General features: G+C 71.8%; 49 protein-coding genes, 1 tRNA gene and 1 pseudogene (1 of these 51 running past the window's edge). 11 read left to right on the top strand and 40 right to left on the bottom strand.

From position 1 onward, the window contains the following. Positions 1-54: 54 nt before the first annotated feature. From CITRI_RS0108745 to CITRI_RS19640, 5 genes are all read right to left on the bottom strand, one after another. The gene (locus CITRI_RS0108745) at positions 55-414 is read right to left on the bottom strand and encodes a DUF3039 domain-containing protein (protein ID WP_010144362.1); all 360 of its coding nucleotides are present in this window, start codon (positions 412-414) and stop codon (positions 55-57) included. 92 nt (positions 415-506) lie between these two features. Next, a complete protein-coding gene (locus CITRI_RS0108740) occupies positions 507-2,081 on the bottom strand; it encodes a hypothetical protein (protein ID WP_029139165.1) in 1,575 nt (524 codons plus the stop codon). Beyond that, a complete protein-coding gene (locus tag CITRI_RS0108735; protein WP_010144360.1) occupies positions 2,066-2,917 on the bottom strand; it encodes an ABC transporter ATP-binding protein in 852 nt (283 codons plus the stop codon). Before CITRI_RS0108735 ends, CITRI_RS0108740 begins: the two co-directional genes overlap by 16 nt. A 98-nt stretch (positions 2,918-3,015) precedes the next feature. After that, entirely contained in the window at positions 3,016-3,984 is a 969-nt protein-coding gene (locus CITRI_RS0108730; RefSeq protein ID WP_029139163.1) for a tetratricopeptide repeat protein, read from the bottom strand. Positions 3,985-4,054: 70 nt separating this feature from the next. After that, positions 4,055-5,854, bottom strand: coding sequence for a hypothetical protein (locus tag CITRI_RS19640; protein ID WP_157998919.1), 1,800 nt, complete (start codon positions 5,852-5,854; stop codon positions 4,055-4,057). 613 nt (positions 5,855-6,467) lie between these two features. Between CITRI_RS19640 and CITRI_RS20210 the strand changes: the two genes are divergently transcribed. Continuing rightward, positions 6,468-7,295 (top strand): AI-2E family transporter, encoded by an 828-nt coding sequence (locus CITRI_RS20210; RefSeq protein WP_010144356.1) that lies wholly within the window; start codon positions 6,468-6,470, stop codon positions 7,293-7,295. Positions 7,296-7,304: 9 nt separating this feature from the next. Here CITRI_RS20210 and CITRI_RS0108715 read toward each other — a convergent pair whose 3' ends face one another. After that, positions 7,305-8,126: an alpha/beta hydrolase gene (locus CITRI_RS0108715; protein WP_010144355.1), complete on the bottom strand. Its 822-nt coding sequence runs from the start codon at positions 8,124-8,126 to the stop codon at positions 7,305-7,307. A 23-nt stretch (positions 8,127-8,149) separates the two neighbouring features. After that, positions 8,150-8,530, bottom strand: a complete 381-nt coding sequence (locus CITRI_RS0108710) for a hypothetical protein (protein WP_010144354.1) — start codon at positions 8,528-8,530, stop codon at positions 8,150-8,152. Between the two features lie 69 nt (positions 8,531-8,599). Here CITRI_RS0108710 and nucS point away from each other — a divergent pair, with 69 nt between their 5' ends. After that, positions 8,600-9,295, top strand: coding sequence for an endonuclease NucS (gene nucS, locus CITRI_RS0108705; protein ID WP_029139162.1), 696 nt, complete (start codon positions 8,600-8,602; stop codon positions 9,293-9,295). A gap of 55 nt (positions 9,296-9,350) precedes the next feature. Beyond that, positions 9,351-10,376 (top strand): hypothetical protein, encoded by a 1,026-nt coding sequence (locus tag CITRI_RS17055; RefSeq protein ID WP_010144352.1) that lies wholly within the window; start codon positions 9,351-9,353, stop codon positions 10,374-10,376. Between the two features lie 55 nt (positions 10,377-10,431). Here the strand turns inward: CITRI_RS17055 and CITRI_RS0108695 are convergent, their stop codons facing one another. The 20 genes and pseudogenes from CITRI_RS0108695 to argS form a co-directional block, all read right to left on the bottom strand. Next, positions 10,432-10,905 carry a DUF2550 family protein gene (locus CITRI_RS0108695; protein WP_010144350.1) on the bottom strand — a complete coding sequence of 158 codons (474 nt, stop codon included), beginning with the start codon at positions 10,903-10,905 and terminating at the stop codon, positions 10,432-10,434. Position 10,906: 1 nt separating this feature from the next. Beyond that, positions 10,907-11,203 carry a F0F1 ATP synthase subunit epsilon gene (locus tag CITRI_RS0108690; RefSeq protein WP_010144349.1) on the bottom strand — a complete coding sequence of 99 codons (297 nt, stop codon included), beginning with the start codon at positions 11,201-11,203 and terminating at the stop codon, positions 10,907-10,909. Between the two features lie 2 nt (positions 11,204-11,205). Further along, a complete protein-coding gene (gene atpD / locus CITRI_RS0108685) occupies positions 11,206-12,663 on the bottom strand; it encodes a F0F1 ATP synthase subunit beta (RefSeq protein ID WP_010144348.1) in 1,458 nt (485 codons plus the stop codon). 55 nt (positions 12,664-12,718) lie between these two features. Continuing rightward, entirely contained in the window at positions 12,719-13,612 is an 894-nt protein-coding gene (locus CITRI_RS0108680; protein WP_010144347.1) for a F0F1 ATP synthase subunit gamma, read from the bottom strand. A 70-nt stretch (positions 13,613-13,682) separates the two neighbouring features. After that, positions 13,683-15,320 (bottom strand): F0F1 ATP synthase subunit alpha, encoded by a 1,638-nt coding sequence (atpA, locus tag CITRI_RS0108675; protein WP_010144346.1) that lies wholly within the window; start codon positions 15,318-15,320, stop codon positions 13,683-13,685. 81 nt (positions 15,321-15,401) lie between these two features. Next, positions 15,402-16,211 carry a F0F1 ATP synthase subunit delta gene (locus CITRI_RS0108670; protein WP_010144345.1) on the bottom strand — a complete coding sequence of 270 codons (810 nt, stop codon included), beginning with the start codon at positions 16,209-16,211 and terminating at the stop codon, positions 15,402-15,404. Next, positions 16,211-16,786, bottom strand: a complete 576-nt coding sequence (locus tag CITRI_RS0108665; RefSeq protein ID WP_010144344.1) for a F0F1 ATP synthase subunit B — start codon at positions 16,784-16,786, stop codon at positions 16,211-16,213. The genes CITRI_RS0108670 and CITRI_RS0108665 overlap by 1 nt, the downstream gene beginning before the upstream one ends. Positions 16,787-16,855: 69 nt before the next feature. After that, complete coding sequence (locus CITRI_RS0108660) at positions 16,856-17,065, bottom strand: ATP synthase F0 subunit C (protein ID WP_010144343.1); 210 nt, start codon at positions 17,063-17,065, stop codon at positions 16,856-16,858. A 158-nt stretch (positions 17,066-17,223) separates the two neighbouring features. After that, positions 17,224-18,036: a F0F1 ATP synthase subunit A gene (atpB, locus tag CITRI_RS0108655; protein ID WP_010144342.1), complete on the bottom strand. Its 813-nt coding sequence runs from the start codon at positions 18,034-18,036 to the stop codon at positions 17,224-17,226. Positions 18,037-18,261: 225 nt separating this feature from the next. Beyond that, the gene (locus CITRI_RS17050; protein ID WP_010144341.1) at positions 18,262-18,711 is read right to left on the bottom strand and encodes a hypothetical protein; all 450 of its coding nucleotides are present in this window, start codon (positions 18,709-18,711) and stop codon (positions 18,262-18,264) included. After that, on the bottom strand, positions 18,708-19,811 hold the full coding sequence (locus CITRI_RS0108645; RefSeq protein WP_010144339.1) for an MraY family glycosyltransferase: 1,104 nt from the start codon (positions 19,809-19,811) through the stop codon (positions 18,708-18,710). The genes CITRI_RS17050 and CITRI_RS0108645 overlap by 4 nt, the downstream gene beginning before the upstream one ends. Continuing rightward, positions 19,808-20,509 (bottom strand): L-threonylcarbamoyladenylate synthase, encoded by a 702-nt coding sequence (locus tag CITRI_RS0108640; RefSeq protein ID WP_010144338.1) that lies wholly within the window; start codon positions 20,507-20,509, stop codon positions 19,808-19,810. Before CITRI_RS0108640 ends, CITRI_RS0108645 begins: the two co-directional genes overlap by 4 nt. After that, positions 20,506-21,518, bottom strand: a pseudogene (gene prmC / locus CITRI_RS17045) (peptide chain release factor N(5)-glutamine methyltransferase). The gene CITRI_RS0108640 and the pseudogene prmC overlap by 4 nt, the downstream one beginning before the upstream one ends. Positions 21,519-21,540: 22 nt before the next feature. After that, positions 21,541-22,647, bottom strand: a complete 1,107-nt coding sequence (prfA, locus tag CITRI_RS17040; RefSeq protein ID WP_010144335.1) for a peptide chain release factor 1 — start codon at positions 22,645-22,647, stop codon at positions 21,541-21,543. A 128-nt stretch (positions 22,648-22,775) separates the two neighbouring features. Further along, positions 22,776-24,914 (bottom strand): transcription termination factor Rho, encoded by a 2,139-nt coding sequence (rho, locus tag CITRI_RS0108625; protein ID WP_010144334.1) that lies wholly within the window; start codon positions 24,912-24,914, stop codon positions 22,776-22,778. Between the two features lie 297 nt (positions 24,915-25,211). Continuing rightward, on the bottom strand, positions 25,212-26,216 hold the full coding sequence (gene thrB, locus CITRI_RS0108620) for a homoserine kinase (RefSeq protein ID WP_010144333.1): 1,005 nt from the start codon (positions 26,214-26,216) through the stop codon (positions 25,212-25,214). Continuing rightward, the gene (gene thrC / locus CITRI_RS0108615) at positions 26,216-27,328 is read right to left on the bottom strand and encodes a threonine synthase (protein ID WP_029139160.1); all 1,113 of its coding nucleotides are present in this window, start codon (positions 27,326-27,328) and stop codon (positions 26,216-26,218) included. The genes thrB and thrC overlap by 1 nt, the downstream gene beginning before the upstream one ends. A 6-nt stretch (positions 27,329-27,334) precedes the next feature. Continuing rightward, positions 27,335-28,705, bottom strand: coding sequence for a homoserine dehydrogenase (locus tag CITRI_RS0108610; RefSeq protein ID WP_010144331.1), 1,371 nt, complete (start codon positions 28,703-28,705; stop codon positions 27,335-27,337). A 49-nt stretch (positions 28,706-28,754) separates the two neighbouring features. Beyond that, positions 28,755-30,245, bottom strand: coding sequence for a diaminopimelate decarboxylase (lysA, locus tag CITRI_RS0108605; protein WP_010144329.1), 1,491 nt, complete (start codon positions 30,243-30,245; stop codon positions 28,755-28,757). 8 nt (positions 30,246-30,253) lie between these two features. Then, on the bottom strand, positions 30,254-31,909 hold the full coding sequence (gene argS / locus CITRI_RS0108600; protein ID WP_010144328.1) for an arginine--tRNA ligase: 1,656 nt from the start codon (positions 31,907-31,909) through the stop codon (positions 30,254-30,256). Positions 31,910-32,068: 159 nt separating this feature from the next. On the opposite strand from argS, the gene CITRI_RS0108595 reads away from it, so the two are divergent. After that, positions 32,069-32,141: transfer RNA gene (locus CITRI_RS0108595), tRNA-Arg, on the top strand. A 12-nt stretch (positions 32,142-32,153) separates the two neighbouring features. Here CITRI_RS0108595 and CITRI_RS17035 read toward each other — a convergent pair. Continuing rightward, the gene (locus CITRI_RS17035) at positions 32,154-32,645 is read right to left on the bottom strand and encodes a hotdog fold domain-containing protein (RefSeq protein ID WP_010144327.1); all 492 of its coding nucleotides are present in this window, start codon (positions 32,643-32,645) and stop codon (positions 32,154-32,156) included. Between CITRI_RS17035 and CITRI_RS20405 the strand changes: the two genes are divergently transcribed. From CITRI_RS20405 to CITRI_RS20495, 4 genes are read left to right on the top strand one after another with little or no spacing between them, the layout of a single operon-like run. Continuing rightward, positions 32,538-33,404 carry an enoyl-CoA hydratase-related protein gene (locus tag CITRI_RS20405; protein ID WP_255347885.1) on the top strand — a complete coding sequence of 289 codons (867 nt, stop codon included), beginning with the start codon at positions 32,538-32,540 and terminating at the stop codon, positions 33,402-33,404. The genes CITRI_RS17035 and CITRI_RS20405 overlap by 108 nt on opposite strands. Positions 33,405-33,458: 54 nt before the next feature. Further along, positions 33,459-34,439, top strand: a complete 981-nt coding sequence (locus tag CITRI_RS0108580) for a TIGR03885 family FMN-dependent LLM class oxidoreductase (RefSeq protein WP_010144325.1) — start codon at positions 33,459-33,461, stop codon at positions 34,437-34,439. Then, the gene (locus tag CITRI_RS0108575) at positions 34,436-36,190 is read left to right on the top strand and encodes an alpha-amylase family protein (protein ID WP_010144324.1); all 1,755 of its coding nucleotides are present in this window, start codon (positions 34,436-34,438) and stop codon (positions 36,188-36,190) included. The genes CITRI_RS0108580 and CITRI_RS0108575 overlap by 4 nt, the downstream gene beginning before the upstream one ends. Positions 36,191-36,217: 27 nt before the next feature. Further along, positions 36,218-37,129 carry a GNAT family N-acetyltransferase gene (locus CITRI_RS20495; RefSeq protein WP_010144321.1) on the top strand — a complete coding sequence of 304 codons (912 nt, stop codon included), beginning with the start codon at positions 36,218-36,220 and terminating at the stop codon, positions 37,127-37,129. Between the two features lie 10 nt (positions 37,130-37,139). On the opposite strand, the gene putP is transcribed toward CITRI_RS20495, so the two are convergent. From putP to CITRI_RS0108550, 4 genes are all read right to left on the bottom strand, one after another. Further along, positions 37,140-38,672 (bottom strand): sodium/proline symporter PutP, encoded by a 1,533-nt coding sequence (gene putP / locus CITRI_RS17020; RefSeq protein WP_010144320.1) that lies wholly within the window; start codon positions 38,670-38,672, stop codon positions 37,140-37,142. A gap of 114 nt (positions 38,673-38,786) precedes the next feature. Next, complete coding sequence (locus CITRI_RS0108560) at positions 38,787-39,578, bottom strand: ABC transporter ATP-binding protein (protein ID WP_010144319.1); 792 nt, start codon at positions 39,576-39,578, stop codon at positions 38,787-38,789. Next, positions 39,578-40,567 carry an ABC transporter permease gene (locus CITRI_RS0108555; protein WP_010144318.1) on the bottom strand — a complete coding sequence of 330 codons (990 nt, stop codon included), beginning with the start codon at positions 40,565-40,567 and terminating at the stop codon, positions 39,578-39,580. Before CITRI_RS0108555 ends, CITRI_RS0108560 begins: the two co-directional genes overlap by 1 nt. 94 nt (positions 40,568-40,661) lie before the next feature. Next, on the bottom strand, positions 40,662-41,687 hold the full coding sequence (locus tag CITRI_RS0108550) for an ABC transporter substrate-binding protein (RefSeq protein ID WP_010144317.1): 1,026 nt from the start codon (positions 41,685-41,687) through the stop codon (positions 40,662-40,664). A gap of 285 nt (positions 41,688-41,972) precedes the next feature. On the opposite strand from CITRI_RS0108550, the gene hrpA reads away from it, so the two are divergent. Continuing rightward, a complete protein-coding gene (hrpA, locus tag CITRI_RS0108545; RefSeq protein ID WP_010144316.1) occupies positions 41,973-46,049 on the top strand; it encodes an ATP-dependent RNA helicase HrpA in 4,077 nt (1,358 codons plus the stop codon). A gap of 70 nt (positions 46,050-46,119) precedes the next feature. After that, positions 46,120-46,971 carry a Rieske (2Fe-2S) protein gene (locus CITRI_RS0108540; protein WP_029139159.1) on the top strand — a complete coding sequence of 284 codons (852 nt, stop codon included), beginning with the start codon at positions 46,120-46,122 and terminating at the stop codon, positions 46,969-46,971. 18 nt (positions 46,972-46,989) lie between these two features. On the opposite strand, the gene CITRI_RS0108535 is transcribed toward CITRI_RS0108540, so the two are convergent. The 3 genes from CITRI_RS0108535 to CITRI_RS0108525 all read right to left on the bottom strand — a co-directional run bounded on the left by CITRI_RS0108535 (position 46,990) and on the right by CITRI_RS0108525 (position 49,098). Continuing rightward, positions 46,990-47,418: an HIT family protein gene (locus CITRI_RS0108535; protein WP_010144314.1), complete on the bottom strand. Its 429-nt coding sequence runs from the start codon at positions 47,416-47,418 to the stop codon at positions 46,990-46,992. A 79-nt stretch (positions 47,419-47,497) separates the two neighbouring features. Beyond that, the gene (locus tag CITRI_RS0108530) at positions 47,498-48,430 is read right to left on the bottom strand and encodes a sulfurtransferase (RefSeq protein ID WP_010144313.1); all 933 of its coding nucleotides are present in this window, start codon (positions 48,428-48,430) and stop codon (positions 47,498-47,500) included. Then, positions 48,418-49,098, bottom strand: coding sequence for an MBL fold metallo-hydrolase (locus CITRI_RS0108525; RefSeq protein ID WP_010144312.1), 681 nt, complete (start codon positions 49,096-49,098; stop codon positions 48,418-48,420). Before CITRI_RS0108525 ends, CITRI_RS0108530 begins: the two co-directional genes overlap by 13 nt. A 179-nt stretch (positions 49,099-49,277) precedes the next feature. Here CITRI_RS0108525 and CITRI_RS0108520 point away from each other — a divergent pair, with 179 nt between their 5' ends. Beyond that, positions 49,278-49,721, top strand: a complete 444-nt coding sequence (locus CITRI_RS0108520; protein ID WP_029139158.1) for a Fur family transcriptional regulator — start codon at positions 49,278-49,280, stop codon at positions 49,719-49,721. Here the strand turns inward: CITRI_RS0108520 and CITRI_RS17015 are convergent. From CITRI_RS17015 to CITRI_RS0108495, 5 genes are all read right to left on the bottom strand, one after another. Next, entirely contained in the window at positions 49,688-50,497 is an 810-nt protein-coding gene (locus CITRI_RS17015; RefSeq protein WP_010144310.1) for a metal ABC transporter ATP-binding protein, read from the bottom strand. The two genes, CITRI_RS0108520 and CITRI_RS17015, sit on opposite strands and share 34 nt — an antisense overlap. Continuing rightward, a complete protein-coding gene (locus tag CITRI_RS0108510; RefSeq protein ID WP_040386176.1) occupies positions 50,494-51,345 on the bottom strand; it encodes a metal ABC transporter permease in 852 nt (283 codons plus the stop codon). Before CITRI_RS0108510 ends, CITRI_RS17015 begins: the two co-directional genes overlap by 4 nt. 49 nt (positions 51,346-51,394) lie before the next feature. Further along, complete coding sequence (locus CITRI_RS0108505; protein ID WP_010144308.1) at positions 51,395-52,429, bottom strand: metal ABC transporter substrate-binding protein; 1,035 nt, start codon at positions 52,427-52,429, stop codon at positions 51,395-51,397. Positions 52,430-52,520: 91 nt separating this feature from the next. Next, positions 52,521-53,588, bottom strand: a complete 1,068-nt coding sequence (locus tag CITRI_RS0108500) for a hemolysin family protein (RefSeq protein WP_010144307.1) — start codon at positions 53,586-53,588, stop codon at positions 52,521-52,523. Next, a protein-coding gene (locus CITRI_RS0108495; RefSeq protein ID WP_010144306.1) for a hemolysin family protein crosses the window boundary here: on the bottom strand, positions 53,585-53,773 show its end. 1,191 nt of this gene lie beyond the right edge of the window; only the last 189 of its 1,380 coding nucleotides appear in the window; its start codon lies off the right edge, out of view — the gene reads right to left on this strand; it ends in the stop codon at positions 53,585-53,587. The genes CITRI_RS0108500 and CITRI_RS0108495 overlap by 4 nt, the downstream gene beginning before the upstream one ends.

Raw genomic sequence — 53,773 nt, 5'->3', positions numbered from 1 at the left:
GCGTTGGCCCGGTCGCGTGGCCGGGCCGGCCCGGCCACGCGACCGGGCCGTGGGTCAGTCGCGGCCTCTGCCGCCGAACCAGCCGCGCCGGCCGCCGCCGGATCCCTCGCTGCCGGAATCGCCGTCCTTCGGCCCCTTGAGGCCGTCGTAGATCTCCTTGCACTCCGGGCAGACCGGAAAGCGCTCCGGGTCCCGTCCCGGCGTCCAGACCTTGCCGCACAGGGCGACCACGGGGGCGCCGGTGACGGCGGACTCCATGATCTTCTCCTTGCGGACGTAGTGGGAGAAGCGCTCGTGGTCGCCCGGCTCGGCGTCCTGCAGCTGCTCCTGGCGGTCCAGCACGGCGGCCCCGGCGCTGCCGGGACCCTGCGGTGCTCCGGGGTCGTTCAGATCGGGCTCGGCGGGCAGACTCATGCGCCCCAGTCTACCGGTCCGCGGTCTCCGGCACGCCGGTCCGGCCGCGTCCGGTTCCGTCCCGTCGCCACCGGCCTCCCCGGCCCGGGGGTTCACGCGAACTTCAGCACGGACTGGTAGGTCTCCGCCTGGGCCCGGTCGAACCAGCGGCTGCCCCAGCGGATGCCGAGCCACAGGACCAACAGCCCGAGCCCGAGGCCCACGACGAGGGTGAGCCACTGGAAGAGCATGTCACCGGTCAGCAGGGCCAGGACGAACAGGATGAGCTCGGGCAGCACCAGCAGCCCGAGGACCACCATCGCGCCCAGCGAGACCAGCATCATCCGCATGGCGGAACCCTCCGGGGTGGCGAAGGGACTGTCCCCCGGTTTCGGCACCGGGTAGATGAAGCGGGCCGAGGACACCGCGGACACGCCCGCACCGGTGAGCAGTGCCCCCACCGCCAGGCCGATCAGCCCCGGCAACAGGTCCCAGGCCCCCGCCATCCAGGTGGTGGCCAGCGTCAGGACGAGTGTCAGGGGCAGTGCCCACAGCAGCAGCGCCCCGACCCGGCCCACGCGGTCGTCCCGGCCGGAGACGCCGGCGGTGACGTGCAGCGCGAACGCGGAGCTGTCGTAGGCGATGTCCGCGGAGATCGCGTAGCCGAGCATGAACCCGGTGATCGGACCCATGAACAGCATCAGGGAGTAGTCGCCCGACTGTGCACCCAGGAACCAGAACAGCACCAGCATCAGGGGCACGACCATGAGCGAGGCCGAGTAGCGCGGGTCCTTGAGCCAGTAGATGATCGATCGGGCGGCGATCGCCCCGGCCGGCGTGCCGGGCAGCGAACCCAGCACCCCGAGCCCCGCCCTGGAGGTGCGGGTGGCCGGTCCGGAGCCGCGCACCTGGGTGTAGCGGCGGTCGACGGCGAGCTGCCAGAGCCAGACGGCGCCGGCCACCCAGGCGAGGCAGAGCAGCCCCTGCCCGAGTGCCTCGCCGTACCGGCCCTCGGCGGCCGCCCAGGGCGCGGCCGTGAACGATCCCAGCGGAGTCCACGCGATGACCGCGGCGATGCCCGGCAACCGGTCTGCGGCGGCCTCCACGGAATCGACGATCCCGGCCAGGATCACCCCGCTGAGCATGAGCGGGACGAGGGCGATGATGGACACGATCTCGCGGATGCGCCGGCGCCCGGTGAACGCCGCCAGCAGCCCGGTGACCGCGTAGGAGACACAGATGCAGAACAGTGCGCCCAGGATCGCCGCCGGGATCGCCGTGAGGAGGGCCGGCAGTGAGTCGCGCCAGGCCAGGGACGAGATCAGGTAGGCGATGAGGGTCGCCGCTCCCGGCACCGTGACCAGTCCGGCCAGGGCCAGGCCCGGCACGAGCGCGCGAGACGGGATGCCGAAGGTGGCGAAGTTGGCCGGGTCCAGCGTCATGTCCACCCCGGTGAAGAACACGGGGACCACGATCCAGCCGAGCACGGCGGCGGCGCCGACCAGCGTCAGGACGGTCCCCCGCCACTGCACCTCGAGGTCCGGCAGGAAGGCGGCGCCGACGCCCCACATCGCCAGCACGAAGACCACGTAGGCGATGAGGAAGATGGACATCACCAGCTGGAGCGTGCTGCGCTTCCACCCGTTGACGGTGATCGCCAGCTTCATGCGCATCAGGTGTGCAACCATGACAACCCCTCCCCGTTCGTGCGGCCGCCCACGAGGTCCACGAACCGGTCCTCCAGGGACTTGCCCGCGCGGACCTCGTCGACCGTCCCGGCAGCGAGCAGGGTGCCCTCGGCGATGACGGCCACGTGGTCGCACATGCGCTGGACGAGGTCCATGACGTGGCTGGAGACCACGACCGTGCCGCCGGAGGCGACGAACTGGGCCAGGATGTCCCGGATGTTGGCCGCCGAGACGGGGTCCACCGCCTCGAACGGCTCGTCCAGGACCAGTACCTTCGGCGCGTGGATCATGGCGGAGGCCAGTGCGACCTTCTTGGTCATGCCCGCCGAGTAGTCGACCACGAGCTTGCCGGCGTCCTGGGAGAGGTCCATGACGCGCAACAGGTCGGCGGTGCGCTCGGCCACGGTCTGGCGGTCGAGCCCGCGCAGCAGGCCGGAGTAGGTCACCAGCTGCTCACCGGTCAGCCGGTCGAACAACCGCACGCCGTCCGCCAGGACGCCCATCCGCCGTTTGGCGGCCAGCGGCTCTTCCCAGACGTCCGTGCCGTGGATCCAGACCCGTCCGTGGTCCGGGCGGAGCAGGCCCGTGGCCATGGACATGGCCGTGGTCTTGCCGGCCCCGTTGGGGCCCACCAGTCCGTAGAACGACCCCGCCGGCACGTCCAGGGAGATGCCGTTGACGGCGATCTTCTCCCCGAAGCGCTTGGCCAGCCCGCGGATCGCGATGGCGGTGTGCGGGTCGGGCAGCTCCCGCACCCCGGCGCCGGGGTGAGCGGTGGGCAGCGGGGCGGGGTGGTCGGTGCCCACCGGGGCACCGGGGCTGTCGGGAAGGCTCATGGAACCGACCGTAGCAAGCGCGGGCGTGCCCCCGGAGGTGCGCCACGGGCAGTCAGGCCATGACTTAAGTCATGACCCTCGGGTCCTGGCCGTCGGACTCAGAACAGGGCGCGGGCCAGGGCCTTCCGCGACGCCTGGGTACGGGGGTCCTGGTCCCCCACCACCGTGTACAGGTCCACGAGGTGCTCGCGGGCGGGGTCGCGCTCCGTGCCGGGATGGGCGGCGATGAAGCGCACCAGCCGGTTGAAGGCGTCCTCGACGTGTCCACCGAGGAGGTCGAGGTCGGCCACGTCGATCTGGGCCTGGACGTCGTCCGGAGCGGTGGCCGCCCGCTCACGCACCGCTGCCGCGTCCATGGCGGCCGTCCGGGCGAACAGTCCCGCGTGGGCCAGGCCGGCCTTGGCGTCCTCGTCCCCGGGGTTCTCCGCCAGGGCCCGCCGGTAGGCGTCCAGGGCGGCGTCGTAGTCACCGCGGTCGATGGCCTCGACCGCCTCCTGGTGCAACGGCGGCAGGGGCGGCTGGGCCGGGGCCTCGGCCGGGGTGCCCGTGTGGTCCCGCGGCGGGCCCAGCGGGGGGACGGTTCCGCTCACGCCGTTCTGGGCGGCGGCGGCGAGGAGCTCGTCGATGAGCTGGCTGAGCTGTTCGGCGGGCACCGCCTGGTTCAGCACCGGGACCGGCTGCCCGGCCAGCACCGCGACGACGGCGGGCCCGGCGGGCAGTCCGAAGACCTGGAGGGCCTGGGGCTCGGCCTCGGCGTCGACCCGGGCCAGCACGAGACGTCCGCCGCGACGGTCGACCTCGGGGGCGACCAGGGCATCGAGCTGGCCGCTGACCGGGTCGGACGGTATCGCGAGGTGGATCAGGACCGGGACCCGGCCCGAGAGCTGGACGAGTTGCTGCAGGTCGGCCTGCCGGGCCCCGTCCAGGACCCAGCTGCCCTCGGGGGCGGCAGCGGCCCCGGGCTGCGCCGGAGCGGCCCCGGAACCGGCGGCCGGCCGCTGCTTGAGTCCGGACAGGTCCACCGCTCCGCGCAGGTGGGACGGCATCGCGCCAGGCTGCTGTGACATGCTCCCGTGTTCTCCTCGGTCTTGTCGGTCGGATGCCGGGCCCGGCTGCGTGGACCGGCCCGGCAGGGCCTCAGTCCAGGAAACTCACCGCACGCAACTCGTCGGCCATTCCCACGAGGGAGATCCTGGAGGCGTCCCCACTCGCACCGGCGGCGGGCACGTGCAGGGCCATGGCCTCACGGTACGTCATCCGCAACCCATCCGTGGTCTCTCGGCCGTCGCCACCGAGCTCGGCGGCGAGTTCGTCCACGATCACGGTCCCGCCCTGTTCCCGAGGACGGGCGACAGTTTCGGCGTCCACCGCCCCGATGACGATTGCGGAACCGTCGGCCAGCCGCAGTCCCACCACGGAACGGGGCACGGACTTCCGCCAGAAGGAGAACCGGGCATCGCTGGCATTCTCGATCAGTCCCTCCTGGTAGTCGTGGATCGCGTCGATGTAGGGATTCGCCTCGATGCGCTTCGAGAACTCGTCCCGGGAGTCCGTCAGGTACCGGGCCGCCCCGGCGAAGGCGCTGCCGGGAGCCATCACGAGTCCTTCGGCGTCCCCGGATCCGATGACGGCGATTCCCCCCTGGTCAAGGGATCCGGCGGGCAACTGGGCGCCGGGAGTCATCGGCGCATTGGCCACGAGCCGGTACTGGCTGCGCGCCGAGGCCTGACGGAGCATCAGGATCTGGGGTGTGCTGTTGCCCTCGCCCTCCGTCACCGCCATGGCGGTCCGCGGGAAGGAGGGTTCCGAGACGGCGGCCGCCGCGAGCACGGGAGAGCCAGCGACCGGTTCCGGCGCCTGCACGGAGTCGTCGATCTTCCGGTTGCGGTAGTTCAGGGCACGCATGTTCAGCGAGTGCAAGGCGACGCGCGGCTTGAGCTTCTCCGCATTCCGCGCCTTGTCGCCGGACCGAACCGTCGCGGCGACCCTGTCCAGGATCCGCTCCAACTGGGGGTCGGTCAGGACGGGGTAGGCCTCCTTCTCGGCGGATGCCTCCGCACCGGCGAGGGACGCAGCGTCGGCTGCGCGGGGCGCCGCACCGGCCGGGGCGACGGCCGACAGCCCCAGGGCGAGCACGGCGATGCCGGCCCCGATCCCATGGACGGCCCGGCGTGACGGGGTGGCCGGGCCCTGCTCCATGGACCCCCTGGACGTGGTGCCGGCAGTGGACCCCGTGCCGGACGAGCCCGGAGTGGGCCGCGGCGACGCCGGCCCGCCCGTCTGTGCGGCCGGGGTCCCAGTGCCACCGTGGGGACCGCGCGCGCGCCGGGCCGCGGCCCAGGCCAGCAGGCCGATCCCGATCAGCACGAGCAGCCCGCCGATGACGTACAGCGGCACGATCCAGGGGCTGTTGCCGACGCGGTTGGTCCAGGTGACCGTCATCTCGGTGGGGGCGGGGTCGGTGCCGTCACGGGCGACGAGCAGCGCCCAGTCCCCGTCGGAGGGCACGCTCCAGCGCTGTTCCAGGCGGTCCTTGCCCTCCTGGACGTCGAGCCAGAGGTCGGAGCCCCTGGGGTTCGGAACGGTGGACTCACCCTCGGCGTGCTCGACCTCGATGCGCGGGGCCTCCCCGCCGGGGACATCCGTGGTGATGCCGGTGACGGTGTTGTGGGCGGCGTCCCCCACCCAGGCCTGGACGTCGCGCTCTCGGCCAAGCATCACGGTGAAGGAGCCCTCCCCGGAGATCGTGTACTCCACCGGAGCCTCGTCCACCGCGTCGATCCCGGAGGTGATCACCGTCAGCGGCGCCTCGGCGGGCTGCTGGCCGACGGTCGCCGTCATCGTCTCCGGCGGGGCCCAGATCGTCTGCAGTCCGCCGGCGCACAGCAGGGCGGCGATGCCCAGCAGGAGGGCCACTATTCCGGATACAACTCGCACTCGGTCACCTGTCGATGGGGGTCGGTTCGGGCCCAGAGGGCCGGCGACCAGTATAGCCGGAAGGTCACCGAATGATAACGGCAGGTCAGTGACGTAACCTGTCGCTTGTGCAGGACCATGACCCCTCCCGACCGGGCCCCGGCCCTGTCGCCGGTGCCGGCCCGGAGGCCGCCGGCCGCCCCCCGGGGCCGCCCTCGGCTGCGGTCCCGACGGCCGGCACCCCGGCGGCCGACGACCGCGGGGCCCCGGAGCCCCGGCGCCCGCCGGGGTTCCTCCGGCGCGTGCTGGCCACCCGGCGGGTGCCGGGTGCCCGCCCCCGGCCCCGGTTCGACGTCCGCTCCCCGGAGACGGGACGGGCGCCGGTGGACACGGCCGAGGTCCCCGAGGAGAGCCGGGTGCGGCTCATCAGTGCCGCCCACCCCATCCAGACCGGGTTCCTGCTGACCGTGGGTGTCGGGCTGGCACTGCTGGTCTACGGCATCCTCTCGGCCAACACGCAGCTGCTGGTGTGGATCGGCTCGGCGCTGTTCATCTCGCTGGGCCTGGACCCGATCGTGCGCCGGATCGAACGCTGGGGCGCCCCCGCGGGGTCGGCGTCGCCGCCGCGCTGCTGTTGCTGGCAGCCATCCTCACGGCCTTCTTCTCCCTGCTCATCCCCACCGTGGTGGAGCAGACCACTGCGTTCGTCAACAACCTGCCGGACATGGTCTCGGACTTCCTGGAGTCCCAGTTCTTCCACGACCTGGACTCCCAGTTCGGCATCCGGGAGATCGCCGAGACGGAGATGAACAGGTTCGTGGCGGACTCCGCCAACTACACCGCGATCTTCGGCGGGCTGTTCGGCGTGGGCACCGCGATCGTCAACACCGGTTTCTCCGTGCTGATCGTGCTCGTGCTGACGCTGTACTTCCTGGTGTCCCTGCCGTCCATGAAGTTCTGGGCCTACCGGCTGGCCCCGCGCTCCCGCAGGCATCGCGTGGAGTACCTGGGCGAGGAGATCACCTCCTCGGTGGGCTTCTACGTCATCGGCCAGTCGGTGGTGGCCGTCCTGAACGGCCTCGTGGCCTTCATCGCCGTCTCGATCGCCGGATTGCCCTTCGGTGCGCTGCTGGCGTTCTTCGCCGGGCTGATGGCGTTCATCCCACTGGTGGGCGCCCTCACCGGCGGGATCATCATCACCGCCGTCGCCCTGACGGGTGGCTGGCAGCAGGCCCTGATCTTCGCGGCCATCTACTTCACCTACCTCCAGGTCGAGGCCTATTTCGTCTCCCCGCGGGTGATGAGCAAGGCCGTGGCCGTGCCCGGTTCGGTGGCCGTGATCGCGGTGATCGCCGGGGCAGCGCTGCTGGGCGTGCTCGGGGCCCTCATGGCCATCCCGCTGGCCGCCGGGGTGATGCTGGTGGTCCGGGAGGTCCTCCTGCCCCGGCAGGACCGCCTCTAGGTCTGGCGCTCAACCGGCCAGGACCGGTCCGTCCCACGTCGCCGGCATCCGCACTGTCCGGCCCAGCGCCGTGGACGCCACCTCGTCCAGGGCCCGGTGGGTGTGGGTCCGGCCCACCCACAGGTGCCGCGCCCCGTCGACGCCGACCACCTCGGCCTGCGGCACCCGGGCGAAGCGCCGCACCGCCTCGGCCGGTCGCAGCGTGTCGTCCAGGCCGGGGACGAGCACCCGCAGGGGCCGTCCGTCGGCTGCCCAGCGGTCCAGGTCGTCCGGGGCGGCACGGCGCAGCGGCGGTGAGAGCAGGATCCCGCCCACGGCCCGCTCGGCGTGGGGCACCGACAACCCGTGCTTGAGCACCAGCTCGGTGCCGAAGGACCAGCCCAGCAACCAGGGGGCCGGCAGCGACCGCTCGGCCACGAACGCCAGGGCCGCGGCCACGTCGGCCCGCTCGGAGACGCCGTCCCCGAAGGACCCGTCCGAGCAACCGCGCGCCGAACACGTGCCGCGCGTGTTGAACCGCAGCACGGCGAGCCCGGCCGTCGCCGGCAGCCACTGGGCCGCCTTGAGGTAGAGGTGGAAGTCCATGTGCCCGCCCACCGTGGGCAGGGGGTGGAAGGTCACGAGCGTGGCCCGGGGTGCCCGGTCGACGGGCACGGCCAGTTCGCCGACCAGGTCCAGGCCGTCCTCGGTGCGCAGCACGATGCGTTCGCGCGCGGCGGGCAACACGGTGCGGGAATGGATCGGTTCCGCTCCCCGCGTGTCCCGGTAGTCCTCGTCCACGGGCCCGGGAGGCAAGGGGACCGCGGGGGCGTCGTCGGGGGCCCCGCGCATCGGGCCGTCCTGTGGGTGCCGCATCACCAGTACCGTCCGTCCTGCCGGCGCGTGCTCCAGCACTTGGGATGCCAGTGCCGCCGCTCCGCGCCGGCGGCCTCGTCACCCAGGATCGAGTCGCTGCGCCAGGCCACCAGGTGGGCGAGCCCCGGCGGGATGGTGCGCCCGCACCCCGGGCAGGTGTAGTCCTTCACGGCGCGCCAGGCGGGGATCCTGCGCACGTGCCAGCCGCCGTCGGGACCGGTCTCGTGACGGTAACCGGGGTCCAGTCCCAGCAGCCGGTCCAGCTCACCGGGACCACCGGGCCCCGCCCCCGACGACGGCTCCGTCCCCCGGTGGCGACCGGCGCGTCCGGCACCCGCTCCGGTACCGGGGCGGCGGCGGGGTCGGTTGGATCGGGGCACCTCCTCATGGTGTCACAGCACGGGCGGGGTGGAGCCGTCCGGCCTCCGGCTGCCAGTAGACTGCCCGGTGTGCGTTTGGTGATTGCCCGGTGTTCCGTCAACTACGAGGGGCGCCTGCGCGCCCACCTGCCGCAGGCCACCCGCCTGCTCCTGGTCAAGGCGGACGGCTCCGTCCTGGTCCACTCGGACGGCGGGTCCTACAAGCCCCTGAACTGGATGAGCCCGCCGGCGACGCTGCGGGTCGCCCCGCCCTCCGAGGAACTCGCCGAGGAGGGCGTGCGCGAGGTGTGGACCGTGCAGTCGACCAAGGCCGACGACCGCCTGGTGGTGCACGTCTTCGAGGTCCTGCACGACACCTCGCATGAGCTGGGCGTCGACCCCGGGCTCGTCAAGGACGGCGTGGAGGCCGACCTGCAGCGCCTGCTGGCCGAGCAGATCGAGCTGCTCGGCACGGGCCACTCGCTGGTCCGGCGGGAGCACATGACGGCCATTGGCCCGGTCGACATCCTGGCCCGTGACCCCGAGGGCGGCACCGTGGCGGTCGAGCTGAAGCGCCGCGGGGACATCGACGGGGTCGAGCAGCTCACCCGCTACCTCGACCTGATGAACCGGGACCCGCTGCTGGCCCCGGTCCGGGGTGTCTTCGCCGCCCAGCAGATCAAGCCCCAGGCCCGCACCCTCGCCGAGGACCGCGGCATCCGCTGCCTCACCCTGGACTACGACGCGATGCGCGGCGTGGACGATGCCGAGTCCCGCCTCTTCTGACCCCCGGCCCGTCCCCCGTCCGCATGCCCCGGGGCGCCTGGTCACCCCGGGCCTCGTGGACCAGCACTGCCACGGCTACGGCGGCACCGACTTCGCCACTGCGGGACCGGAGGCCGTGCGCACCGCGCTGGCCGCGCTCGCCGGGCGCGGGGTGACCCGCGTGGTGGCCTCCGTGCCCACGATGCCGGCGTCCGAGATGCTGGCCGCGGTGCGCCGGCTCACCCCGTTGGTCCGCTCCGGGGACCTGGCGGGAATTCACCTGGAGGGCCCGTTCCTGTCCCCCGCCCGGAGCGGGGCGCACCCCCCGGCCGACCTCCTCCTCCCGGGCACCGCCGCGTCCCGGGCACTCGTGCGCTCCCTGCTGGAGGCCGGCGCGCAGGGCGGTGCAGATCCCGGGCCCGGGGGCGGCAACGCCATCACGGCCATGACCTACGCTCCCGAACTGGACGGGGCGGCCGGGCTGGAGGCCGCCCTGCTGTCCGCCGGGGTCAGTCCCTCCCCCGGCCACACGGACGCCACGGCGGCCCAGTTCGACGATGCCCTGGACCGGCTCGCCGGGGCGCCCGGGCCGCCCGCGGTCACGCACCTGTTCAACGCCATGGCAGTCTTCCACCATCGTCGTCCGGGGCCCGTCCCCGGTGCCCTGCGGGCGGCGGCGGGGGGCCTGCTGCGGCTCGAGCTGATCGCCGACGGACGGCACGTGGACCCGGCCGTGGTGCGCGACGTCCTCGCGCTGGTTCCCGACGCGGTGTGCGTGGTCTCCGATGCCTCCGCCGCCACGGGGGCGGCCCCGGGCCGCCACCGGCTCGGACGCGTGCACCTGGACTCCGCACCGGGGAGCGCGCCGACGCTGGCCGCCTCGGGCACCCTGGCCTCCGGCGCGGTGTCCCTGGACCGGGCCCTAGGCCTGCTGCTGGAGTGGGGCGTGGGCCGGGACACCGCCGTACGCTCCGTGACGGCCACCCCGGCCCGTGGGCTGCCGCCCGGGCGCCGGGACTCCGGCTGGGTGGTGTGGGACGCGCCCGGGGTGCCGGGCGACGTCGTACTCCCCGCGGGGCATCCCCTCGCACGGGGCCGTTAACGACTCCAGCGCACCGCCGTCACGGCGATGCGCTGGAGGATGTTCCGACCGGGGTTCAGTGTGCCCGGCGACGCGAGGCCCGGTGGCCCCGGCTGGCCCGGTGCCGTCGGGACGGCATCTCCCGCCAGGTGCCGAACCCGACCGCGGGTCCGGCCTCGATCCAGGCCGAGAGGCCCGAGCAGTCATCGGTGTGGATGTCCAGGTCGATCGGTGACGGCCCGCCATCCACGCGCACCACCACCGACCCGTCCTGCCGCCCGGGAGCCCCCCGGCGCAGCCGCAGCTGGTGGCGGGCCGCCTTCCACCGGGGGCGGGGATCGATCGACCAGACCGTCATCAGGTCCAGCCCGGCCTCGTCATACCGGCCGATGACCAGCGTCCCGGCACCGCGCTCGTCCGCGGGCCGGGCACGGGCCGTGAACGTCCCGGGCGTGCGCACCAGGGTGCGCCAGCGCCACCACACCATGAAGGCGAGCACCAGCAGCGCGGCGGCGATCGCCGCGACCAGTGCCGACCACCCGGGGCTCACGTCAGGCTGCGCCCTGTCCGGCCGCGGTCCCGTTCAGGGACGCCGCACCGGCCACGATCACCACGCGGTCGTTGTCCACGGAGAAGAACCCGCCCTCGGCGTGGGCCGTGATCGTCTGGCCGCCGGCCTGCTGGACGACGACGTCGCCGTCGCCCAGCACGGCCAGCATCGGGGTGTGACCCGGCAGGATGCCGATCTCGCCGTCGATGGTCCGGGCGCTGACCGACTGCGCCGGTCCGGACCACACGAAGTGGTCCTCCGCCACGATCTCCACCTCGAGTTCGTGCCTGTCAGCCATGATCAGTTCTCCGACTGGATCTTGGCCCAGTTGCGCTCGACGTCGTCCAGTCCGCCGACGTTGTAGAACGCCTGCTCGGAGATGTGGTCGAGGTCACCGTTGGCGATGGCGTTGAAGCCCTCGATGGTGTCCTTGATGGGGACGGTCGAACCCTCCACGCCGGTGAACTGCTTGGCGGTGTAGGTGTTCTGGGACAGGAACTGCTCGATGCGGCGGGCGCGGGAGACGACGATCTTGTCCTCTTCCGAGAGCTCGTCGACACCGAGGATCGCGATGATGTCCTGCAGTTCCTTGTTCTTCTGCAGGATCTGCTTCACGCGGGTGGCGGCGTCGTAGTGCTCCTGGCCCACGTACTGCGGGTCGAGGATGCGCGAGGTCGAGGCCAGGGGGTCCACCGCGGGGTACAGGCCACGGGAGGCCAGGGTACGGGTCAGGTTCGTGGTGGCGTCCAGGTGGGCGAACACGTTGGCCGGGGCCGGGTCGGTGTAGTCGTCCGCGGGGACGTAGACGGCCTGCATCGAGGTGATGGAGTGGCCGCGAGTGGAGGTGATGCGCTCCTGGAGCACGCCCATCTCGTCGGCGAGGTTCGGCTGGTAGCCCACGGCGGAGGGCATGCGGCCCAGCAGCGTGGAGACCTCGGAACCGGCCTGCGAGAAGCGGAAGATGTTGTCGATGAACAGCAGCACGTCCTGGTTCATCTCGTCGCGGAAGTACTCGGCCATGGTCAGGCCGGTCAGGGCGACGCGCAGACGGGTTCCCGGCGGCTCGTCCATCTGGCCGAACACGAGGGCGGTGTCCTTCAGGACGTCCGCCTCCTCCATCTCGACCCAGAGGTCGTTGCCCTCACGGGTACGCTCGCCGACACCGGCGAACACGGAGGTGCCGCCGAAGTTGCGGGCCACACGGGTGATCATCTCCTGGATGAGCACGGTCTTGCCCACGCCGGCGCCGCCGAACAGGCCGATCTTGCCGCCCTTGATGTAGGGGGTCAGCAGGTCGATGACCTTGATGCCGGTCTCCAGCATCTCGGTGGAGCCCTCGAGGGCCGCGAAGTTCGGGGCCGGACGGTGGATGGACCACCGCTCCTTCACGTCCAGTTCCGCGGTGGGCACGTCGAGGGACTCACCCAGGACGTTGAAGATGTGGCCCTTGACGACCTCGCCCACCGGCACGGTGATCGGCGCGCCGGTATCGGTCACGGCGGCGCCGCGGACCAGGCCGTCGGTGGACTGCAGGGAGATGGCGCGGACCAGGTTGTCGCCCAGGTGCTGCGCGGTCTCGAAGGTGATGGTGCGGGTCTGGCCGTTTACGGTCAGCTCGGCGGTGAGGGCGTTGTACACGCCCGGCATGGCGCCCGCGGGGAATTCGGCGTCGATCACCGGCCCGATCACGCGGGCGATGCGACCGACGGCGCCGCCGGTGGCGGTACCGGTGCCCTGTTCGTTCGTGGTGGCAGTCATCTCTCTCACTTCTTTGGTGTGGATGGCGGTTGCTGTGGTGCCGGCCGGCCCGGGGTCAGGATGCGCTGAGCGCGTCCGCACCGGCGATCAGCTCGGTGAGTTCCTGGGTGATCTCGGCCTGGCGGGCGTTGTTCATCTTGAGCGTGTACTCGCGGACGAGGTCCTTGGCGTTGTCACCGGCGGACTTCATGGCCCGCTGGCGGTTGGCCAGTTCCGAGGCGGCCGACTGGAGCATCGCCGAGAAGATCCGGGACTCGATGTACTTCGGCAGCAGGGCGTCGAGGACGTCCTCCGGTGCCGGCTCGTACTCGTAGAGCGGCAGCAGCTCGGTCTCGTCGGTGACCTCCTCCTCCACCACCTCGAGGGGCAGCAGCCGGACGACGGTCGGCACCTGGCTGACGAGCGAGTGGAACTCGGTGAAGACGACGTGGATCTCGTCCACGCCACCGTCCTCGGTGTCGTGCAGGAACGAGTCGACCAGCGTGCGGCCGATCTCCCGGGCGCGCTCGAACTTCGGGCTGTCGGTGTCCCCGGACCAGAGGTCCTTGTACTCACGGCCGCGGAAGTCGAAGTACCCCTGGGCCTTGCGGCCGACGAGGTAGACGTCAGTCTCCTTGCCCTCGGAGTGCAGCTTCTCCAGCAGCTCCTCGGCGTGGCGCAGGATGTTGGCGGAGTATGCGCCGGCCATGCCACGGTCCGAGGACAGGATCAGCACGGCCGAACGGCGAGGGTTCTCCACCTCGGAGGTCAGCACGTGCTCGATGTCCTGCTGCGATGACACGGCGGACACGGCCCGGGTGATCGCGTTGGCGTACGGCAGCGAGGCGGCCACGCGTTCGCGGGCCTTGCCGATACGGGACGTGGCGATCAGCTCCATCGCCTTGAAGATCTTCTGCATCGACTGCGTCGAGGCGATCTTCTGGCGGTAGACCCGGATCTGGGCTCCCATGGTTGTCCTTTCCTTCGTTCCCGCTCACCGGTGCCCGACCCTGCGGTCGGACACCGGTGAGCGGTCACGGTCAGCGCTTCTGCTTGACGATCTTTTCCTGGGTGACCGCGTCGGCCGCCAGCGGATCGTATTCCTCGTGCCCGGCGGCCACGAGCTGGCTGTCGCCCTCGCCGGAGAAGCCCTTCTTGAAGGACTCGACCTCGGCCTTGAGGGTCTCCAGGGCGGAGTCCTCGAGCTTCCCGGTCTCCCGGATCGACGCCAGGACCAGGTCCTTGTGGCGCAGGTGATCCAGGAACTCGCGCTCGAACCGCAGCACGTCCTCGACCGGGACCTCGTCCAGGTGGCCGTTGGCGCCGGCCCAGATGGACACGACCTGCTCCTCGACCGGGTACGGGTTGTACTGCGGCTGCTTCAGCAGCTCGGTCAGACGCTCGCCACGGGCCAGCTGGCGGCGGGTGGCCGGATCCAGGTCCGAGGCGAACATGGCGAAGGCCTGCTGGTCGCGGTACTGGGCCAGGTCCAGCTTCAGGGTGCCGGAGACCTTCTTCATGGCCTTGATCTGCGCGGCGCCGCCGACGCGGGACACGGAGATGCCCACGTCCACGGCCGGACGCTGGTTGGCGTTGAACAGGTCCGACTGCAGGAAGATCTGGCCGTCGGTGATGGAGATGACGTTGGTCGGGATGTAGGCCGAGACGTCGTTCGCCTTGGTCTCCACGATCGGCAGGCCGGTCATGGACCCGCCGCCGAGGTCGTCGGAGAGCTTGGCACAACGCTCCAGTAGCCGGGAGTGCAGGTAGAACACGTCGCCCGGGTAGGCCTCGCGTCCCGGCGGGCGGCGCAGCAGCAGCGAGACCGCGCGGTAGGCCTCGGCCTGCTTGGAGAGGTCGTCGAAGATGATCAGGACGTGCTTGCCGCCGTACATCCAGTGCTGGCCGATGGCCGAGCCGGCGTAGGGGGCCAGGTACTTGAAGCCTGCCGGGTCGGAGGCCGGGGACGCCACGATCGTGGTGTACTCCAGCGCACCGTTCTCCTCCAGGGTGTGGCGGACGGCGGCGATGGTCGAGGCCTTCTGGCCGACGGCCACGTAGATGCAGCGGACCTGCTTCTTCGGGTCGCCCGAGGCCCAGTTGTCCTTCTGGTTCAGGATCGTGTCGATGCCGATGGCGGTCTTGCCCGTCTGGCGGTCACCGATGATCAGCTGGCGCTGGCCGCGGCCGATCGGGATCATCGCGTCGATGGACTTCATGCCGGTCTGGAGCGGCTCCTCGACGGACTTGCGCTGGGTCACGCCCGGCGCCTGCAGCTCCATGGCGCGGCGGCCCTCGGCCTGGATCGGGCCCAGGTCGTCGATGGGTGCACCCAGCGGGTCCACGACGCGGCCCAGGAAGGCATCGCCCACCGGGACGGAGAGGACCTCCCCGGTGCGCTGCACCTCCTGGCCCTCCTCGATGCCCTGGAAGTCACCCAGGACGACGACGCCGATCTCACGGGTGTCGAGGTTCTGGGCCAGGCCGAGCGTGCCGTCTTCGAAGCGAAGCAGCTCGTTGGCCATGGCGGAGGGCAGTCCCTCCACACGGGCGATGCCGTCCGCGGCGGAGACGACGTGGCCGACCTCCACACGTTCGGTGCCGGCCGGTTCGTAGGATGCCGCGAATTCATTCAGGGCATTGCGAACATCGTCAGCGTTGATGGTCAAGTCGGCCATCTGCGTTCCCTGCTCTCTAACGTTGGTGATCATCGAGATGACGATGACCGAAGGTGTCTGGGTGGATTCGTCGGACCGGCCTCAGCCGGCCAGTTTCCGCTGGAGGTCGAGGAGCCGGGTCTGGAGGGAGGAGTCGACGACGTCGTCGCCCACCTGGACCCGGATGCCACCGACCAGTTCCGGATCGACGGCCACGTCCAGCTTCAGGTCGCGGCCGAAGAGGCGCTTGAGCCCGGAGGCCAGGCGTTCCTGCTGCCCGGGCCCGAGCGGACGGGCGACCGTGACCTCGGCGATCCACGTCCGCTGGCGCTGGGCCACGGCGTCCACGAAGTCCCGGACCAGGTCGACCGGCTTGCTGCCGCGCGGGTTCTCCACGGCCTGGCGCACCAGCAGGCGCGCCTCCGGGGAGGCGCCTCCCATCAGTCGCTCGGCCAGGGTGCCCCGGGCTGCGGCGGGGGCCTGCGGATCCGTCAGTGCACGCTGGAGATCATGGGATTCCCCGACCGCACGGTTGAAGGACAACAGCTCGTCCGAGAGCCGTTCCAGTCCGCCCAGGCCCTCGCGTTCGGCTGACCCGGCCACCGCGGTGGTGGCCAGCTGCTCGAGCGCATCACCGAAGTCCCGGTCCTGGGACCACCGGCGGCCGGCGAGGTCGGCCAAGACGGTGAAGCCCGCCTCGGAGAGCTTGCCGCCGAACAGGGACCGGACCACGCCGACGCGACGCTCGGTCGTCCACGAGGGATCGGTCAGGGCCCGGCGCAGGGGCGCGCTGGAGTCGACCGTCCCGAGTGCCGAGAACAGTTCGCCGGCCAGCGGGAGTCCACCGGAGGTCAGGACGGAGTCCAGGTCCCGGCGGGCGGCCGTCAGTGAGTCGGAAGATGCACCGGCCATTACTCAGCAGCACCTGCGCTGGTGGAGGCCTGGCCCACGGTCTCGCTGCGCTCGAGGTCCGCGAGGAACCGGTCCACGACGCGCTGCGAGCGGGCATCGTCCTCGAGGGACTCACCCACGATGCGACCGGCCAGGGTGGTGGCCAGGGCGCCGACGTCGTTGCGCAGCGAGGACTCGGCCTGCAGGCGCTCGGCGGCGATCTGCGTGTGGGCCTGCTCGACGATGCGGGCCGCCTCGGCGGAGGCCTTCTCGCGGGCGTCGGCCAGGATCTGGGCACCCTCGGCGCGCGCCTCCTCGCGGATGCGGTTGGCCTCGGCGTACCCCTCCTGCTGCTGCTGCTCGTAGTTCGCCTTGAGGGCGTTGGCCTCGGCCTGGGCCTTCTCGGCCTTCTCGAGGCCGCCTTCGATCGCGGCGTACCGATCCTGGTAAGCCTTCTCCAGGGCCGGTGCGATGTACTTGATCACGAGGAACATCAGCACGGCGAAGCCGACGGCGGTGACCAGCACCTCCCACCAGTTGGGGACGAGAGGATTCGCCCCCTCGGCTGCCGCGAGGATCGTTTCAGACCTGATCATGGTTCAACCATCCTTTGGTGATATTTCCTGTCATGGGTGGCCGGACTGCCGGCCGAGGATGGACAGGAATTAGAGGACGAAGGCGAAGACCAGGCCCAGGATGGCGAGGGCCTCGGCCAGGGCGAAGCCGAGCAGGGCGATCGGCTGCAGGATGCGCTGGGCCTCCGGCTGGCGGGCGACGCCGTTGATGTAGGCGGCGAAGATCAGGCCCACGCCGATCGCGGAGCCGATGGCGGCCAGGCCGTAGCCGATGAGGTTCAGGTTACCGGTGATTTCCATGGTGTTCCTTTCAAGATGCCAGGCGGCAGGTTGTGAGGGAATCCCCGGCGTGGTTCCGGCGATTGCCGGTACCGGGAAGTCAGGTGGTGCCGGACGGCGTCCGTCACCCCGTTCCCGCTCCGTCCCGTCTACTGCGGGCTGGGCGCGGGGCCGGAAGGTCAGTGTTCGTTGGCGGCGAGGGCGCCCTGGATGTAGATCGCGGTCAGCAGGGTGAAGACGAAGGCCTGCAGGAACATGATCAGCAGCTCCAGGAAGTACATGGCCACGAACCCGATGATCACCAGCACGCCGGTGCCCTGCAGGGCGAGGTTCCCGGTCTCCATGATGAGGAACTGCGCTCCGGTGCCGGCCAGCATCACGATCATGTGCCCGGAGAGCATGGTGGCCATCAGACGCAGGGAGTGGGTCAGCGGGCGGACGATGAAGTTGGAGATGATCTCCAGCGGCACCAGCAGCGGCAGGATCCAGCCCGGCACCCCGCTGGGGACGACGGCGAGCTTGAAGTAACGCGGCCCGTTGCGGCGGACGCCGACGCCGATCCAGATGATGTAGACGATCAGCGCCATGGCGTAGGCCGAACCGGCGTGCGAGAAGCTCGGCAGCTGCAGCAGCGGGATGGCGCCGAAGATGTTGTTCAGCAGGATGAAGAAGAAGAGGCCGAACAGCAACGGCACCCAGGCCTTGAACTCCTTCTCGCCGATGATGTCCCGGCCGATGCCGTTGCGCACGAACGCGTAACCGGACTCGGCCAGCCACTGGACCTTGCCGGGCTTGAGCTGCGCCTTGCGCATCGCCAGCATGAAGAAGGCGGCGATGAGGATGACCGACAGGATGATCATGGCCATCTGCTTGCCGAAGCCGGTGCCGTACTCGGCGAACCACGGGATCAGATCGGGGAGGTGAGCGTCGTCGATCGTGGGAGGAACAAATCCACCCTCGTTGGTGGAGCTGGCGAGCACGATCGGTAGCACGCTGATCCTCTCTGCAGTGTCCGTCAGCGGAACGCGGTCAGTGGGCGTTCCCTCCACGTGGTCCCGGGCGGCGACACGGCTCGGCCCGGACCGTCGTTATTGATCGTTGATGAGCCTATCAAACCGGGCACGGTGCTCATGACCAGATCGGCCGTTTCGGCGCGGTTTTCGGGCCCCAGGACGATTTATTTCTACGTTGTGTCGAAGTCGCGCCGGTCGAGGCGCTCAGTCGTCGTAGATCTGCTGCCGGGTGCGAGCGAAGACGGCCACCTCGGTGGCCTGCCAGACGAGGATCGCCAGGAGCGCGCCCACGCCCGCGGGGAGGGGCTGGAGCCACCCCGGGGCGGGCACCGCCGTGAGCAGCACCGCCATCAGCACGAGCTTGACCACGAAGCCGAACACGGCGATGACGATGGCCTGGTCACGCCAGCGGTTCCAGGACCAGGCGGTGAGCGCCAGGGTCGCGGCGGACAGGGCGACGACGGCGGCGCCGGCCAGTCCCAGGGACCCGGCGGCCCCGGCGCCGGCCACCGGCCAGGCGATGAGGGTGGCGACGGCGAGCGTGAGGAGACCCACGGCCAGGCAGGCCGTGAGGATCCCCCACCAGCCGCGGGTGTTCTGGCGGGGCGCGCGGGCCGCACCGGTGGATCGTCGGGTCTTCGGTGCGGGCCTCATCGGCTCCCCCTTCTGGAACGGCGGACCCAGGGATGCAGGGTCAGGTAGCCGGCGCCGATCAGCAGCACGGCCAGGACCGGCAGCACGATGCGCCAGTCGAGGAAGTTCAGCGACACCACCCCGTAGGCGATGAGGAAGGCCCACAGGTAGAGCAGCAGGACCGCCTGCCGGTGCGTGTAGCCACCGTCCACGAGCTTGTGGTGCAGGTGGCCGCGGTCGGCCGAGAACGGGCTGGAGCCCCGGGCGGTGCGTCGAACCACGGCCAGCGAGAGGTCGATCAGTGGCAGGGCCACCACGGCGATCGGCAGCAGGATGGGCATGTACGCCGGCACGTTCCGGAAGCGGAAGCCCTCCATCGCCTCGAAGTCGGCGGTGACGGCGACCGCGGCCGTGGCCAGGAGCAGTCCGATGAGCATCGCCCCGACCTCCCCCATGAAGATCCGGGCCGGGTTGAAGTTGTGCGGCAGGAACCCCAGGCAGCAGCCGACGAGCAGTGCCATCAGCAGGGTGGCCAGGTTGGAGTAGTCGAACTGGTTGATGGTGCGGGTCAGCAGGTACGAGTAGATGAAGAACGCCGATCCGCCGATCACCGCGATGCCGGCGGCCAGCCCGTCCAGTCCGTCCACGAAGTTGATGGCGTTCATGGTGAGCACCAGGATGAAGATCGTCAGCCCGATCTGGACGGGTTCGCTGCCCACCGGGATCCAGCCCACCGGCATGGCCTCGACGCGGATGCCGTGCAGGGCCACCAGTGCGGCGGCGCCGACCTGGCCGGTGAGCTTGAGCGTCCAGTGCAGGTCCCACAGGTCATCGGCCACCCCCATGACCAGGACCACGGCGAGGGCCAGGAGGATTCCGCGCACCGGGTCGGGATCGGTGAAGATCCCGTCCAGGAATGGGACCATGGCCCCGATGCCGAGGCCGGCCAGGACGCCGGCGAGCATGGCCACCCCGCCGAGCTTCGGCACCGGGCGGCGGTGGACGTCCCGCTGGCGGCGGGGGGTGTAGACCCGTCCCTTCAGTGCCAGGACCCGGACCGCGGGAGTCAGGACGAAGCTGACGAGGGCGGACAGGACCAGCAGCAGGAGGTAGGCCCTCATCGTCCGCCCGGTGCCGCCGGACCGGACCGGACCGCGTCACCGGTGGCGTCCGGTTCCGGTCCCACCAGGTCGGGGACGACGCCGACGAGCTCGGAGAAGGCCAGGGCGCCCTGGCGGACCACCCGGAACGGCGAGACCGTGCAGTCGATGATGGTCGAGGGTGCGGAGAGGTCGCGGTCGCCGTCGTCGAGGTAGACGGCCACGGAGTCGCCGAGCATCTCCTCGGCGGCCCGGGCCGACGTCGCGGCCGGCAGGCCGGTGCGGTTGGCGCTGGAGACGGCCATCGGACCGACCTCCTGGAGCAGCTCGCGGGCGACCTGGTCGTCGGGAACCCGCAGCGCCACGGTCCCCCGGGTCTCCCCCAGGTCCCAGGCCAGCGACGGCTGCGCGGTGAGGATCAGGGTGAGGGCACCGGGCCAGAAGGCCTCGGCCAGCTCCCGGGCGGCCTCGGGGATCTCCACGGCCAGCCCGTCCATGACCTGGGGGGCCCCGATCAGCACGGGCGGGGGCATCGAGCGACCGCGGCCCTTGGCGGCCAGCAGGACGGCCACGGCCTGGGGCGAGAAGGCGTCGGCGCCGATCCCGTAGACGGTGTCGGTCGGCAGCACGACGCACTGCTGCCGGCCCAGGGCCTGCCGCGCGGCCGCGATGCCCTCGTCCAGTCCGGGCTCAGTGGTGCAGTCGATCATCACGCTCACGGTGCCATTGTCCCATCGTCGTCCCCGGTGGCCCGCCCCTGTACCGGGCGGGCGGTGCGGACGGCCTCGGTGAACCGCGGCCGGTCGTTGAGGTCGTCGTGGGTGAGCACCGCGGTGAACAGCCCGTCGCGGGCGAGCAGTCGGGCCATGGCGGCCTCCTGGGTGTCGTCGTGCTCCATGACCAGCACGCCGCCGGGACGCAACAGCCGGGCCGCCGTCGCGGCGATCACGGCCGGCATCCGCATGCCGTCCGCTCCCCCGCCGTAGAGCGCGAGCTCGGGGTCGCGGCGCGCCTCTGCCTGCTCCGGGATGCGTCCGTCGGGGACGTAGGGCGGGTTGGACACCACGACGTCGACGCGGCCGTCGAGCGCGGACAGTGCGGTGGCGGCGTCGCCCAGGTGCAGGTCGACACCGCGCGGTCCGAGGTTGGCGGCGGCCCACCGGGCGGCCTCCGGGTCGGCCTCGACCGCGTGCAACTGTGCCCCGGGGACCTCCGCGGCCAGCGCGGCCGCGATCGCCCCGGAACCGGTGCACAGGTCCACGCCGGTGACAGTCCCCGCCCCGCGCACCCGCACGGCGTCGGCGAGGGCCTCGATGGCCCGTCCGGCCACGAGCTCGGTCTCCGGCCGGGGCAGGAACACCCCGGGGCCGACCTGCAGGTCCACGGACCGGAAGGGGCGGTGCCGGTCAGGTACTGCAGCGGCGTGCGCGTGGACCGGGAGATCAGCAGGCGGCGGAGGTCCACGGCCTGCACCCCGGTCAGGGCGCGTCCGGACACCGCCCACGCGGCCACCTCACCGCGCGAGGCGCCCAGGACGTGGGCGGCCAAGAGCTCGGCGTCGGCGCGAGGGGACGGCACCCCGGCGGCGGCCAGCAGCTCGGTCCCGGAGCGCAGCAGGACATCCAGCCCCCGGTCCTGCGGTGCTCCCGCGGACCGGGCACCGGGGGCACCACCGGTGGTCACCGGCGTCGGGCGAGGCCGTGAGGGGGTGGTGCGCTGCGTGGTCATCGCGTCTGTCATGGGCGTTCCCCTACCTCCCCCGGCCGGCCTGGTCCCGCCCGGAGTGCTGGCCCAGCGACTCCAGCCGGTGCTGTTCGTCCAGGTCGATGCAGGATTGCAGGACGGGGCCCAGATCCCCGTCCAGGACGGCGTCCAGGTTGTAGGACTTGTACCCGGTCCGGTGGTCGGCGATCCGGTTCTCCGGGTAGTTGTAGGTGCGGATCCGCTCGGACCGGTCCATGGTGCGTACCTGGGAGGCCCGCGTGGCCGCGTTCTCGGCGTCGAGCTGCTCCTGCTGGTGGGCCAGCAGCCTCGAGCGCAGCACCCGCATGCCGGCCTCGCGGTTCTGGATCTGGGACTTCTCGTTCTGCATGGACACCACGATCCCGGTCGGCAGGTGCGTGATGCGCACGGCGGAGTCCGTGGTGTTGACGGACTGGCCGCCGGGGCCCGAGGACCGGAACACGTCGATCTTCAGGTCGTTCGCGCCGATCTGGACCTCCTCCGGCTCATCGACCTCCGGGAACACCAGCACGCCGGCGGCCGAGGTGTGGATCCGGCCCTGCGACTCGGTCACGGGCACCCGCTGCACGCGGTGCACCCCGCCCTCGAACTTCAGGTGGGCGTAGACCCCCTCCGCCGGGTCGGTGGAGGAACCCTTAATGGCCACCTGGACGTCCTTGTACCCGCCCAGGTCGGACTCGGTGGACGAGAGGATCTCCGTCTTCCAGCCCTTGGACTCGGCGAAGCGCACGTACATGCGCAGCAGGTCCGCGGCGAACAGGGCGGCCTCCTCGCCGCCCTCACCACCCTTGATCTCCAGGATGGCGTCGCGCGCGTCCGAGGGGTCGCGCGGGATGAGCAGCCGGCGCAGTCGCTCCGCGGCCTGGTCCGCGGCATCCTGCAGGGCCGGCACCTCGGCCGCGAAGTCCGGGTCGTCCTGTCCCAGTTCCGTCGCGTCCGCCAGGTCCTCGGCGGCCTGCCGCCAGGCCCGGTGCGCGGAGACGATCCCGTTGAGCTCCGCGTACCGGCGTCCGAGCCTGCGGGACAGGGCCTGGTCCTGGTGGACGGCCGGGTCGGCGAGCCGCTCGGTGAGTTCACGGTGCTCGTCCAGCAGCTCCTGCACGGACTCGAACATGGTGGTTCCTTCAGTCAGTGGCCGCCCGGGCGGTGGCCGTCAGCGGGGATCGGTGGTGGGGGTCGGTGGGAACGACTCAGCCCCCGGCCCGCCGCGTCCGTGCGGTGGGCCGGGGGCCGGCGTCGGTGCTACTTCTCGCCCTTGGGCCCCAGCGTGGTCTTCGAGACCAGCATGAGGAACTCGGCGTTGGACTGGGTGTCCTTGATCTTGTTGGTCAGGATCTCCAGTGCCTGCTGCGTGTCCAGGCCGGACAGCACCCGGCGCAGCTTCCACATGATCTTGATCTCCTCGCCGGAGAGCAGGTTCTCCTCGCGGCGGGTGCCGGAGGCGTTGACGTCCACGGCCGGGAAGATCCGCTTGTCCGCCAGCTGGCGGGACAGGCGCAGCTCCATGTTGCCGGTGCCCTTGAACTCCTCGAAGATGACCTCGTCCATCTTGGACCCGGTCTCCACGAGGGCGGTCGCCAGGATGGTCAGCGACCCGCCGTTCTCGATGTTGCGGGCGGCACCGAAGAAGCGCTTCGGCGGGTACAGGGCCGAGGAGTCCACGCCACCGGAGAGGATGCGTCCGGAGGCGGGGGCGGCCAGGTTGTAGGCACGGCCCAGTCGGGTCATGGAGTCGAGCAGCACGACGACGTCGCGGCCCATCTCCACCAGCCGCTTGGCCCGCTCGATCGCCAGCTCGGCCACGGTCGTGTGGTCATCCGCCGGGCGGTCGAAGGTCGAGGCGATGACCTCGCCCTTGACCGAACGCTGCATGTCGGTGACTTCCTCGGGCCGCTCGTCCACCAGCACCATCATCAGGTGCACCTCGGGGTTGTTGGTGGTGATGGCGTTGGCGATCGACTGCAGGATCATCGTCTTACCGGCCTTGGGCGGCGAGACGATCAGGCCACGCTGGCCCTTGCCGATGGGGGCCACGAGGTCGATGACACGCGGGCCGATCAGCTTGGGGTCGGTCTCCAGGCGCAGGCGCTCCTGCGGGTACAGGGGCACCAGCTTGTTGAACTCGACGCGCTTCGGGGTGTCCTCGGCGGGCTGGCCGTTGACCGAGGTCAGCTTCACCAGGGCGTTGAACTTCTGGCGGTTGCTGCCGCCGCTGCCCTGGCTCTCCCCGTCGCGGGGCGCGCGGATGGCACCGGTGACGGCGTCACCCTTGCGCAGCCCGTACTTCTTGACCATGGACAGCGAGACGTAGACGTCGTTCGACCCCGGCAGGTAACCGGAGGTGCGCACGAAGGCGTAGTTGTCCAGCACGTCCAGGATGCCGGCGACGGGCAGCAGCACGTCGTCCTCGGTCACCTCGGTGTCGTCCACCTCCGGACCGCTGCGCCCGCGACGGTTGCGGTTGCGGTCGTTGCGGTTGCGGTTGCGGCGATTGCGGCGGCTGTTGGGATCGTCGTCGCGGTCGTTGCGGTTGTCGTTGCGGCCGCGTCCCCCGCCGGACTGCTGGTCCTGGCCGCCGTCCCGGGACTCCCCGCGCTGGTCACGGTTCTCGGAGCGGTTCCGCGAGCCGCGGCCGGACTGCTGGTCCTGGCCACCGTCACGGCCCTCGCCCTGGTTGCGGGAGCCGCGACCGGCCTGCTGGTCCTGGTCGCCGTCCCGGGACTCCCCGCGCTGGTCACGGTTCTCGGAGCGGTTGCGCGAGCCGCGGCCGGACTGCTGGTCCTGGCCGCCCTCGCGCGCCTCCTGCTGGCGGGCACCGCGGCCGGAACCGCCGGACTGCTGCTGGTCCGCTGCGCCGTCGGCGTCCGCGGCCGGAGCCGCCTCGGCCGGAGCCTCCGCCGAGGTACCGGCCGGGGACTCGGCGCGGCGGGAGCGCGAACGGCGGGCCGGTCGGCCGGCGCCCTGGCCGGACTCATCGGACTTCTCGGCGGCGGACTGCGGACCGGCCTCCTGCTGTGCGGGGGCGGAGGTGTCGGCCGCGGCGGCGTCAGCGCCCGTCACGGACGGAGCGTCGGCCTGCTTGGCGGCACCCCGGCCCCGGGTGCTACGGCCGGAGGCGGTCCCCGTGGCGCCGTCGCCCGCGGTGGCCTTGTCGGCGGCATCCTTGTGCTCGGGCTTGCGGTCGGCCACGGCGCCGCCGCGCTGGTGGCTGGAGATGGCGGCCACGAGGTCGGACTTGCGCATCCGGGAGCCCCCGGTGATGCCGAGCTGGGAGGCCAGGGCCTGCAACTGTGCGAGCTTGAGGCCGGCCAGGCCGCCACCGGTGGGGGCCTGGGGGGAATTGCCCTCGGATGCCGTGGGCAGTTCAGTGGTTTCGGTCACGAAGGTTCCTTCTCCCTCGTCAGGCGGGATCCGACTGGAGGGATCCCGCTACGTGTGCTCCGGCCGCCCCGTGAACACTGGAGAACCAGGGGCTGAAGACCGGGATTCGAGTCCGCCGGCCGGAATGACGGCCGATGGACGTGGCGCCGGATGGCGCCGACCGGACCGCAGACGGTCCGGGAGGGGCGATCCAGGGTGCCGTGACAGGCCGGGGCCCAGCAGGACCGCCTTCGGTCCGCTCGGTGCCTGGATCCACACCGTCCACCGGCTCCACGTAGAAACGGGGTCCGGCCGGCTTCAGCCCCGAGGGGGATGGCCTGTGTGGTGTGATTCCACCTTAGCACCCGCCGAGTCCACCGGGAGAATGCGCACACGCCACCCCTGCGCCGATCCGCTGAGGGCGGACTCCATGGTCCCGCGGGCCCGCTCGGCGCTCGCCTGGTCGGGGGCCAGCACCATCACCGTCGGCCCGGCACCGGACACGACGGCGGCCAGGCCCTCGGCGCGCAGCGCACGGACCAGCCCGACGGACTCTGGCATGGCCGGCTCGCGGTAGTCCTGGTGCAGCCAGTCCTGGGTGGCCGGGAGCAACCGGGACGGGTCCGCGGTCAGGGCGTGGACCAGCAGGGCGGCCCGGCCCGCGTTCGCCGCGGCCACGTGGTGCGGGACCTGCGGCGGCAGCAGCCCGCGGGCCGTCTCCGTGCTCAGCGGCTCCTCGGGGATCGCGACCACGGGCACCACGTCCGGATGGACGGCCATCCGCACGGACTGGTAACCGCCGACCTCACCCCAGGAGACCGCGAAACCGCCGGTCAGCGCCGGGGCGACGTTGTCCGGGTGGCCCTCCAGGCCCGCCGAGGCGTCCAGCAGCCCCTCCGCCGAGGCCCGCTCGGACTCGGGCAGCAGTGCGTCGGCGGCCAGCACCGCGGTGGCGTGGGCGGCCGCGGAGGACCCCAGTCCCCGCCCGTGCGGGATCCGGTTGGTGGCCACCAGCTCGATCCCCGGGACCTCCCAGCCGCGCTCGGCGAGGTACTCGCGCAGGGTGGCGATCACCAGGTGGGTGCCGTCCGTGGGCACGGAACCGGAGCCCTCTCCCTCCACGACGGCGGAGAACCCCTCGGCCACCGTGGTGATGACGACCTCGTCACGCAGGTCCAGGGCCAGGCCCATCGAGTCGAAGCCCGGCCCGAGGTTCGCCGACGTCGCCGGGACGGAGACGCGCACCGTGATCCCGACGGGCACGGTCCGCAGTGCCCGGGACCCGGTGGCCGGTGGCGTGGTCCGTGGCTCGGCGGCGGGCATCACGACAGCCCCAGCGCCTCGGCCACCGCCACGACGTCGAAGGGCACCCTCTGGGGCTCCACGTCCGAGCCGTCGGCATTGCGCAGGGCCCACTGGGGGTCCTTCAGCCCGTGACCGGTGACCGTGATGACCCAGCGCTTGCCGGTGGGCACGTTGCCGAGCCCGTGGTGCTTGATCAGCCCGGCCACCCCGGCGGCCGAGGCGGGCTCCACGAAGACGCCCTCCTTGGCGGACAGCCAGCGGTGGGCGGCGAGGATCTCCTCGTCGGTCACGGAGTCGATCAGTCCCCCGGACTCGTCCCGGGCGGCCTCTGCCTGCTCCCAGGAGGCCGGGTTGCCGATCCGGATCGCCGTGGCCAGCGTGTCCGGGTCCGTGACCGGATGGCCCAGCACGATGGGTGCGGCGCCGGCGGCCTGGAAGCCCCACATCACAGGCGTCCTGGTGGACACGGCCGGCAGCTCGCCGGCTGCGGCGCCGGGGTGCGGGTTGGTGTACGGCTGGGAGTACTCGCGGTACCCCTTCCAGTAGGCGGTGATGTTGCCCGCGTTGCCCACGGGCAGCAGGTGGTAGTCGGGGGCGTCGCCGAGGGCGTCCACCACCTCGAAGGCACCGGTCTTCTGGCCCTCGATGCGGTTGGGGTTCACGGAGTTGACCAGGAACACCGGGTAGTTCTCGGAGAGCTTGCGGGCCACGTCGAGGCAATTGTCGAAGTTCCCGTCCACCTGCAGCAGCGTGGCCCCGTGGGCGATCGCCTGGGACAGCTTGCCCATGGCGATCTTGCCCTCCGGCACCAGCACCGCGCAGGTCAGTCCCGCCTGGGTGGCGTAGGCGGCGGCCGAGGCGGAGGTGTTGCCGGTGGAGGCGCAGACGACGGCCTTCGCCCCCTGCTCCACGGCGGCCGTGATGGCCATGGTCATGCCGCGGTCCTTGAAGGAGCCCGTGGGGTTCATGCCCTCGAACTTGACCCAGACCTCGCCCTCGACGAGCCGGGACAGGGCCGGTGCCTCGATCAGCGGGGTACCGCCCTCGCCCAGGGTCACCACCCGGGTGGACTCGCTGACGGGCAGCCGGTCTGCATACTCGCGGATCACTCCGCGCCATTGGTGTGCCACTGGTGTTCAGTTCCCTTCGACGCGCAGGACGGAGACCACGTCGGTCACTGCGTCCAGCTCCTTGATGGCGGTGACGGTGGAGGCCAGGGCCCGTTCCCGGGCGCGGTGGGTGGTGATCCGCAGCAGGGATTCGGCCGGCCCCTCCGCTCCCGGGGAACCGGGCACGCCCTCGGCGGCGTGCACCTCGTAGACGGCGCTGTCCTCGGGCAGCGGCACCTGCCGCATCGCCTCGATCGACACGCCGTGCTCGGCCACGACCGTGGCGATGGCGGCCAGCACGCCGGGCCGGTCGGCCACGCGCAGCACGATCATGTAGCTCGTGGTGGCCTCTCCGACGTCCAGGGCCGCCAGGGCCCTCTTCGGGGTGCGCGTGCGGCCGGGCCCGCCGCGGACCAGTCGGCGGGCGATGGACACGGTGTCCCCCATGACCGCGCTGGCCGTGGGAGCACCCCCGGCACCGGGCCCGTAGAACATGAGTTCACCGGCGTTGTCGGCCTCCACGAACACGGCGTTGTAGGCACCGCGCACGGCGGCCAGCGGGTGCTCCCGCGGCAACAGGGTCGGATGCACCCGCAGCACGGCTCCGTCGACGCCGGCCTCGGACCGGATGCGCTCGGCGATCGCGAGCAGCTTGATGACGTATCCGGCCTCGGCGGCGGCCTCGTTGTCAGCCGCGGTGATCCGGGTGATGCCCTCGGCGTGGACCTTGTCCATGGAGAACGACGCGTGGAAGGCCAGGTTGGCCAGGATCGCGGCCTTGGCCGCGGCGTCCAGGCCCTCGACGTCGGCCGTCGGGTCCGCCTCCGCGTAGCCGAGCCGCTGCGCCTCGGCCAGGGCGTCGTCGAAGGACGCACCGGTGGTGTCCATCTGGTCGAGGATGTAGTTCGTGGTGCCGTTGACGATGCCCATGACCCGGTTGACGCGGTCCCCGGAGAGGGAGTCGCGCAGCGGCCGCAGGATCGGGATGGCCCCGCCCACCGAGGCCTCGAAGGACAGTTGCGTGCCGGCCTTGGCGGCCGCGGCGAACAGCTGGCTGCCGCACTGGGCCAGCAGCGCCTTGTTCCCGGTGATCACGGCCGAGCCGTTGGCGATGGCCCGCTCGATGAGCGTCTTGGCCGGTTCGATCCCGCCCAGCAACTCGATGACGATGTCCGCGGAGTCCACGAGGGACTCGGCGTCCGAGGTGTAGAGCTCGCGGGGCAGCTGGTAGTCACGCGCTCCCTCGGGGTTGCGGACGAACACCCCGACCAGTTCGAGCTCGGCGCCCACGCGGGCCGCGAGCATCCGGGCGTCCTCGGTGAGGATGCGGGCCACCTGGGAGCCGACGGTGCCGGCGCCGAGCAGCGCGATCTTCAGGGGCGGGATCGTGTCGGTCATGGTCCTCCGTTGGGTCTGGGATGAAGTGCTGGGGTGTCCGGGGAGGGCGTCAGAGGCCGGTCTCGCGGGCGAAGAGGTCCTCTTCGGTCTCCCGCCGGATGATGACACGGGCCTGCCCGTCCCGGACGGCCACGATGGCCGGACGCGTGAGCTGGTTGTAATTGCTGGACAGCGAGTGGCAGTACGCACCCGTGGCGGGCACCGCGAGCAGGTCACCGCGCGCGACGTCGTCGGGCAGGTAGGCGTCCCGGACCACGATGTCCCCGGACTCGCAGTGCTTGCCGACCACGCGGGAGAGCACGGCGGGCTCGGTCGAGGTGCGCGAGGCCAGCGCCACGGAATAGTCGGAGTCGTACAGCACCGGGCGGGCGTTGTCGCTCATCCCGCCGTCCACGGACACGTACCGGCGGGGGTGGGTCCTCCCACCCGTGCCCCCCGCCGCGTCCGGGGCGTCCACGGACACGGTCTTGCGCACGCCGGCCTCGTACAGGGTGAACGTGGAGGGACCGGAGATGGCCCGGCCCGGCTCGATCGAGATCCGCGGGCAGGCCAGCCCCAGGCGCTCGGTGGCCGCCCGGACGGCGGAGGCCAAGGTGGTGGCGATGTCCTCGGGCGTGCGCGGATCGTCCGCGGCGGTGTAGGCGATGCCGTGCCCGCCCCCGAGGTCCAGCTCGGCCAGTTCCACGCCGTGGGTGTCCCGGATCTCGGCCAGGAAGCCCAGCAGCTTCTCCGCCGCCACCCCGAAGCCCTCGGCCTCGAAGATCTGGGAGCCGATGTGGCAGTGCAGGCCCAGCAGGTCGATGGACTCCGCCGCCAGGGCGTGGGCCACGGCGGCCGCCGCCGGAGAACCGGCCGTCCCGCTGCCCTGCCCGGCGTCCGGGGCGGCCATCGACAGGCCGAACTTCTGGTCCTCGTGCGCGGTGGCGATGAACTCGTGGGTGTGGGCGTGCACGCCCGGGGTGAGCCGGAGCATCACGGGCGCCCTCACCCCGGCCTCGGCGGCCAGGGCGGCCAGCCGGTCGAGCTCGTCCAGGGAGTCCACGACGATCCGCCCGACGCCGGCGTCCAGGGCACGGCGCAGTTCCGCATCGGACTTGTTGTTGCCGTGCAGGCCGATGTGGGCCGGGTCCACCCCGGCGCGCAGCGCGATGGCCAGCTCACCGCCGGAGGCGGTGTCCAGGCGCAACCCCTCCTCGGTGACCCACCGGGCGGCCGCGGTGCACAGGAAGGACTTGCCGGCGTAGTACACGTCCACTCCCCCGCAGAGTTCCGCGAACGCCGCGTCGAAGGCGTCGCGGAACGCCCGTGCCCGGGACCGGAAGTCCTCCTCGTCCAGGACCAGCAACGGGGTGCCGAACTCCGCGGCGAGCCGGGAGACGGGAATGCCCTGCACGGCGATCTCGCCGTCGTCGTCGCGGGACACCCCGGCCGCCCAGAGCTTGGGGACCAGGGCGTTGGGGTCCTGGGGGTACTCCAGCCAGTCCGGCGCCAGCGGCGAGGGTCCTGCGGCCGGGTTCGCGTGATCGGTCGGGGTCGGCATCGGCGTCCTCACATCCTCTCCGGGGCGCTGACGCCCAGCAGTCCCAGTCCGTTGGCGAGCACCTGGGAGGTGGCCTCGTTCAGCCACAGGCGGGTGCGGTTCAGGTCCGTGATCTCCCCGGGCGTGCCCTCCCGGGAGGTCACCGGGACGATGCGGCAGGCGCCGTACCAGGAGTGGTAGGCCCCGGCGATGACCTCCAGGTGGCGTGCCACCCGGTGGGGTTCGCGGAATTCGGCGGCCTGGGCGACCACCGAGGGGAATTCGCCGAGCCGGGCCAGCAGGTCCGACTCGGTGGCGTGGGTCAGCAGGGACGCGTCGAAGGCGGAGCGGTCGACGCCGGCGGCCACCGCCGTGCGTGCCGCTCCCCGGGTCCGGGCGTGCGCGTACTGGACGTAGAACACCGGATTGTCGTTGGTCCGGGAGGTGAGGATCTCCGGGTCGATGGTGATCGGCGAGTCCGCGGGGTACCGGGCCAGCGAATAGCGCAGGGCATCGGCACCGAGCCAGGACACCAGGTCCTTGAGCTCGATGATGTTGCCGGCGCGCTTGGACAGCTTGGCCCCGTTGACGGAGATCAGCTGGCCGATCAGCACCTCGATGTTGCGGCCCGGATCATCCCCGGCGCACGCGGCGATGGCCTTGAGCCGGCCCACGTACCCGTGGTGGTCGGCACCGAGCAGGTAGATCTTCTCGGTGAAGCCGCGGTCCTTCTTGGACAGGTAGTAGGCGGCGTCGGCGGCGAAGTAGGTCGGCTCGCCGTTGGCGCGGATGAGCACGCGGTCCTTGTCGTCGCCGAAGTCGGTGGTGCGCAGCCAGACGGCGCCGTCACGGTCCTCGATGTGGCCGAGCTCGCGCAACCGGGCCACCGCGTTCTCGATCGCCCCGGACTCGTGCAACTGCTTCTCGGAGAACCAGACGTCGAAGTGCACGCCGAAGTCGGCCAGGGTGGTGCGGATGTCCTGCATCTGGTGCCGGTAGGCGGACTCGCGGATGATGGGCAGCGCCGCCTGCTCGTTCACCGTCCGGATGTCCGGGTGGTCGGACAGGACCTGGTGGGCGAGGTCCTGGATGTACTCCCCCGGGTAGCCGCCCTCCGGGACCGGCAGGCCGTGCAGCCGGTTGTAGACCGACTGGGCGAACACGTTCATCTGGTTGCCGGCGTCGTTGATGTAGTACTCGGCGGTCAGCTCCGCCCCCGAGGCGTGCAGCAACCGGGCGATGGCATCGCCCAGGGCCGCCCAGCGGGTGTGGCCGATGTGCAGCGGCCCGGTCGGGTTCGCCGAGACGAACTCCATGTTGACCACGTGGCCGGTCAGGGCCGAGTTCCTGCCGTAGTCGGCACCGGCCTCGACGATGGTCCGGGCCAGCTCGCCGGCGGCGGCGGCGTCCAGCGTGATGTTCAGGAAACCCGGCCCGGCGATGTCCACGCCGGCGACACCAGGCACCTGCTCCAGGCGCCGGACGAGCAGGGCCGCGAGGTCACGGGGGGCCATGCCCGCCTTCTTGCCCAGCTGCATGGCGACGTTCGTGGCCCAGTCCCCGTGCTCGCGGTTCTTCGGTCGTTCGACCTTCACCTGCGCCGGGATCTCGACGGCGATCTCGCCGGAGTCGACGGCGTCCTGCAGGCAGGCGGCCAGGGCTGTGGAAAGGTCTTCGGGGGTCACCCGGGACAGTCTAATGTCGCGCAGGCGGCCGCCGCGAAACCGGCGACCCGCGTGACCTGACGGGGCGCACAGCGCCCGACCGGGCGCGATTTCTTCTGTTGGCCCCGGATGCGATAGGGTTGTGAAGTCCCGTTCGGCCCCACCGGCCGCGAGACCCCCGCCTCCGTAGCTCAGGGGATAGAGCGTCTGCCTCCGGAGCAGAAGGCCGCAGGTTCGAATCCTGCCGGGGGCACCCTCTTCCTCCTCATCGTCGGGCGCTCCTCCGCGCCGACGATTCCCCCGGCACCGGGGTGACCCACAGCCGGATGGTCCCGCGCACCACCTCCCTGCCGTCCTCCCTCGTGGCCGTCACCGCCACCGGCACGTCCGGGGCCCCGTCCCAGTCCGCCGTGCTGCTCTCGGCGACGCACGTCACCCCCGAGTCCGCCGCGGCCAGGTACTCCACCTCCATGCCCTTCGGCAGCCATCGCATCCCGGGAGGCACGGTGGCCTCGGCGAGCAGGCCCATCGCCGCCTCCAGGCCGTTGCAGACCGCGATCGCATGGACGGTGCCGATGTGGTTCTGCGTCGAGCGCCGCAACGGCACCGTCACCTCCCCGTAGTGCGTCGCCATGGCCTGCACGTCGAGGTGCGCCGAGGCGAAGTACGGCGCACGGCGACAGAACGCGGCGGTGAACAGCCGCCGGCCGCCCGGCAGGACGGAGAGGCGCCGGTAGAGCGAGAGCGTCGAGGTCATTACCCGATACTACGGGTATCAGGTGACGCCCACCACGGTCTAGCATCAGGCCATGACCAGACCCCGCTCCGGCTCCCCCCGCGCTGTCGTGACAGTCCCCGCTCCGGACTCGACGTCCCGACCACGCTCGCGGCCCCGGGCCGGCTGGCAGCCGCGTTCCTCCCCAGGCCGTTCCGCGGCACGAACCTCTTCCAGGAGGCCGCCTGGGCCTGGCGGCGGCTGCCCGTCCCGGTGATCGCCACCGTCCATGGGCACTGCTACGGCGGCGGACTGCAGATCGCGCTGGCGGCCGACTTCCGGATGACCACGCCCGGTGCACGGTGGTCGGTCATGGAATCGAGGTGGGGCATCGTCCCGGACATGACCGGGACCCGGACGCTGGCCGAGCTGGCGGGGCTCGACGTCATCAAGCGACTCGTGATGACCGGCGAGGTGATCGACGGCAGCCAGGCCCGGCGGCTGGGGCTGGCCGCCGAGGTCCACGATGACCCGCTGTCCGCCGCCCTCGACCTGGCCGGCCGGCTCGCCGATCGCTCCCCGGATGCCCTGGCCGCGGCGAAGCTGCTGTTGAACCAGTCCGCGGCGGGGTCGACCAGCCGGACATTCGCCCGCGAGCGCCGGGCGCAGCTGCGGCGGCTGCTGCTGTCCAACACCCGCCGCGCGCAGCGGGCCGCCCGCTCCCGGAGCCGTGCCGGGTACGGGCCCCGGGCCCGCTGGACACCCGGGGCTGTACTGTCCCGGGACAAGCCGCGAGGATGAGGGTGACCGCAGTGCCCCGAACGCCCGACGACCCCTGAGGGAGACCACGGGACCGTGACCGTCTTCGGATTCCATGCCAGCCACGAGCAGGCCTCTCCGCGCCGGCTGCTCCAGGACGTCCACGCCGCCGAGCGCGCGGGCTTCGCGGCCGCGATGTGCTCGGACCACCTCGCCCCCTGGTCCCGACGACAGGGGCACTCGGGTTTCGCGTGGTCCTGGCTCGGTGCCGCCCTGGCCGGCACCGGGATGCGCATGGGGGTGGTGACCGCCCCCGGCCAGCGCTACCACCCGGTGATCCTCGCCCAGGCATCCGCGACGCTCGCGCAGATGTTCCCCGGACGGTTCTGGATGGCCCCCGGCAGCGGGGAGAACCTCAACGAGCACGTCACCGGTGAGCCGTGGCCGGACAAGGAGGACCGGCAGCTGCGTCTCGAGGAGTGCGTCGAGGTGATCCGCCACCTGCACCGGGGTGAGACCGTGGACCACCGGGGCCGGATCACCGTGGCGCAGGCGAGGCTCTGGGACCTGCCGCCGGCGCCGGTCCCGCTCATCACGCCCGCGCTGAGCCCGGAGACCGCCGCGCGCTCCGCGGCCTGGGCCGACGGTCTCATCACCGTCAACCAGCCCCTCGACGACCTCAGGACGGTCCTGGAGGCCTACCGCGGGCAGGGGGGAACCGGGCCGGCGGTGCTGCAGGTCCACCTGTCCTGGGCCCCGACCCGTGCCGAGGCCGAACGGATCGCCGTGGACCAGTGGCGGTCCAACACGGTCCCCCGTCATCAGCTGGCGGACCTGGCCCGGACGGAGGACTTCGAGGCGGCCTCGGCCGGGGCCGGGCTGGACGAGGTGACCCAGGCGGTGGACGTCTCCGCCGATCCCCGCTGGCACGTGGAGCGGCTCGCCGAGTACGCCGGGCTCGGGTTCGACGAGGTGTACCTGCACTGCGTGGCCCAGGACCAGGGTCCGTTCATCGAGACGTTCGGCCGTGAGGTCCTGCCGGCCCTGGCCGGCCTGACGGCGGACGCAAGCCCATGAGGTCGGCGCAGACCTCGGACCTGTGGTGGAAGAACGCCGTCTTCTACTGCCTGGACGTGGAGACGTTCATGGACGCGGACGGGGACGGGACCGGCGACTTCGAGGGTTTGACCGACCGGATCGACTACCTCCAGGAGCTCGGGGTCACCTGCCTGTGGCTGATGCCCTTCTACCCCTCCCCCGGACGGGACGACGGTTACGACGTCACCGACTTCTACGGCGTCCACCCGAGGCTGGGCGACCACGGTGACCTGGTCGAGTTCCTCCGCGCCGCCCGGGACCGGGGCATGCGGGTCATCGTCGACTTCCTGGTCAACCACACCTCGGACCGCCATCCCTGGTTCCGCGCGGCCCTGCGGTCGAAGGACTCCCCGTACCGCGACTACTACGTGTGGCGGCAGGACCCGCCGCCGGACACCTCCCACGAGGTGGTCTTCCCGGACCAGGAGGAGTCGATCTGGACGCGGGACGAGAAGTCCGGGCAGTGGTACCTGCACCGGTTCTACCGGCACCAGCCCGACCTGAACGTCATGAACCCCCGCGTGCGGGACGAGCTCGCCAAGGCCATGGGGTTCTGGCTCGAGCTCGGCGTCGACGGGTTCCGGATCGATGCCGTCCCCTACTTCCTGGAGACCCCTCCCGCGGACGGTGCCCTGGGGCCCGAGGATCCGCACGAGATCCTGCGGGACCTGCGCTCCTTCACCCACCGCCGGAAGGGCGACTCGGTGCTGCTCGGCGAGGTCAACCTGCCGTTCGCCGCACAGCGGGAGTTCTTCGGGGGCCGGGACGGCGACGAGTTGACCATGATGTTCGACTTCCTCTCCATGCAGTACACCTACCTCTCCCTGGCCCGGGCCGACGCGCGTCCGCTGGCGAGGACCCTGGCCCGGCGACCGCGACTGGACCCGGACAACCAGTGGGCGACGTTCCTGCGCAACCACGACGAGCTGACCCTGGACAAGCTCAGCGACAGCGAGAGGGAGGAGGTCTTCGCGGCGTTCGGCCCGGATCCGGCGATGCAGGTCTACGGCCGCGGCCTGAAGCGGCGCCTGCCACCGATGCTGGAGGGCGATCCACGCCGGCTGCGCCTGGCCTACTCCCTGCTGTTCTCGATGCCGGGTTCGCCCGTGCTGTTCTACGGCGAGGAACTCGGGATGGGCGAGGACCTGGACGCCCCGGGACGGCAGTCCGTCCGGACGCCGATGCAATGGGATCCCGGCCGCAACGGCGGCTTCTCCACGGCGGCCCCCTCGCGGTTGGCCGCCCGCCCCGTGACCGGGGCCTACGGTCCGGAACACGTCAACGCCCTGCAGGCCCGGAAGGACCCGGACTCCCTGTACCACCACATCCGCCGGCTCATCCACGCCTACCGCCGGTCCCCGGAGATCGGCTGGGGGGACCTGGAGATCCTCGAGCACTCCGCCGCCGGAGCACCCGCGGACTCCACGGAATCGGTGCTGGCGCACCGGTTGTCCTGGGGCGGTCCCGGGCACGGCCCCGGGGGCCGAGGTGGCGAGGTGCCGCTGTCCACGCTGATGTTGCACAACCTCTCCGCCGGTGCGAAGTCGGTTCGGGTGGACCTGACCGGCGGGCACGGCACGGCCGACGGCCTCTCGGGCCGGCCGCTGCTCGACCTGCTGGGCGGAGACGACCTCGTCGTCGCTGCCGACGGCGCCGTGGAGGTGCGCCTGGACGGCTACGGCTACCGGTGGCTGCGGGCCGGCCATCCCCAGGACCACCGCCTCAGCTGAACAACCTCCGTCGACGGGAGCACCCCCATGACCGCGCCACAGCCCTTCAGCGACCGGACGGCCGCATTGGACTTCATCGTGTCCTGCCAGCAGCACCCCGCCACGGGCACGGCGTTCCTCGGAGAGGACCCGGCCGGCGTCGAGGCCGAGCTCGAGGGGTTGGGGCAGCCGTGGCTGCAGACCATGCGGGCCGTGATGGAGCAGGGGCGGCTCCGGGCCGCCGTCGCCGTGGAATGGGACGAGGAACCCTCCCTGGCGTGGGTGCACGGCCCCTGGGGCGCCCCGGACGCCGTGCGGGCGCACGGTCCCGGCCTGGTCATGGCGGCGGTGGAGCAGGTGCCCCCGACCATCCACCGGTTCGAACTGTGCGGGCACGTGGCCAACACGGCGATGGCCGCGGTGGCGGATCGGCTGGGACTCGCCCCGACGGAGACGAGTCTCGCCCTGGTGGTGGCTGCCGACGAGGCCGCCGGCTGGATCCCGCCCGAACCGCTCCAGGCCGTGACGGTCCGGCCGGCGGTGCCGACAGACCGGGCCGCATTGGCCCGGCTGCACGAACCCGAGTTCGGCGAGGCCTACGCCACCGTGGACCAGTTGCTCACCGTCCACCGCACGGTGGTCGCCGAGGCGTCGGACGGCCGGCTGCTCGGCTATGCCTCGGGGCGGATCCAGGACGACGGCTCGGCGTACGTGGACTTCACCGCCGTCGACCCGTCGGCGCGCCGCCGCGGCGTGGGCCGGCACGTGGTCACGGACCTGGTCCGGCTGCTGCTCGCGGAGGGCTCACCGGAACTCGTCCACCTCACGGTGCGCGAGTCCCGCGCCGCCGCGCAGCAGCTGTACCTGTCCCTGGGGATGCGCCAGGACGCGGCCCTGCGCGGTTACCGCGGTCCACGGCCCGCCCGGGACACCGCACCGTCCCGCGGCGCGGCGTCCTGACCCCGGGAGCCTAGACGGTGGCCGTCGGGGCGGTGATGTCGGCACCCCGGGACACGGCCACGGCCTCGTCGAACTCCGCGTCGATCTCCGGGTCGCCGCGGTAGGTGGCCAGGGAGACCCCGATGCCCGCAAGGGCCGCGAGCACGAAACCGGGAACGATCTCGTACAGGGCGAAGGCCCCACCCCAGGCATCGTCCGGCATGTTGCCCCACCAGAAGACGGTGGCGGCACCGACCACGAGCGCGGTCAGGGCGCCCCAGGTGTTGAAGCGCCGCCAGAACAGGGACAGGATCACGATCGGTCCGAACGAGGCCCCGAAACCGGCCCAGGCGAACGCGACCAGTTCCAGCACGCTGGACTCGGGGTCCAGGGCCAGCAGCAGGGCCACGACGGACACGACGACGACGCCGCCCCGGCCGAGCCACAGCCCGCTCCGGGGGCTCGCCTCCCGGCCCACGATCTTGTACAGGTCCTCCACCAGGGCCGAGGAGCACACGATCAGCTGCGAGGAGATGGTGGACATGACGGCCGCCAGCACCGCGGCCAGCACGAGGCCGGCCACGAAGGGGTGGAACAGGACCTGGGACAGGGCCAGGAAGACCGTCTCGGGGTCCTCGAGGGTCAGGCCGGGATTCGCCTGGACGTAGGCGATGCCGACCAAGGCGGTCAGGACGGCCCCCAGGGCGCAGATCGCCATCCAGGCGATGCCGATCCGCCGGCCGACCACGGCGTCCTTCGCCGAGCGCAGGGCCATGAACCGGACGATGATGTGCGGCTGGCCGAAGTACCCCAGCCCCCAGGCCAGGGCGGAGACGATCCCCACCCAGGTGGCGTTGGCGAAGAAGGACAACCGGTTGCCACCCTCCGCCAGTGACGCGTCGGCCGCCTGGATGGAGGAGACCACCTCGCCCCAGCCGCCCAGCTCGATGATCGCCACGACCGGCACCGCGACCAGGGCCGCCAGCATCATCAGTCCCTGGACCACGTCGGTCAGCGAGGCGCCCAGGAAACCGCCGAAGAGGGTGTAGACGACGGTGATCCCAGCCACGAGCAGCATGCCGAAGAGGTAGGTGGACCCGAACGAGGACTCGAAGAACTTGCCGCCCGCCGCCATGCCGGAGGAGACGTAGAAGGTGAAGAAGACCAGGATGATGAGCCCCGCCACGATCCGGAGCACCCGGGTGCGGTCACGGAACCGGTTCTCCAGGAAGGAGGGGATCGTGATGGAGTTGCGGGCCACCTCGGTGTAGGCGCGCAACCGCGGGGCCACGAACCGCCAGTTCAGCCAGGCCCCGATCGTCAGGCCGATGGCAATCCACGCCTCGACGAGGCCCGCGGCGTAGATCGCACCGGGCAGGCCGAGCAGCAGCCAGCCGGACATGTCCGAGGCCCCCGCGGACAGGGCTGCGACGCTGGGACGCATCCTGCGTCCGGCCAGCATGTAGTCGTCCAGGTCGGTGTTCTTCCGGGCTGCGTAGAACCCGATGGCCAGCATGGCCGCGAAGTACAGCCCGATCGCGATGAGCTTGTAGGCGTAGTCCATGTTCTCCTCGTCCCCGTCGGCGCGAGACGGCCGGGGGACCTCGACGGCAGGGTGCGATGGGTCACCATGCCACGAATTCCCGCCGAGGGCCAGCCGCCCGCGCCGACGTGGGTCTTACTGCAACAGGGTCTTGTCGTCGATCGTGGCGCCCTTGATCTTCTCGAACTCGCCCAGCAGGTCCTTCACCGTCCGGCCCCGCTTCTCCTCCTCGGTGAGGTCGAGGATGATCTGGCCCTCGTGCATCATGATGAGCCGGTTGCCGACCCGCAGGGCCTGCTCCATGTTGTGGGTGACCATGAGCGTGGTCAACCCCTTGTCCTCGACCACCTGGCGGGTCAGCCGGGTGACCAGATCGGCCCGCTGGGGGTCCAGGGCGGCGGTGTGCTCGTCGAGCAGCAGGATCTTCGGGTCCGAGAAGGTCGCCATCAGCAGGCTCAGGGCCTGGCGCTGGCCGCCGGAGAGCAGTCCCACCTTGGCCTTGAGCCGGTTCTCCAGGCCCAGTTCCAGGGTCGCGAGCTCGTCCGCGAAGCGGCTGCGCTTGGACCGGGTGACACCCGTGGCCAGCCGCCGCGGCCTGCCGCGGCGGTCGGCGATGGCCATGTTCTCCTCGATCGTCAGGTGCGGCGCGGTGCCGGCCATCGGATCCTGGAACACCCGGCCGACGAAGGCGGCGCGCTGGTGGTCCTGCAGCTTCGTGACGTCCCGGCCGTCGATGGTCACCGTCCCCTCGTCCGGGAACAGGTCCCCGGAGACGATGTTCAGCACGGTGGACTTGCCGGCCCCGTTGGAGCCGATCACGGTCACGAAGTCGCCCTCGGCCAGGTGCAGGTCCACGCCGCGCAGCGCGCGACGCTCATTGACGGTCCCGGCGAAGAAGGTCTTGGAGACGGAGGAAATGGTCAGCATCAGCGATCTCCCTGTTCGGTCGTCGTCGTGGCGGCACCCGTGAAGGAACCCGTGCCCGGGGCACCGGTGGCGAGCGCGGGAGCGCCCGGGGTCTCCAGCACGGCGTCGGGTTCACCCTTGCGGACCCGGGTCCTGCGGCGGCGCTTGAAGAACGGCAGCTGCGGCACGACCAGGGCCAGGATCACCAGGATGGCCGAGACCAGCTTCATGTCGTTCGGGTTCAGGCCGACCTCGAGGGACAGCTGGATGACCACGCGATAGAGCACGGAGCCGACCACCACGGCCAGCGCCGCGATCAGGATGGTGCGCTGTCCGAAGATGGCCTGGCCGATGATGACCGAGGCCAGTCCGGCCAGGATGAGGCCGATGCCCATGCCGATGTCGGCGAAGCCCTGGTACTGGGCGATCACCGCACCGCACATGCCCACGAGGCCGTTGGACAGGGCGAGCCCAAGGATCTTCTGGTTGTCCGTGTTCACCCCGAAGGAGCGGATCATCTTCTCGTTGTCACCCGTGGCCTGCATGGCCAGTCCGGTGTCCGTGTGCAGGAACCACACCAGCACCAGTGCCAGCACCACGGCCAGCAGGGTGAAGGCGGCGATGCCGACCGGGCCGCCGAGGACGCCGGCCTCCCGCAGCGGGGTGATCGCCGTGTCCTCCCCGAGCAGGGGGACGTTGGCCTTGCCCATGATGCGCAGGTTGATCGAGTACAGGCCGATCTGGGTCAGGATGCCGGCCAGCAGGCCGTTGATGCGGCCCTTGGTGTTGAGCAGGCCGGTGATGACGCCGGCGATCAGCCCGGCCACGAAGGCCATGAGGATCGCCATGATGGGATTGATCCCGTTGGTGATCGAGATCGCGGCGACGGCGGCGCCGGTCGTGAACGAGCCGTCCACGGTCAGGTCGGGGAAGTCGAGGATGCGGAAGGTCAGGTAGACCCCCAGGGCCATGATGGCGTAGATCAGACCGAGCTCGATGGCGGTCGTCATGACAGCTCCAATGCGGCAGTTTCAGGAGGTGCCGCCCCGGTCTGGGCCGGGGCGGCACCGCGTCGTGGGAGGTGAGGGGCGCCGGGCGGCGCGGTTACTCGCCGACCGTGTGGTCGGCCTCGTCGAGCATCGACTGGGGGATCTCCACACCCATGGCCTCGGCGGCCTTCGGGTTGACGTAGAGCTCCAGCTCGGTGGGGGTCTCGACCGGCATGGTGGCGGGGTCGGCGTCCTCGGTGAGGATGCGCACGGCCATCTCGGCGGTCTGGGCGCCCAGCTTCTCGTAGTTCAGGCCGTAGGTGGCCACGGCCCCGCGCTCCACCGAGTCGCCCTCGGCCGCGATGACCGGGATCTTCTGGTTCTGGGCCACGCCCAGCAGGGACTCGAGGGCGGAGACCACGGCGTTGTCGGTCGGGACGTAGAACGCGTCCACGTCCAGGGAGTTGGCGGCCTGCTGCACCTCGGAGGAGTTCGAGACGGTGGCCTCGACGATCTCCATGCCCAGCTCGCCGGCGGCCTCCTTGGCCCACTCGACCTGGACCTCCGAGTTGACCTCACCGGAGGAGTAGACGACACCCACCCGCTTGGCCTCGGGGGCTAGTTCCTTGAGCAGCTGCAACTGCTCCAGCACGGGGTTGGCGTCCGAGGTGCCCGTGACGTTCGCACCCGGGGCCTCGAGGGAGTCCACGAGCTTGGCGGTCACCGGATCCGTCACGGCGGTGAACAGCACCGGGATGTCGCTGACCGCCTGGGCCACGGTCAGGGCCGAGGGAGTCGCGACGGCCAGGATCAGGTCGGGCTCGGCCGAGGCGAAGGTGCCGGCGATGGTGTTCGCGGTGGCCTGGTCACCCTGGGCGTTCTGCACGTCGAGGGTGACGTCCAGCCCGGCCTCCTCGAGCCCCTCCTCGAAGCCCTTGCGGGCGGCGTCCAGGGAGGGGTGGGTGACGAACTGGGAGATGGCGATGTTGTACGACTGGGCATCGGCCTCGGTGCCCTCGCCGCCGCCTGCCGTGGCCTCCCCGCCGTTGCCGGAACCGCCGCAGGCGGTCAGTGCGAGGGCGGAGACGGCCAGCAGGGCCCCGGCACGAAGCCCGGTGCGGGCCTTGTGGGTGCGAATCATGATGATGGTCCTTTCCATGCCGCGGTCCCCGGCGGATGGACGCAGGCTGCGCCGTCGGGTGGGATGACCGGGGACGTTGGAAGCTAAGAATAGACGTGACGCGCAACACAATGCACCACAACGCGCCCTCTCCGTGGAAAATCCCGTCCCAGGGGCGCGGATCGGCAGACCTTTCGTTCTCATCGCCGGGGAGAAGCCGTCCGGATCAGGACATCTGGTCCACCGGGCGGCCCGCCGCAGACAGGCCGTGCTCCGGCCGTCCCGGCGACTAGACTGGCCGGTGCCATGTCCCAGTCCCCCGCCGCCACCGTCCGCCTCGAGTACCCGCCGCAGTTGCCGGTCTCGGCCGAGCGGGACACCATCAAGGATGCCATCCGGAACCACCAGGTGGTCATCGTGGCCGGGGAGACCGGTTCGGGCAAGACCACCCAGCTGCCCAAGATGCTCCTGGAGCTGTCCCTGGACCCGGATGAGCCGGCCGTGTCCGGCACCGGCATGATCGGGCACACCCAGCCGCGCCGGCTGGCGGCACGGTCCGTGGCCGAGCGCATCGCCCACGAGCTCGGCACCCCGATCGGCACCGACGTGGGCTACCAGGTCCGGTTCACCGCCGAGACCTCGGCGGACACCCGGGTGAAGGTCATGACGGACGGCATCCTGCTGGCGGAGATCCAGCACGACCGGCTGTTGTCGAAGTACGCCGCCATCATCATCGACGAGGCCCACGAGCGCAGCCTGAACATCGACGTGCTGCTGGGCTACCTCAAGCGGGTCCTGCCCGAACGGCCGGACCTGCGCGTGGTCATCACCTCCGCCACGATCGACCCGGAGTCCTTCGCCGCGCACTTCGCCCTGCCGGCCCCGGACGCCGCGCCCGGTGACGCGCCGGTGCCGGCCCCGATCATCGAGGTCTCCGGGCGCACCTACCCGGTCGAGATCCGCTACCGGCCCCTGGACCAGCCCCGGCCGCAGGACGATCCGGACGACGACGCGGACGATGACGAGGACGCACGGGACCCGGTGGACGCGGTGTGCGACGCCGTCGACGAGCTCTCCCGGGAGGCCCCCGGCGACATCCTGGTGTTCTTCTCCGGCGAGCGGGAGATCCGCGATGCCGCCGAGGCCCTGGCCCCGCGCGTCGCGGCCAACCGGCGGCTGGGGAACACGGAGGTGCTGCCCCTGTACGGTCGGTTGTCCATGGCCGAGCAGCACCGGGTCTTCTCCCCCGGTGGGCGCCGGCGGATCATCCTGGCCACGAACGTCGCCGAGACCTCCCTGACCGTGCCGGGCATCAAGTACGTCATCGACACCGGCACCGCGCGGATCTCCCGGTATTCCCACCGAACCAAGGTCCAGCGACTGCCGATCGAGCGGATCAGCCAGGCCAGCGCCAACCAGCGCTCGGGCCGGTGCGGGCGCACCTCGGACGGCATCGCGATCCGCCTGTACTCCGAGGAGGACTTCGCCTCCCGGCCGGAGTTCACCGACCCGGAGATCCTGCGCACCAACCTCTCCGCGGTCATCCTGCAGATGTGCTCGATGGGCGTGGCGCGCACCCCGGCCGACGTCGGGGACTTCCCGTTCCTGCAGGCCCCGGACTCCCGCCAGGTCACCGACGGCGCCGCGGTGCTCACCGAGCTCGGGGCGCTGAACAGCGGCCAGCCCGACGCACGGGGCAAGGCCTATCCCAAGGGCACGATCACGCCGGTGGGGCGGAAGCTGGCGCGGCTGCCCGTGGACCCGCGCCTGGGGCGGATGATCGTCGAGGCCGGCGAGCGCGGCTGCGTGCGCGAGGTCATGGTCCTGGCCGCGGCCCTGACCATCCAGGACCCCCGGGAACGCCCCACCGAGCAGCGGGCCCAGGCCGATGAGCAGCACGCCCGGTTCAGGGACGAGAACTCGGACTTCTCCGCGCTGCTGAACCTGTGGTCCTACCTGCGCGAGCGCCAGAAGGAACTCTCCGGCAACCAGTTCCGCAGGATGTGCCGCAGCGAGTACATCAACTACCTGCGGGTGCGCGAGTGGCAGGACCTGGTCCAGCAATTGCGCCAGCTGGCCAGGCCCCTGGGCATCTCGGTCTCGCCCGGCCCGGTGGACCCGGTGGGACAGCACGAGGCCGTCCACCGGTCGCTGCTGTCCGGGCTGCTGTCCCACATCGGTTCCTGGGACGAGCGCAAGCGCGAGTACGCTGGCGCCCGGAACACCCGGTTCGCCGTGTTCCCCGGTTCGGCCCTGTTCAAGAAGCGCCACGCCTTCGTCATGGCGGCCGAACTGGTGGAGACCTCGCGGCTCTGGGCGCGGATGGTGGCGAGGATCGATCCGGACTGGGCGGTGGAGGCGGCCGGGGCCCTGGCCAAGCGCACCTACAACGAGCCGCACTGGTCCCGCCGCTCCGGTTCCGTGGTGGCCCGGGAGAAGGTCACGCTGTTCGGGGTCACCCTCGTCCCCGACCGCCCGGTGCAGTTCTGGAGGATCGACCCGGTCCTGTCCCGCGAGCTGTTCATCCGGCACGCGCTGGTGGAGGGTGACTGGAAGACCCGCCACCACTTCTTCGCCCGCAACCGCCAGGCCCTGGCCGAGGTCGAGGAACTGGAGACGCGGTTGCGCCGGCGCGACCTGCGCGTCTCGGACCAGGACCTGTTCGAGTTCTACGACGCCCGGATCCCCACGACGGTCGTCTCCGAACGGCACTTCGACTCCTGGTGGAAGAAGGCCCGTCACCGGAGTCCGGAACTGCTCGACTTCGACCCGCAGTCCCTGCTGGCGGTGGACACCGACGAGCTGGACACCGGCCAGTTCCCCACCGCCTTCCACCACCCCACGGCCGGTGGCGGGATCGACCTGGAACTGTCCTACGACTTCAACCCGGCCACCACCACGGGCGAACCGGACGGCATCACGGTCATCATCCCGGTCCTGATGCTCAACCAGATGGACCCGGAGCGCTTCCGGTGGCTGGTCCCGGGGCTGCGCGTGGAACTGGTGACCGCGCTGATCAAGTCGCTGCCCAAGGCCGTGCGGAAGAACTTCGTGCCTGCCCCGGACGTGGCCCGGGCCGCCGTCGAGCGCCTGGGGCAGGACGCCGACCCCCAGGTCGACGACCTCCTGCCCGCGCTGGAGCTGGCGTTGCGCCGGCTCAAGGGCTTCGTCGTCCCGCCGGGGTCCTGGGACCTCTCAGCGGTGCCGCCGCACCTGGTACCCGACTACCGGGTGGTCGACGGCCGCGGTGCGGTGATCGGCGCCGGCCAGGACCTGGCGGCCCTGCAGGACCGGCTGGCCGGCCAGAACCGCACGGCCATCGCCGAGTCGCTGGCGCGGGCCGCCGGCAGCCCCGCGGCAGGGCCCGGCGGCGGTGCCCCCTCCCCCGGCGCCGTCCCCGGGGCGGGCGGTCGCGCCGGGACCGGCCGGGGCACGACGCCGGGCGGTGGGCAGGAACGACCGGCCCGGCCCGCGGTGCCCGCCCTGGCCGAACGCCACGGCATGACCACGTGGGACGTCGGGGACATCCCCCGGAAGCTGGACACCACGATCGCCGCGGGGTCCGGGACGCAGCGCATCACCGGGTATCCGGGGCTGACCGCCGAGACCCTGGCGGACGGTTCCCCGGCGGCCGGGCTGACCGTGTTCCGCACCGAGGCGGACCAGCGCGCCGCCCACCGGGCCGGCGTCGTGAACCTGCTGCTCGCCCAGGTCCCGAGCCCGCAGCGCTACGTGCTGGACCACCTGGACAACCGGGAGAAGCTGACCTTCACGCAGAACCCCCACGGCTCGGTGGACCAGTTGGTGGCCGACTGCACCCGGGCCGCCGTGGACCGGTTGGTGCCGGAGGACCTCCCCTTCACCACCGGCGAGTTCCAGGGCCTGTTCACCGCCGTGCGGGCGGAACTGATCGACACGGTGTTCGCCGTGACGGCCGTCGTGGAGAGGGTGCTGTCCCGGGCCGCCCAGGTCCGCCGAGAGCTCAAGGGCTCGGTGTCCCTGGCGATGGCGCCGGCGCTCAGTGACATCAAGGCCCAGCTGGACCAGCTCATCGTCCCCGGCTTCGTGGCGGCCACGGGATGGCGGCACCTGCAGCACCTGCCGCGCTACCTGGACGGCATGCTGCGCCGGATCGAGAGGCTCAAGGCCGGCGGGCACCTGCAGCGCGACGGCCTGGACATGGCCGTGGTCCAGGCCCTCGAGGACGACTTCGATGCCGCCGTGGCCGCCGTCCCGGCCGGCCGGCCGGTGCCCGCGGCCCTGGAGGAGGTGCGTTGGCTGATCGAGGAGTTGCGGATCAGCTTCTTCGCCCAGGACCTCGGCACCGCCGTGTCCGTCTCCGAGAAGCGCGTCCGCCAGGCCCTGAGGCAGGCCACGGGCTGACCTGACGGCCCGCGATGGTCGGCCTGCGGTCCCTTGTCCGTGTCGTGAGGCCGGTGCCACACTGGCCGCCATGAAGGTACTCGACGAGCTCATGGGCCGCGTGGAGCGCTGGAAGGCACTGGACCGGGTCGGCCGTCCCGCCGCGGCCGTGGTGGGACGGGCGGTGAGCCCGAGGCCGGTACGCAATCTCCTCAGCGGCACCGCCCTGGGACACCCTGCGCATCCGCTGCTCACCGACCTGCCGATCGGGGCCTGGTCCATGGCCACGCTGCTGGACCTGGTGGGAGGGCGGGCGTCCGAACCAGCCGCCGACCTGCTCGTCGCCGCCGGGATGGCGAGCGCCGTCCCCACGGCAGCCACCGGGCTCAACGACTGGTCCGACACCCAGGGGGCCGCCCGCCGGGTGGGCCAGGTGCACGCCGCCTCCGTCAACATCGGCCTGGCCCTCTACACGGCCTCCTTCGTGTCCCGCCGCCGCGGGGCCCGCACGGCCGGCAAGCTCCTCGGCCTGGCCGGGCTCGGGGCCGTCATGGCCGGCGGGTACCTCGGTGGGCACCTCAGCTACGCCCTGGGCGTCAACGTCAACCGGACCGCGTGGCGGAAGGGCCCCCGGGACTGGGCCGATGTCCTGGACGCGGCGGAGCTGACCCCCGGCGCGCACCGCGTGGTGCAGGCGGGCCCGGTGTCCGTGCTGCTGGTGCGGGACGCGGAGGGCATCACCGCGCTGGACAGCGTCTGCAGCCACATGGGCGGCCCGCTGGAGGAGGGCACCATCGCCGACGGCTGCGTCACCTGCCCCTGGCATGGCAGCACGTTCCGGCTGGAGGACGGGGGCATCGTCCGCGGCCCGGCCAGCGTCCCCCAGCCGGCCTATGAGGCGCGGGTGCGGGACGGCCGGGTCCAGGTCCGGGCCCGGCCCTAGCCGGTACCGGCCAGGGCATCAGTCCCCGGGGACGAACTCCCCGTGGCCGGCCACCCGCAGCCCGGCACGGATCTTCTCGGCGGCGGCGTCCAGGTCCTCCGGCTCGGGGCTGTTGTCCACCTGCTCCAGGTCGAAGTCGTCGAGGGAGTTGGACGGCCAGACGTGCACGTGCAGGTGCGGGATCTCGTAACCGGCGACCATCAGCCCGGCCCGCTGGGCGCCGAAGGCCTCGACCTGCACCTTGCCGATCGCCTGGGCCACGGTGACCAGGTGCGAGACGAGCCCCGGATCCGCCTCGGTCCACTTGTCCACCTCGGCGCGGGGCACCACGAGGGTGTGGCCCTGCGTCAGGGGGCCGATGGACAGGAAGGCCGCGCAGGTCTCGTCCTGCCAGACGAAGCGGCCGGGCAGTTCCCCGTTGATGATGCGCGTGAAGACGGTGCTCATGGTGTGGACTCCTCCATCGTGGTGGTGCGTGGGTGGATGTTCGGGGCCGGCTGCGGGGCGGGATCCGCACGGCGGGCCGTCAGGGGTGCTCGCCGGTGGCGACCGGACGGCCCGGCGTGTTCGACCAGGCGGACCAGGACCCGGGGAACAGCGCCGCCCGGTAGCCCGCGATGTTCAGCGCGGCCACCTCGTGGGCGGCGTTCACGCCCGAGCCGCAGTAGGCCCCCACCGGGTGGTCCCGGTCCGCCCCCAGCGCGCGGAACCGCTCGGCCAGCTCGGCCGCCGGAAGGAACCGGCCGTCCTCGTCCACGTTCTGAGCGGTGGGGGCGCTGACGGCACCGGGGATGTGTCCGGCCTGGGGGTCCAGCGGTTCCTCCTCACCGCGGTAGCGGGCGCCGGACCGGGCGTCCAGGAGCAGCCCGGACCGGGGCAGGCCCGCGGCGGCGTCCATGTCGAGCACCGGCATCCTGCCCCAGGTGGTCCGGGCGTTGCCGGGCCGCGGGATCACCTCCCCCGCCTGCAGCGGCAGCCCGGCCTCCCGCCAGGCCGCCAGGCCACCGTCGAGCAGGTAGGTGCGGTCCAGGCCCACGTGCCGCAGCAGCCACCAGGCCCGGGCGGCCGAGGTCCCCTGGGCGTCGTCGTAGACCACCACGGTGTCCCCGTCGTCGATGCCCAGCATCCGCACGGTGTCGCCGAACCGGTCCGGGTCCGGCAGCGGGTGCCGGCCCTCGCGCGGGTTGTCGTGACCGGCCAGCTGGCTGTCCATGCTCACGTACACGGCCCCGGGAAGGTGGCCCCGCAGGTACTCGCCGTGGCCGTTCTGGGACCCCAGGGCGGTCCACCGGATGTCCAACACCTTCAGGGCCTCGGGATCCGGACACGGCTCCGTGGCCACGAACCCCGGACGTGGCGGTCCGTCCGGCGCCTGCGCTCCGGCCGGGGCATGGCCCTGCCAGGCGGCCACCGTCCGGACGTCCACCAGGACGGGGTCGGTGCCGTTCAGCCGATCCACGCGGTCTCCCCCTCCTCAAGGACGAGCAGCGTGGTCCCGTGGCGCTCGGCGAACGCGGTGGCGTGACGGCGGTACATCGGCAGCCCGCGGCCGTTGAGCAGCCCGTCGTGGATGGGGATGGCCTGGCGAGGGCGTACGGCGGTGATGAAGTCGACCGTCTCGGCCAGCTTGGACCACGGGGCGCTCAACGGGACCAGGAGGGTGTGGGGGGCCGGACCGTCGGGGACGATGTAGCTGTCCCCGGGGTGGTAGACCTGCCCGTCGAGGACGTAGCCGGTGTTGGCGACCACGGGGATCTCGGGATGGATGAGGGCGTGCTGGCCGCCCACGGTCCGCACCGCGAAGCCCGCGGTCTCGAACTGTTCCCCGGGGCCCGTGGCGATGATCCGCTCGGCCGGGACCCCGGCGGCGCCGGCGGCCCCGGCGAGCCGGGCGGCGGGGGCCGCGGGGGCACGGACGGTGGCCTCCGGGTTCGCCGCGAGGAAGTCGAGGACGGGACCGTCGTCGAGGTGGTCGGCGTGCTCGTGGGTGACGAGGACGTGCTCGGCGCCCTCCAGTGCCACCGGGACGTCCGTGAAGTTCCCGGGGTCGATGACCAGGCGCCGACCGGCCTTCTCCAGCCGGACACACGCGTGACCGAACTTGGTCAGGGCGATCTGCGATTCCACCCGGCCAGCCTATCCCGGAACGTCGGCGGTCGTCAGTCCTCGACCCGTCCGGAACGGCGCCGAACCGCCCGGTCAACCGCGGGTCGACGAGGGTGGACGCCGAGCAGGTGAGGACTCCGTGGCGGGCGGGCCCTGCGGAGGACGCGGGCCGGACCCGGCGCTGGTAGCCTGTGCGGGACATGAACGCCGGACCCGACGCGACCACGCCGCCCCCGCCGCAGCCCACCAGGCCGGTCCGGGGACGGTCCACCCGGCAGAAGACCGCGGTGAACAGGGCACTGGACGAACTCCGCGACTTCGTCAGCGCCCAGGACCTGTTCGCCCTCCTCAAGGACCAGGGTGAGCAGGTCTCCCTCGCCACCGTCTACCGCATCCTGCAGCAGCAGCAGCAGGAGGGGCTGGTGGACGTCCTCAACCCGGACGACGGGGAGTCCCTGTACCGGCGCTGCGAGGTGCAGACACACCACCATCACCTCGTGTGCCGGCGGTGCGGGCGCGCCGTGGAGATCGAGGCGCCGGCCGTGGAGCGGTGGACCGCACGGATCGCGAGCGAGCACGGGTTCACGGATGCGGAGCACACCGTGGAGATCTACGGCATCTGCCCCGACTGCTCGCGCCCCTGAACGTCGTCCGGCCCGCAGTCCGGGTCCACCAGCAACGGCGCCGAGGACCGGTGCAGCGACCCCAGCCCGTAGACGTCCTCCAGGTTCCTGCGGGTCATGACCTCCGCCGGGGCCCCGGAGGCCACGACGCGCCCGTTGACCAGGATCACGTGGTCGGCGGCACCGGCCTCCTCGAGGTCGTGGGTGGTCAGCACCACGGAGTGCCCGTGCTCCGTCTCGGCGTGGATGATGCGGTCGATGGTCCGGGCCGAGGTGATGTCCAGTCCGGTCATCGGTTCGTCGAGCATGAGCACCTCGTGCCCCTGCGCCAGGCCCTGCGCAACGTACACGCGCTGCCGCTGGCCCCCGGAGAGCTCCTCCAGGTGCCGGCCGGCCAGGTCCGTCACGTTCATCTTCTCGAGGGCCTCTGCCACGGCGGCCCGATCCGCGCGGGAGAACGGGCGGAGCCACCCCCGGGACGGGTAGCGGCCCATCCTCACGACGTCCCGCACGGTCATCGGCGTGCCCACCGGGAACACCACGGACTGCATGACGTAGGAGATCCGCCGGCGGTTGGCGCGGGCGGATCCGCCGAGCACGCGCAGCGTGCCCGATGTCGGCTCCAGCACCCCGGCGATCGCCTGCAGCAGGGTGGACTTGCCGGACCCGTTGGGTCCGATCACGGCCGTCACCCCGCCCACCGGCACCCGGAAGGTGGAGGCCTGCAGGGCGACGTGACGCCCGTGGGACAGCACGAGGTCACGGGCCTCGACCAGCGCCTGGGACGCGGCGCTCATGCCGTCGCCTCCGCACCGCGGCGCACGGGGCGGATCCTGCGCAGGGTCTCCCGGACGGCCAGCACGATGAAGAACAGCACGATGGGCACCAGGGCCATGGTGGCCGAGCCCGCCGTGCCCAGGTGGTAGCTCAGGCCCAGCCCCACGACCACCGAGACCGCCGCGATGCCGGTGGAGACGGCGAACATCACCGGCACCGTCCGGGACACGAGTGCCGCGGTGGCCGGCGGGCCGACCAGCAGCCCGAAGACGAGCATGGTGCCCACGGCCTGGAAGCTGCCGATCACGGCGGTCGCGATCAGCACCAGCAGCAGGGCGTGGGTCAGCTTCGGGTGCATGCCCAGGGACTCCGACTTGGCCCGGGAGAAGGACAGGGCCATCAGCGGGCGGTAGAGCAGGACGGCGAAGAGGATGACCACGACGGCCATGATCGCCTGGACGCGGATGTCCGCCCAGGTCACGCCCAGCGCGTCACCGAACAGGATGGCCGTCAGGGACCCGGTGTAGGACTCGGCCCGGGAGATGATCACCACGCCCAGGGCCATCATCCCGACGAACAGCAGACCGATCGAGGTGTCCTCCTTCAGCGTGGTGGTCCGGTACACGAGCTGCATCCCGCCGACCATGGCGGCCGCGGCGACCGCGGCGCCCAGGTAGGGGGAGAAGCCCACCACCACGGCCGCGGCGATGCCGGGGATCACCCCGTGCACGAAGGCGTCGCCGAAGAAGCTCATGCCGCGCAGCACCAGCCAGACCCCGACGACGGAGCACATCAGCGCCGCGACCAGGCCGCCGACGAGGGCACGCTGCTGGAATCCCAGGGCGAAGGGCTCGATCAACCAGTCCACGGCGACCACCCTACTGGCCGCTCGCGGCGCCGTGCGGTGCGGGGTCCGCTCACGCGAGCGCGTCCGCGAGGGCCCGCGCGGTGGCCACCATGGCGTCGGCGTAGTCCTCGGCACCGGAGCCCTGGGGGCCCACCCCGCTCTCATAGACCTCGACCACGGGGACCTCTCCGCCGGTCTCCGCGGAGAGCGCGGGGATCAGCCTGTTGCCCGAACCGGCGCTCATGACGAGGGCGTCGGCGCCCTGTTCCTCGATCTGCGCGACCAGCTGGGCCAGCCGCTCGGAGGACGGTTCCGCGTCGGTGGACCCGCCCGGGACGACGACGCCGGCGATCTCGAAGCCGTAGGCGTCGGCGAAGTAGGCGTAGGCGGCGTGGTCGGTGACCAGCGTGCGGCGGTCGGCGGGGATCGCCTCGAGGACCTCGCGCACCTCGGCGTCCGCGGCCCCGAGGGTCTCGGCCGCCTCCTGGCCGCAGTCCGCGTACCGTTCGTCCCCGGTCGTGCGCGCGAGTTCGTCACCGATCACCCCGGCGGCCGTCGCCATCCGGGAGACGTCCATCCACACGTGCGGATCCTGCGCACCGTGGGCGTCCGGGGCCTCCCCGGCATGGTCGTCCCCCTCCTCCCCCGCGTGGGCGTCCTCTTCCGCGGCGTACGGCAGCGGGTCGAGCTGGGGGCCGACCTCGAGCAGGGTCGCGCCGTCGGCGGCCGCATTGTCCAGGGCGGCCTGCATCCCGGATTCCAGGCCCAGCCCGTTGACCACGACCATCCCGGTCCGGGTCATCTCCGCGATCTGCTGTGAGGACGGGGCGAAGTCATGGGGGTCGTCCCCCGAGCCCATGAGCGTGCTGGACGAGGTCCCCGCGCAGGCGGTGATGTCCGCCAGGATGCTGCCGAGTTGCGTCGTGGTCGCCACCGCCACCGGCTCGCTCCCCGCCGCGGCCTCCTGGTCCGCGTCTCCCGCGCCTCCCGTGCCGCCGCCGGCACAGGAGGTGAGGGCGAGCAGGGCGACGACGGCCAGGCCGCTCACGCCCGCCACGGTCAGGGGTGGGCGGGCACGGCGGCCGGGGCGGGCGGAATCGGGCATCGGGGTCCTTCGGGAAGAGCGGTCGGGAACGGGGACCAGCCTAGCATGTTGAGAACTGTTCCCAATAAGACTGGCCGGTCCCCCGGACCCGTCAGGCGTGACGACGCACCCGGTTCGGGTTGTTCGACTGGGTGGCGTCGTGGATCTCGCCCACCAGAACCTCGAGCACGTCCTCGAGGAACAGCACGCCCACCGTCTCGCCCGCCGCGGAGATCACGCGCGCCAGGTGCGAGCCGGTGCGCTGCATCAGGGACAACGCGTCCTCGATCTCGTCGGCGACGCCCACGTTGGCCAGGGAGCGGACCTTGGTGACGGGCACGGGTTCGCGGTAGTACTGCTCCGGGACGGTCATGACGTCCTTCAGGTGCAGGTAGCCCGTGTAGGAGCCGTCCGCGTCCTGGAGCACGAACCGGGAGAACCCGGTCCGCCCCACGGCCTTCTCGAAGGCCTCGGGGGCCACGTCCGCGGCCAGGGTGACCAGCTCGGCGCTGGGCACCATCACGGCTCCGGCGGTGTAGTCCGAGAACTCCAGGGCCCCGCTGAGCAGTCCGGAGCCGTCGTCCACCAGCCCGGTGCGGGTGGACTCGGCGACGATCGACTGGACCTCCTCCAGGGTGTAGGTGGAGTTGACCTCGTCCTGGGGCTCGACCTTCAGGGCGCGCAGCACCAGGTTCGCCGCCCAGTTGAGCATGACGATGACCGGGTGCAGCACCTTGTTCAGCCAGACCAGCGGGGTGGCCAGCAGCATGACGGCCTTGTCCGCCATGGACACCGCCGCGTTCTTCGGGACCATCTCGCCGAAGGTGACGTGCAGGAAGGTGACCACCAGCAGGGCGATGACGAACGCCGAGACGTCCGCGACCGCCGTCGGGACCCCCGCCGCCTCCAGCGGGGACACCAGCAGGTGGTGGATGGCCGGCTCGGAGACGTTGAGGATCAGCAGCGAGCAGACGGTGATGCCCAGCTGGCACACGGCCAGCATCTGGCTGACGTGCTCCATGGCGAACAGGGCCGTCTTCGCCCGCCCGGAACCGGCCTCGGCCTTCGGCTCGACCTGGCTGCGGCGGGCGCCCATGACGGCGAACTCGCCCGCCACGAAGAAGGCGTTGGCCACCAGCAGCACGACCAGCCAGAGCATGCCCATGATGTCCTGGTTCATCGGGCCTCCTCCTGGGTCCGGGCGCCGCGGGCGGTCCGGGACGCCTCCGCCGGCGACCCGGCGGAGGGGGTCCCGGCGGCACGCTCGGCCGGGATGAACTTGACGCGGTCCACGCGGCGGCCGTCCATGCGCTCCACCTCGAGCGTGCCGCCCTCGGCCTCGACGCGGTCCCCGACCTCGGCCAC

The sequence above is a fragment of the Citricoccus sp. CH26A genome (genome assembly GCF_000224415.1).
GTDB lineage: Bacteria > Actinomycetota > Actinomycetes > Actinomycetales > Micrococcaceae > Citricoccus.
This window is presented reverse-complemented; position numbering and strand designations above follow the sequence as displayed.

Excerpts from the sequence above, each read along its gene's own strand:
- CITRI_RS0108690 (WP_010144349.1), bottom strand. The coding sequence starts at position 11,203 with ATGGCTGACAGGCACGAACTCGAGGTGGAGATCGTGGCGGAGGACCAC.
- CITRI_RS0108575 (WP_010144324.1), top strand. The coding sequence starts at position 34,436 with ATGAGGTCGGCGCAGACCTCGGACCTGTGGTGGAAGAACGCCGTCTTC.
- thrB (WP_010144333.1), bottom strand. The coding sequence starts at position 26,216 with ATGCCCGCCGCCGAGCCACGGACCACGCCACCGGCCACCGGGTCCCGG.
- CITRI_RS0108715 (WP_010144355.1), bottom strand. The coding sequence starts at position 8,126 with ATGCGCGGGGCCCCCGACGACGCCCCCGCGGTCCCCTTGCCTCCCGGG.
- atpA (WP_010144346.1), bottom strand. The coding sequence starts at position 15,320 with ATGGCCGACTTGACCATCAACGCTGACGATGTTCGCAATGCCCTGAAT.
- lysA (WP_010144329.1), bottom strand. The coding sequence starts at position 30,245 with ATGCCGACCCCGACCGATCACGCGAACCCGGCCGCAGGACCCTCGCCG.
- CITRI_RS0108670 (WP_010144345.1), bottom strand. The coding sequence starts at position 16,211 with ATGGCCGGTGCATCTTCCGACTCACTGACGGCCGCCCGCCGGGACCTG.
- CITRI_RS0108680 (WP_010144347.1), bottom strand. The coding sequence starts at position 13,612 with ATGGGAGCCCAGATCCGGGTCTACCGCCAGAAGATCGCCTCGACGCAG.
- CITRI_RS0108745 (WP_010144362.1), bottom strand. The coding sequence starts at position 414 with ATGAGTCTGCCCGCCGAGCCCGATCTGAACGACCCCGGAGCACCGCAG.
- putP (WP_010144320.1), bottom strand. The coding sequence starts at position 38,672 with ATGGACTACGCCTACAAGCTCATCGCGATCGGGCTGTACTTCGCGGCC.
- CITRI_RS0108520 (WP_029139158.1), top strand. The coding sequence starts at position 49,278 with ATGAACGCCGGACCCGACGCGACCACGCCGCCCCCGCCGCAGCCCACC.
- CITRI_RS0108735 (WP_010144360.1), bottom strand. The coding sequence starts at position 2,917 with ATGAGCCTTCCCGACAGCCCCGGTGCCCCGGTGGGCACCGACCACCCC.
- CITRI_RS0108500 (WP_010144307.1), bottom strand. The coding sequence starts at position 53,588 with ATGAACCAGGACATCATGGGCATGCTCTGGCTGGTCGTGCTGCTGGTG.
- hrpA (WP_010144316.1), top strand. The coding sequence starts at position 41,973 with ATGTCCCAGTCCCCCGCCGCCACCGTCCGCCTCGAGTACCCGCCGCAG.
- CITRI_RS0108535 (WP_010144314.1), bottom strand. The coding sequence starts at position 47,418 with ATGAGCACCGTCTTCACGCGCATCATCAACGGGGAACTGCCCGGCCGC.
- CITRI_RS0108645 (WP_010144339.1), bottom strand. The coding sequence starts at position 19,811 with ATGAGGGCCTACCTCCTGCTGCTGGTCCTGTCCGCCCTCGTCAGCTTC.
- CITRI_RS0108560 (WP_010144319.1), bottom strand. The coding sequence starts at position 39,578 with ATGCTGACCATTTCCTCCGTCTCCAAGACCTTCTTCGCCGGGACCGTC.
- CITRI_RS17050 (WP_010144341.1), bottom strand. The coding sequence starts at position 18,711 with ATGAGGCCCGCACCGAAGACCCGACGATCCACCGGTGCGGCCCGCGCG.
- atpD (WP_010144348.1), bottom strand. The coding sequence starts at position 12,663 with ATGACTGCCACCACGAACGAACAGGGCACCGGTACCGCCACCGGCGGC.
- CITRI_RS0108730 (WP_029139163.1), bottom strand. The coding sequence starts at position 3,984 with ATGTCACAGCAGCCTGGCGCGATGCCGTCCCACCTGCGCGGAGCGGTG.
- CITRI_RS20495 (WP_010144321.1), top strand. The coding sequence starts at position 36,218 with ATGACCGCGCCACAGCCCTTCAGCGACCGGACGGCCGCATTGGACTTC.
- CITRI_RS0108665 (WP_010144344.1), bottom strand. The coding sequence starts at position 16,786 with ATGATCAGGTCTGAAACGATCCTCGCGGCAGCCGAGGGGGCGAATCCT.
- CITRI_RS0108610 (WP_010144331.1), bottom strand. The coding sequence starts at position 28,705 with ATGACCGACACGATCCCGCCCCTGAAGATCGCGCTGCTCGGCGCCGGC.
- CITRI_RS0108555 (WP_010144318.1), bottom strand. The coding sequence starts at position 40,567 with ATGACGACCGCCATCGAGCTCGGTCTGATCTACGCCATCATGGCCCTG.
- CITRI_RS0108505 (WP_010144308.1), bottom strand. The coding sequence starts at position 52,429 with ATGCCCGATTCCGCCCGCCCCGGCCGCCGTGCCCGCCCACCCCTGACC.
- CITRI_RS0108660 (WP_010144343.1), bottom strand. The coding sequence starts at position 17,065 with ATGGAAATCACCGGTAACCTGAACCTCATCGGCTACGGCCTGGCCGCC.
- CITRI_RS17015 (WP_010144310.1), bottom strand. The coding sequence starts at position 50,497 with ATGAGCGCCGCGTCCCAGGCGCTGGTCGAGGCCCGTGACCTCGTGCTG.
- CITRI_RS0108740 (WP_029139165.1), bottom strand. The coding sequence starts at position 2,081 with ATGGTTGCACACCTGATGCGCATGAAGCTGGCGATCACCGTCAACGGG.
- CITRI_RS0108550 (WP_010144317.1), bottom strand. The coding sequence starts at position 41,687 with ATGATTCGCACCCACAAGGCCCGCACCGGGCTTCGTGCCGGGGCCCTG.
- prfA (WP_010144335.1), bottom strand. The coding sequence starts at position 22,647 with ATGTTCGAGTCCGTGCAGGAGCTGCTGGACGAGCACCGTGAACTCACC.
- CITRI_RS17035 (WP_010144327.1), bottom strand. The coding sequence starts at position 32,645 with ATGACCTCGACGCTCTCGCTCTACCGGCGCCTCTCCGTCCTGCCGGGC.
- CITRI_RS0108540 (WP_029139159.1), top strand. The coding sequence starts at position 46,120 with ATGAAGGTACTCGACGAGCTCATGGGCCGCGTGGAGCGCTGGAAGGCA.